53 protein-coding genes and 1 pseudogene are annotated in these 53,165 nt (G+C 70.5%); 23 read left to right on the top strand and 31 right to left on the bottom strand.

What is annotated here, in order from left to right; all coding sequences use genetic code 11:
• Positions 1-121 precede the first annotated feature (121 nt).
• Complete coding sequence (locus CCR87_RS13355) at positions 122-1,732, top strand: TRAP transporter permease (protein ID WP_338048925.1); 1,611 nt, start codon at positions 122-124, stop codon at positions 1,730-1,732.
• Between the two features lie 4 nt (positions 1,733-1,736).
• Here the strand turns inward: CCR87_RS13355 and ald are convergent, their stop codons facing one another.
• Positions 1,737-2,855 carry an alanine dehydrogenase gene (ald, locus tag CCR87_RS13350; protein WP_201158020.1) on the bottom strand — a complete coding sequence of 373 codons (1,119 nt, stop codon included), beginning with the start codon at positions 2,853-2,855 and terminating at the stop codon, positions 1,737-1,739.
• 138 nt (positions 2,856-2,993) lie between these two features.
• On the opposite strand from ald, the gene CCR87_RS13345 reads away from it, so the two are divergent.
• From CCR87_RS13345 to CCR87_RS13305, 9 genes are all read left to right on the top strand, one after another.
• Positions 2,994-3,452, top strand: a complete 459-nt coding sequence (locus CCR87_RS13345; RefSeq protein ID WP_201158019.1) for an Lrp/AsnC family transcriptional regulator — start codon at positions 2,994-2,996, stop codon at positions 3,450-3,452.
• A gap of 76 nt (positions 3,453-3,528) precedes the next feature.
• Positions 3,529-4,023: a pantetheine-phosphate adenylyltransferase gene (gene coaD / locus CCR87_RS13340; RefSeq protein ID WP_201158018.1), complete on the top strand. Its 495-nt coding sequence runs from the start codon at positions 3,529-3,531 to the stop codon at positions 4,021-4,023.
• Positions 4,020-4,445 carry a cupin domain-containing protein gene (locus tag CCR87_RS13335; RefSeq protein ID WP_201158017.1) on the top strand — a complete coding sequence of 142 codons (426 nt, stop codon included), beginning with the start codon at positions 4,020-4,022 and terminating at the stop codon, positions 4,443-4,445. Before coaD ends, CCR87_RS13335 begins: the two co-directional genes overlap by 4 nt.
• A gap of 60 nt (positions 4,446-4,505) precedes the next feature.
• Positions 4,506-4,919, top strand: a complete 414-nt coding sequence (locus tag CCR87_RS13330; RefSeq protein WP_201158016.1) for a universal stress protein — start codon at positions 4,506-4,508, stop codon at positions 4,917-4,919.
• Between the two features lie 93 nt (positions 4,920-5,012).
• Entirely contained in the window at positions 5,013-7,016 is a 2,004-nt protein-coding gene (locus CCR87_RS13325; protein ID WP_201158015.1) for an ASKHA domain-containing protein, read from the top strand.
• 247 nt (positions 7,017-7,263) lie between these two features.
• A complete protein-coding gene (gene hemP, locus CCR87_RS13320) occupies positions 7,264-7,401 on the top strand; it encodes a hemin uptake protein HemP (RefSeq protein ID WP_201158027.1) in 138 nt (45 codons plus the stop codon).
• A 20-nt stretch (positions 7,402-7,421) separates the two neighbouring features.
• Entirely contained in the window at positions 7,422-7,715 is a 294-nt protein-coding gene (locus tag CCR87_RS13315) for a (2Fe-2S)-binding protein (protein ID WP_201158014.1), read from the top strand.
• The gene (gene bfr, locus CCR87_RS13310) at positions 7,663-8,151 is read left to right on the top strand and encodes a bacterioferritin (RefSeq protein WP_201158013.1); all 489 of its coding nucleotides are present in this window, start codon (positions 7,663-7,665) and stop codon (positions 8,149-8,151) included. Before CCR87_RS13315 ends, bfr begins: the two co-directional genes overlap by 53 nt.
• Complete coding sequence (locus CCR87_RS13305) at positions 8,148-8,762, top strand: nucleotidyltransferase family protein (protein ID WP_274609782.1); 615 nt, start codon at positions 8,148-8,150, stop codon at positions 8,760-8,762. The genes bfr and CCR87_RS13305 overlap by 4 nt, the downstream gene beginning before the upstream one ends.
• On the opposite strand, the gene CCR87_RS13300 is transcribed toward CCR87_RS13305, so the two are convergent.
• From CCR87_RS13300 to acs, 10 genes are all read right to left on the bottom strand, one after another.
• Entirely contained in the window at positions 8,755-9,192 is a 438-nt protein-coding gene (locus CCR87_RS13300; protein ID WP_201158011.1) for a hypothetical protein, read from the bottom strand. The two genes, CCR87_RS13305 and CCR87_RS13300, sit on opposite strands and share 8 nt — an antisense overlap.
• 93 nt (positions 9,193-9,285) lie before the next feature.
• Positions 9,286-10,977 (bottom strand): Na/Pi cotransporter family protein, encoded by a 1,692-nt coding sequence (locus CCR87_RS13295; RefSeq protein WP_338048924.1) that lies wholly within the window; start codon positions 10,975-10,977, stop codon positions 9,286-9,288.
• A gap of 52 nt (positions 10,978-11,029) precedes the next feature.
• Positions 11,030-13,132 carry a 3'-5' exonuclease gene (locus CCR87_RS13290; RefSeq protein WP_201158010.1) on the bottom strand — a complete coding sequence of 701 codons (2,103 nt, stop codon included), beginning with the start codon at positions 13,130-13,132 and terminating at the stop codon, positions 11,030-11,032.
• Positions 13,129-13,536, bottom strand: coding sequence for a response regulator transcription factor (locus tag CCR87_RS17330; RefSeq protein WP_338048923.1), 408 nt, complete (start codon positions 13,534-13,536; stop codon positions 13,129-13,131). Before CCR87_RS17330 ends, CCR87_RS13290 begins: the two co-directional genes overlap by 4 nt.
• A gap of 151 nt (positions 13,537-13,687) precedes the next feature.
• Positions 13,688-14,224 (bottom strand): hypothetical protein, encoded by a 537-nt coding sequence (locus tag CCR87_RS13280; RefSeq protein WP_201158009.1) that lies wholly within the window; start codon positions 14,222-14,224, stop codon positions 13,688-13,690.
• A 19-nt stretch (positions 14,225-14,243) separates the two neighbouring features.
• Positions 14,244-16,073, bottom strand: coding sequence for a DUF294 nucleotidyltransferase-like domain-containing protein (locus CCR87_RS13275; protein WP_201158008.1), 1,830 nt, complete (start codon positions 16,071-16,073; stop codon positions 14,244-14,246).
• A 73-nt stretch (positions 16,074-16,146) separates the two neighbouring features.
• Positions 16,147-17,919, bottom strand: a complete 1,773-nt coding sequence (locus CCR87_RS13270; protein ID WP_201158007.1) for a sodium:solute symporter family protein — start codon at positions 17,917-17,919, stop codon at positions 16,147-16,149.
• Positions 17,920-17,929: 10 nt separating this feature from the next.
• Positions 17,930-18,190 (bottom strand): DUF4212 domain-containing protein, encoded by a 261-nt coding sequence (locus CCR87_RS13265; protein ID WP_201158006.1) that lies wholly within the window; start codon positions 18,188-18,190, stop codon positions 17,930-17,932.
• A gap of 86 nt (positions 18,191-18,276) precedes the next feature.
• Positions 18,277-18,963, bottom strand: a complete 687-nt coding sequence (locus tag CCR87_RS13260; RefSeq protein WP_201158005.1) for an adenylate kinase — start codon at positions 18,961-18,963, stop codon at positions 18,277-18,279.
• 5 nt (positions 18,964-18,968) lie between these two features.
• Entirely contained in the window at positions 18,969-20,939 is a 1,971-nt protein-coding gene (gene acs, locus CCR87_RS13255) for an acetate--CoA ligase (RefSeq protein ID WP_201158024.1), read from the bottom strand.
• A gap of 460 nt (positions 20,940-21,399) precedes the next feature.
• Here acs and CCR87_RS13250 point away from each other — a divergent pair, with 460 nt between their 5' ends.
• Positions 21,400-21,888: a HugZ family pyridoxamine 5'-phosphate oxidase gene (locus CCR87_RS13250; RefSeq protein WP_201158004.1), complete on the top strand. Its 489-nt coding sequence runs from the start codon at positions 21,400-21,402 to the stop codon at positions 21,886-21,888.
• Between the two features lie 13 nt (positions 21,889-21,901).
• Here CCR87_RS13250 and CCR87_RS13245 read toward each other — a convergent pair whose 3' ends face one another.
• The 9 genes and pseudogenes from CCR87_RS13245 to CCR87_RS13205 form a co-directional block, all read right to left on the bottom strand.
• Entirely contained in the window at positions 21,902-22,306 is a 405-nt protein-coding gene (locus CCR87_RS13245; protein WP_201158003.1) for a DUF4864 domain-containing protein, read from the bottom strand.
• Positions 22,307-22,375: 69 nt separating this feature from the next.
• Complete coding sequence (radC, locus tag CCR87_RS13240; RefSeq protein ID WP_201158002.1) at positions 22,376-23,137, bottom strand: RadC family protein; 762 nt, start codon at positions 23,135-23,137, stop codon at positions 22,376-22,378.
• Positions 23,138-23,282: 145 nt separating this feature from the next.
• Positions 23,283-23,592 (bottom strand): annotated as a pseudogene (locus CCR87_RS17325) (DDE-type integrase/transposase/recombinase); the annotation flags it as partial.
• Positions 23,593-23,773: 181 nt separating this feature from the next.
• The gene (locus tag CCR87_RS13230) at positions 23,774-24,886 is read right to left on the bottom strand and encodes a THUMP domain-containing class I SAM-dependent RNA methyltransferase (RefSeq protein ID WP_201158000.1); all 1,113 of its coding nucleotides are present in this window, start codon (positions 24,884-24,886) and stop codon (positions 23,774-23,776) included.
• A 42-nt stretch (positions 24,887-24,928) separates the two neighbouring features.
• On the bottom strand, positions 24,929-25,729 hold the full coding sequence (locus CCR87_RS13225) for a slipin family protein (RefSeq protein WP_201157999.1): 801 nt from the start codon (positions 25,727-25,729) through the stop codon (positions 24,929-24,931).
• A gap of 69 nt (positions 25,730-25,798) precedes the next feature.
• On the bottom strand, positions 25,799-27,319 hold the full coding sequence (locus tag CCR87_RS13220; RefSeq protein WP_201157998.1) for an NfeD family protein: 1,521 nt from the start codon (positions 27,317-27,319) through the stop codon (positions 25,799-25,801).
• 49 nt (positions 27,320-27,368) lie between these two features.
• Positions 27,369-27,869, bottom strand: coding sequence for an Rrf2 family transcriptional regulator (locus CCR87_RS13215; RefSeq protein ID WP_201157997.1), 501 nt, complete (start codon positions 27,867-27,869; stop codon positions 27,369-27,371).
• 174 nt (positions 27,870-28,043) lie between these two features.
• Positions 28,044-28,673 carry a uracil phosphoribosyltransferase gene (gene upp, locus CCR87_RS13210; protein ID WP_201157996.1) on the bottom strand — a complete coding sequence of 210 codons (630 nt, stop codon included), beginning with the start codon at positions 28,671-28,673 and terminating at the stop codon, positions 28,044-28,046.
• Between the two features lie 376 nt (positions 28,674-29,049).
• Positions 29,050-30,258, bottom strand: a complete 1,209-nt coding sequence (locus CCR87_RS13205; RefSeq protein ID WP_201157995.1) for a phosphopentomutase — start codon at positions 30,256-30,258, stop codon at positions 29,050-29,052.
• A 155-nt stretch (positions 30,259-30,413) separates the two neighbouring features.
• Between CCR87_RS13205 and CCR87_RS13200 the strand changes: the two genes are divergently transcribed.
• From CCR87_RS13200 to CCR87_RS13190, 3 genes are all read left to right on the top strand, one after another.
• The gene (locus tag CCR87_RS13200) at positions 30,414-32,693 is read left to right on the top strand and encodes an NADP-dependent malic enzyme (RefSeq protein WP_201157994.1); all 2,280 of its coding nucleotides are present in this window, start codon (positions 30,414-30,416) and stop codon (positions 32,691-32,693) included.
• Between the two features lie 155 nt (positions 32,694-32,848).
• Complete coding sequence (locus CCR87_RS13195) at positions 32,849-34,177, top strand: NAD(P)/FAD-dependent oxidoreductase (RefSeq protein WP_201157993.1); 1,329 nt, start codon at positions 32,849-32,851, stop codon at positions 34,175-34,177.
• 18 nt (positions 34,178-34,195) lie between these two features.
• Complete coding sequence (locus tag CCR87_RS13190) at positions 34,196-34,558, top strand: DUF5368 domain-containing protein (RefSeq protein WP_201157992.1); 363 nt, start codon at positions 34,196-34,198, stop codon at positions 34,556-34,558.
• A gap of 45 nt (positions 34,559-34,603) precedes the next feature.
• On the opposite strand, the gene CCR87_RS13185 is transcribed toward CCR87_RS13190, so the two are convergent.
• Positions 34,604-35,545, bottom strand: coding sequence for a glucokinase (locus tag CCR87_RS13185; RefSeq protein ID WP_201157991.1), 942 nt, complete (start codon positions 35,543-35,545; stop codon positions 34,604-34,606).
• 124 nt (positions 35,546-35,669) lie between these two features.
• On the opposite strand from CCR87_RS13185, the gene CCR87_RS13180 reads away from it, so the two are divergent.
• Genes CCR87_RS13180 through CCR87_RS13165 form a run of 4 tightly spaced genes read left to right on the top strand, consistent with a single transcriptional unit; the run spans position 35,670 to position 40,283 of the window.
• Entirely contained in the window at positions 35,670-37,028 is a 1,359-nt protein-coding gene (locus CCR87_RS13180; RefSeq protein ID WP_201157990.1) for an ABC transporter substrate-binding protein, read from the top strand.
• A gap of 15 nt (positions 37,029-37,043) precedes the next feature.
• Positions 37,044-38,024, top strand: coding sequence for a carbohydrate ABC transporter permease (locus CCR87_RS13175; RefSeq protein WP_201157989.1), 981 nt, complete (start codon positions 37,044-37,046; stop codon positions 38,022-38,024).
• 11 nt (positions 38,025-38,035) lie between these two features.
• Positions 38,036-39,187: a carbohydrate ABC transporter permease gene (locus CCR87_RS13170; protein WP_201157988.1), complete on the top strand. Its 1,152-nt coding sequence runs from the start codon at positions 38,036-38,038 to the stop codon at positions 39,185-39,187.
• A 13-nt stretch (positions 39,188-39,200) separates the two neighbouring features.
• Positions 39,201-40,283 carry an ABC transporter ATP-binding protein gene (locus tag CCR87_RS13165; protein ID WP_201157987.1) on the top strand — a complete coding sequence of 361 codons (1,083 nt, stop codon included), beginning with the start codon at positions 39,201-39,203 and terminating at the stop codon, positions 40,281-40,283.
• A gap of 72 nt (positions 40,284-40,355) precedes the next feature.
• Here CCR87_RS13165 and uvrC read toward each other — a convergent pair whose 3' ends face one another.
• From uvrC to CCR87_RS13140, 5 genes are all read right to left on the bottom strand, one after another.
• Complete coding sequence (gene uvrC / locus CCR87_RS13160) at positions 40,356-42,239, bottom strand: excinuclease ABC subunit UvrC (RefSeq protein WP_420850176.1); 1,884 nt, start codon at positions 42,237-42,239, stop codon at positions 40,356-40,358.
• Between the two features lie 277 nt (positions 42,240-42,516).
• Complete coding sequence (locus CCR87_RS13155) at positions 42,517-43,299, bottom strand: SDR family oxidoreductase (protein ID WP_201157985.1); 783 nt, start codon at positions 43,297-43,299, stop codon at positions 42,517-42,519.
• Complete coding sequence (locus tag CCR87_RS13150; RefSeq protein ID WP_201157984.1) at positions 43,296-44,252, bottom strand: calcium/sodium antiporter; 957 nt, start codon at positions 44,250-44,252, stop codon at positions 43,296-43,298. The genes CCR87_RS13155 and CCR87_RS13150 overlap by 4 nt, the downstream gene beginning before the upstream one ends.
• Positions 44,253-44,258: 6 nt before the next feature.
• Positions 44,259-44,465: a hypothetical protein gene (locus CCR87_RS13145; RefSeq protein ID WP_201157983.1), complete on the bottom strand. Its 207-nt coding sequence runs from the start codon at positions 44,463-44,465 to the stop codon at positions 44,259-44,261.
• A gap of 3 nt (positions 44,466-44,468) precedes the next feature.
• Positions 44,469-45,272: a S49 family peptidase gene (locus tag CCR87_RS13140; protein WP_201157982.1), complete on the bottom strand. Its 804-nt coding sequence runs from the start codon at positions 45,270-45,272 to the stop codon at positions 44,469-44,471.
• Between the two features lie 102 nt (positions 45,273-45,374).
• Here CCR87_RS13140 and CCR87_RS13135 point away from each other — a divergent pair, with 102 nt between their 5' ends.
• Positions 45,375-46,268 (top strand): LysR family transcriptional regulator, encoded by an 894-nt coding sequence (locus CCR87_RS13135; RefSeq protein ID WP_201158023.1) that lies wholly within the window; start codon positions 45,375-45,377, stop codon positions 46,266-46,268.
• A gap of 6 nt (positions 46,269-46,274) precedes the next feature.
• Here CCR87_RS13135 and CCR87_RS13130 read toward each other — a convergent pair whose 3' ends face one another.
• The gene (locus CCR87_RS13130) at positions 46,275-46,622 is read right to left on the bottom strand and encodes a hypothetical protein (RefSeq protein ID WP_201157981.1); all 348 of its coding nucleotides are present in this window, start codon (positions 46,620-46,622) and stop codon (positions 46,275-46,277) included.
• A 152-nt stretch (positions 46,623-46,774) separates the two neighbouring features.
• Here CCR87_RS13130 and CCR87_RS13125 point away from each other — a divergent pair, with 152 nt between their 5' ends.
• Complete coding sequence (locus tag CCR87_RS13125) at positions 46,775-47,764, top strand: glutathione S-transferase family protein (protein WP_201157980.1); 990 nt, start codon at positions 46,775-46,777, stop codon at positions 47,762-47,764.
• 84 nt (positions 47,765-47,848) lie between these two features.
• On the top strand, positions 47,849-48,304 hold the full coding sequence (locus CCR87_RS13120; protein ID WP_201157979.1) for an SRPBCC family protein: 456 nt from the start codon (positions 47,849-47,851) through the stop codon (positions 48,302-48,304).
• A 10-nt stretch (positions 48,305-48,314) separates the two neighbouring features.
• Here CCR87_RS13120 and CCR87_RS13115 read toward each other — a convergent pair whose 3' ends face one another.
• From CCR87_RS13115 to argB, 3 genes are read right to left on the bottom strand one after another with little or no spacing between them, the layout of a single operon-like run.
• Positions 48,315-48,824, bottom strand: a complete 510-nt coding sequence (locus tag CCR87_RS13115; protein WP_201158022.1) for a SixA phosphatase family protein — start codon at positions 48,822-48,824, stop codon at positions 48,315-48,317.
• Positions 48,824-49,462, bottom strand: a complete 639-nt coding sequence (locus CCR87_RS13110; RefSeq protein ID WP_201158021.1) for a ferredoxin — start codon at positions 49,460-49,462, stop codon at positions 48,824-48,826. Before CCR87_RS13110 ends, CCR87_RS13115 begins: the two co-directional genes overlap by 1 nt.
• A gap of 35 nt (positions 49,463-49,497) precedes the next feature.
• The gene (gene argB, locus CCR87_RS13105; protein WP_201157978.1) at positions 49,498-50,382 is read right to left on the bottom strand and encodes an acetylglutamate kinase; all 885 of its coding nucleotides are present in this window, start codon (positions 50,380-50,382) and stop codon (positions 49,498-49,500) included.
• 181 nt (positions 50,383-50,563) lie between these two features.
• Here argB and CCR87_RS13100 point away from each other — a divergent pair, with 181 nt between their 5' ends.
• Both CCR87_RS13100 and CCR87_RS13095 read left to right on the top strand, forming a co-directional pair.
• Positions 50,564-51,307, top strand: a complete 744-nt coding sequence (locus tag CCR87_RS13100; RefSeq protein ID WP_201157977.1) for an SDR family NAD(P)-dependent oxidoreductase — start codon at positions 50,564-50,566, stop codon at positions 51,305-51,307.
• Between the two features lie 361 nt (positions 51,308-51,668).
• On the top strand, positions 51,669-52,313 hold the full coding sequence (locus CCR87_RS13095) for a pseudouridine synthase (RefSeq protein ID WP_201157976.1): 645 nt from the start codon (positions 51,669-51,671) through the stop codon (positions 52,311-52,313).
• A 59-nt stretch (positions 52,314-52,372) separates the two neighbouring features.
• Here the strand turns inward: CCR87_RS13095 and CCR87_RS13090 are convergent.
• The coding region (locus CCR87_RS13090; RefSeq protein ID WP_201157975.1) for a FliG C-terminal domain-containing protein at positions 52,373-53,165 on the bottom strand (793 nt) is incomplete at its 5' end.

Below are 53,165 nucleotides of genomic sequence, written 5' to 3'. Positions count from 1 at the left end.
GGGGCGGGGGCCGCGGCCGACAATGGCGTGCAGCTGGGTGCCACCCTTGGCCCCGTGACCGCCGCGCTGTCCTATTCCGATCGCAACCCCGACGGCGCGGTCGACCGCCGCCGCCGCGTGGGTGGGCCTGGGGCTGACGGTCATCGGGGCGGTGTTCATCGCCTATGCCTTTGCCGGGCCGCGCGGGTTGCTGCCGGGGCTGTCGGACTGGCTGCCGGGGATCCTGGGCCACCGCGGCTACACCGAGATGCGGGTGGTGGGGCAACTCTATCTGGGCCAGGAGGGGATCTTCGGCCTGCCGCTGGGGGTGGCCGCGACCTTCGTGTTCATGTTCGTGCTGTTCGGCGCGTTTCTGGAGGTCACCGGCGCGGGCAAGTTCTTCATCGACCTTGCCTTTGCCGCGACGGGGCGCAAGCCGGGCGGGCCGGCCAAGGCCGCCGTCATCGCCTCGGCGGGGATGGGCTCGATCTCGGGCTCGGCGATTGCAAATGTGGTGACCACCGGCGCCTTCACCATCCCGCTGATGAAGAAGCTCGGCTACAAGGCCAAGCAGGCCGGCGGGATCGAGGCCGCGGCATCGACCGGCGGGCAGATCACGCCGCCGCTGATGGGGGCGGGCGCCTTCCTGATGGCCGAATACACGGGCGTTCCCTACATCGAGATCGTCACCGTCTCGATCTTTCCGGCGATCCTGTATCTGGGCACTGTTTACCTGTTCGTGCACATCGCGGCCATGAAGGCCGGCATGCGCGGCATGACCGCGGCCGAGCTGCCGCGCGTGCGCAGCGTGATGGCGGCGGGCTGGCAGTTCCTGGTGCCGCTGGTGGTGCTTCTCTACCTGCTGATCCAGGGGTTCTCGCCCATGCGGGTGGGGTTCTGGGCGATCATGTCGGTGATCGCGGTGGCGGGTCTGCGGGCGCTGGTGGTGCTGGCGGTGATCGAGCCGATGCGCGGCAATCCCCTGACGGTGGAGCGGGCGGCCACGGCCGCCTGGGCGGGGGTGATGGTGATCGGCCGGGCGCTGTCGCTGGGCGCGCGCAACGCGGTGGCGGTGTCGATTGCCTGTGCGGTGGCGGGGATCATCGTGGGCGTGGTGGGGCTGACGGGGCTGGGGCTGAAGTTCTCGTCGATGATGGTGGCGCTGTCGGGCGGCAATCTGGTGCTGGCGCTGTTCCTGGTGCTGATCGCCTCGCTGATCCTGGGGCTGGGGCTGCCGGTGACGGCGGCGTACATCGTGCTGATCGTGCTGGTGGGTCCGGCGCTGCAGACCGAGTTCGGCATCCCGCTGCTGATCGCGCATCTGGTGGTGTTCTGGTACTCGCAGGACAGCAACGTCACGCCACCTGTGGCGCTGGCGGGGTTCGCGGGCGCGGCCATCGCCGGATCGAAACCGATGGAGACATCGCTTCAGGCGTGGAAATACGCCAAGGGGCTGTACCTGATCCCGCTGTTCATGGTGTTCAACCCCGAGATCATCATGGGCGGGCCGCTGCCGGTGCTGCTGTGGACCGGGGCCATCGCGATCTTGGCGCTGGTGGCCTTTGCGGCCGCGCTCGATGGCTGGCTGTTCGGCCCGATGGACCTGGTGTCGCGTGCGCTGGTGATCCCGGCCACGGTGGCGATCTTCTGGCCCGACCTGCGGGTGGAGGTGGCGGGCGCGGCGGTCCTCCTGCTCGTGCTTGCGCTCAACTGGTGGCTGGCGCGCCGGGCCGCACGGCTGCGGCCCGGCTGACGCGTCAGCGCTTCAGCGCCAGCGTGGGCGAGACCACGTCGATCTCCAGCGCCCGACCCACGGGATAGGAGGTCAGCGCCCCGGCATGCACGTTCAGGCCCGCGAGCAGGTGGGGATCGTCCTCGCACGCCTGCCGCCAGCCCTTGTTCGCCAGCGCCAGAACGAAGGGCAGGGTGGCGTTCGACAGCGCCTGCGTGGCGGTGCGCGGCACGGCGCCGGGCATGTTGGCCACGCAGTAGTGCATGATCCCGTCGACCTCATAGATCGGGTCCTGGTGGGTGGTGGGGCGCGAGGTCTCGAAACACCCGCCCTGGTCGATGGCGACATCCACGAGCACCGCGCCGGGCTGCATCCGGCCCAGCTGCGCGCGGCTGACCAGCTTGGGCGCCGCGGCGCCGGGGATCAGCACCGCGCCGATCACCATGTCGGCGGTGGGCAGCAGCGCATCGATGGCCTGCGCGCTGGAGAACTGCGTCGTCAGCCGCCCCTGGAAGATGTCGTCCAGATACGACATCCGCGGGACCGAACGGTCAAGGACGGTCACATTCGCCCCCATCCCCACCGCGACCCGCGCCGCCGCCGTGCCCACGACGCCGCCGCCCACGATCACGACGTTCGCAGGCCGCACCCCGGGCACGCCGCCCATCAGCACGCCGCGCCCCCCGTTGGCCTTCTGCAGGGTCCAGGCGCCGGTCTGGGGCGCCAGCCGCCCCGCGACCTCGGACATCGGCGCCAGCAGCGGCAGGCCGCCCGCACGGTCGGTCACCGTCTCATAGGCGATGGCGGTGACGCCGCTGGCGATCAGATCCTCGGTCTGCGGACGGTCGGGCGCGAGGTGGAGATAGGTGAACAGCACCTGCCCCTCGCGCAGCTGCGCACGCTCGGAGGGCTGCGGCTCCTTGACCTTCACCACCATCTCGGCCTCGGCGAACACCTCGGCGGGGTCGTCCACCAGGCGCGCGCCGGCGTCGGTGTACTCGGCATCCTCGAACCCCGCGCCGATGCCGGCGCCGGCTTCGATCAGCACTTCGTGGCCATGGGCCACCGCTTCGCGCACGGCCGCGGGTGGCAGGCCCACCCGGTACTCCTGTGCCTTGATCTCCTTCACGCTTCCGATCCGCATGGCATCCTCCCTTGATCCGGTCGCCCCAGCATGCCGCGCCGCGCGCCGCAGGGGTGCGCAAACCAGACTGGCACCTGCGCGTGGGCGCGGTAAAGTCCTGCGCGAAACACCCATCCCGAGCAAAGGATTTGCGCGTCCATGGAGATCGACGACACCGACCGGCGCATCCTGACGGTGCTGCAAAGGCACGGCCGCATCACCAACGCCGAGCTCTCGGAGCGCGTGCATCTGTCGCCCTCGGCGTGCCACCGGCGGGTCCAGCGGCTGGAGGGGGCGGGGATCATCCGCGCCTGGGTGGCGCTTCTGGATGCGCGCGCGATGGGCCGCCCCTCCACCGTCTATGTGGAGATCAAGCTGGCGGGCCAGTCCGAGGAGGTGCTGGCCGCGTTCGAGCGGGCGGTCGCCGCGATTCCGGATGTGCTGGAGTGCCACCTGATGGCGGGGACGGCGGATTACCTGCTCAAGATCCTTGCCCGCGACACCGAGGATTTCGCCCGCATCCACCGCCGCTACCTGTCGCGGCTGCCGGGCGTCGCGCAGATGCAGTCCTCGTTCGCGCTCCGCACGGTCGTCAGCACGACCGCGATCCCGGTCTGACGCGGAAGGGTTGCATCCCGCGCCGCAATCGGGTTGCCTGCGCGCCAACACGGCCGAGCGGAAGGGACAGACCGCAATGCGCATCGGGCTTTATCCCGGAACCTTCGATCCGCTCACGCTGGGGCACATGGACATCATCACGCGGGCCAGCGCGCTGGTGGACCGGCTGGTGATCGGCGTGGCCATCAACCGCGACAAGGGCCCGCTGTTTTCGTTGGAGGAACGCGTGGCCATGATCGAGGCCGAGACCGCGACCCTGGCCCCCGGCGTGGAGATCATCGCCCACCCGTTCGAGAACCTGCTGATCGACTGCGCCCGCGACGTGGGCGCGCAGGTCATCATCCGCGGCCTGCGCGCGGTCGCGGATTTCGAGTACGAATTCCAGATGGTTGGCATGAACCGCGCGCTCGACGCCAGCATCGAGACGGTGTTCCTGATGGCCGAGGCGCGCCACCAGGCCATCGCCTCCAAGCTGGTCAAGGAGATCGCGCGGCTGGGCGGCGACGTCTCGCGCTTCGTGCCGCCGGCGGTGGAGCAGGCGCTGCGCGCCAAGCTGGACGGCCCGCGATGACCGCCGAGGGGATCATCACGGCCCTCGGCCTCCAGCGCCACCCGGAGGGTGGCTGGTACCGCCAGACCTGGGTGGCCGAGGCCCCGGCCGGTACCCGCCCCACCGGCACCGCCATCCTGTTCCTGCTCAAGGCGGAGGAGCGCAGCCACTGGCACCGCGTCGACGCGACCGAGATCTGGCACTTCCATTCCGGAGCGCCGCTTGCGTTGTCGATGTCCGCGCGCGACGCCGGCCCGGCGGTGACGCACACCCTGGGCGCCGACCTGATGGCGGGCGAAATGCCGCAGCTGATCGTGCCCGCGGGCTACTGGCAGGCGGCGCGCACGACGGGGGCCTGGACGCTGGTGGGCTGCACCGTGTCGCCGGGGTTTTCCTTTGACGGCTTCGAACTCGCGCCGCCGGGATTTGATATCGCTCATTGACCCGCGTGCCTGTGGTGGCCGACACAGGCCCCCGTGGGACACACTGCGGGAGGATACGGGATGTATTCCAAGATCATCGTACCGGTGGCGCTCGGCGGCACCGGGGTCGGACGCGGGCTGGTGGAGCGGGCACGCGCGCTGCTGGATCGCGGCGGGGCCATCGTTCTGGTGCATGTTATGGAGCCGCTGCCGCCGTATCTGGCCGCGACGCTGCCGCGCGAACAGCTGGCGGGACGGCGGCGCGACGTGCTGCGCAAGCTCGAATCACTGGGCGCGGGCGCGGGCAAGGTCAGCGTGGATTACGACATCCGCGAGGGCAACGCGCCCTCCAAGATCCTGGCCGCGGCGCAGGATCACGCCGCCGATCTGATCCTGATCGGCTCGCATGTGCCGGGGTTCTCGGACTATTTCCTCGGCTCCACCGCCGCGCGGGTGGTGCGCCATGCCCAGTGCTCGGTGCTGGTGGAGCGCTGAGGGCGCCGCTCGGCGTCGCTGATCCGTCGCCTTCGGCCCGCCCGCGTGCCCGCACGGCCCTAGACTGGGGCCGGGCATCAAGGGGGGGCGGCGATGGCGGATGCACGGGTGGTGTTCCTGCCCTCGGGGCGGCGGGGGCAGGTTGCGCCGGGCACATCGGTGCTGGCGGCGGCGCGGGCGTTGGGGGTCGATCTGGATTCGGTGTGCGGCGGGCGCGGGATCTGCGGCCGGTGCCAGATCGCCCCGCCGGCCGCGGACATGACGCGCACGCCCGGCTCCGCGCTGTCGCCCCCCACCACCGCCGAGGCGCGCTATGCCGAGCGGCGCGGCCTTGGCCCCGATCGGCGGCTGGGCTGCCAGGCCTGCGTGCAGGGCGATGTGGTGATCGATGTGCCGCCCGGCTCTCAGGTCCATCGGCAGGTTGTCCGCAAGGAGGCCGCCGCCCGCCCGATGGAGATGGACCCCGCCACGCGGCTGTGCCTGGTCGATGTGGCGGAGCCGGACATGCACGACCCGTCGGGCGATTTCGAGCGGCTGGCCAAGGCGCTCGAAGACCATTGGCAGATCAATTATCTTCAGGCCGATCTTGAGGTTCTGCGCGAGATCCAGTCCACCCTGCGCCAGGGCCAATGGCGCGTCACCGCCGCGATCCACCAGGGCCACCGTGACCCCACGCCGCGGCTGACGGCGCTGTGGCCCGGGTTCCACGATCGGCTGTACGGTCTGGCGATCGATCTCGGCTCCACCACCATTGCGGCGCATCTGACCGATCTGGCTGATGGCAGCGTGTGCGCGGCGGCCGGCGCCATGAACCCGCAGATCCGGTTCGGCGAGGATCTGATGAGCCGGGTGTCCCACGCCATGATGACGCCCGGCGGGGCCGCGCAGATGACCGCCGTGGTGCAGGCCGCGCTGGCCGATCTGGCGCGCGACGTGGCGCGGCAGGCCGACGTCGATCCCCGCGCCATCGTCGAGGTCGTGGTGGTCTGCAACCCGGTGATGCACCACCTGCTGCTCGGCCTCGATCCGACGGAGCTGGGGCAGGCGCCCTTTGCGCTGGCGATCTGCGGCGCGATCGAGGGGGCGGCGCGCGAGATCGGGCTGCGCGATCTTGCGCCCGGCGCGCGGGCCTACGTCCTGCCCTGCATCGCCGGGCATGTCGGGGCCGATGCCGCCGCCGTCGCACTGGCCGAGGCGCCCGACCGGTCCGACGATCTGGTGCTGGTGGTGGATGTGGGCACCAACGCCGAGCTGCTGCTGGGCAACGCCTTGCGGGTTCTGGCCTGTTCCTCGCCCACCGGGCCCGCGTTCGAGGGCGCGCAGATCACCGCCGGCCAGCGCGCCGCCCCCGGCGCGATCGAGCGGGTGCGCATCGATCCCGCCACCGGCACGCCGCGCGTCAGGGTGATCGGCTGCGACCTGTGGTCCGACGATCCCGGCTTTCCCGCCGACACCCCCGTCACCGGCATCTGCGGCTCGGGGATCATCGAGGCGGTGGCCGAGATGCGCATGGCCGGGCTGGTGGACGCCTCGGGGCTGATCGGCTCGGCCGCGCAGACCGGCTGCGTGCGCTGCGTGCCCGAGGGGCGCACCCACGCCTATGTCCTGCATGACAGCCCGCGCATCGTGGTCACGCAAGCCGACATCCGGGCGATCCAGCTTGCGAAGTCGGCGCTCCATGCCGGGGCGCGGCTGCTGATGGACGCCTTCGGGGTCGACCGGGTGGACCGGGTGGTGCTGGCGGGCGCGTTCGGGGCGCATGTGTCGCCGCTGCATGCGCTGGTGCTGGGCATGATCCCCGATACCCTGCCCGAACGGGTGACATCGGCGGGCAACGCGGCCGGGACGGGGGCGCGCATGGTGCTTTGCTCGCGCAGCGCGCGCGCGCAGGTCGAGGCGCTGGTGCGCCGGATCCACAAGATCGAGACCGCGTTGGTGCCACGGTTCCAGGAGCATTTCGTCGCCGCCAACGCGTTGCCCCACGCCACCGATCCCTTTGCCGCGCTGCGCGGGATCGTGCCGCTGCCGGAGGTGCGGTTTCACCGTGACAGCGGGCGGCGGCGGCGCGATCCGCGCGACAGGGCTGCGACGGAATAACCGACTGTAATTATCGGAATTGACATGACCGACTGAATCACTCAGTCTTTGCCGCAGCCGAGCCACCCCACGGGGACCAGCCAGGGTCAATCGCAACCATGAAGGGATCCAGACCGTGGAGATGACCAATGCTTTTTCCAGGCTGCATGCGTACCGCGACACCGGCCACGGCGCCGGGGGGCTGGCGGCCCATGACGGGATGGCTCGACCGGCTGTTCGACCGGATCGAGGGGTGCCGGGCGTGACCATGCCCGGCCCGGTCGAGGTGCCGGTCCATGACGCGCGCACCCTGACCCAGGGGGGTGTGCAGGCGCGCATCGACCTCGACGGACAGATCTATTGTCTGCGCATCACGCGACAGGGCAAGCTGATCCTGACGAAGTAGCCACCCCCGGAGGTGCCGCCATGATCGTCTGCCACTGCCAGTCCATCACCGACCACGACATCCGTTCGGCGGTGGACTGGATGCGCGCCGCCGACCCCGACACCGTCATCACTCCGGGCAAGATCTATCGCGCCCTGGGAAAGCGTGCCGACTGCGGCGGATGTCTGCCGCTGTTCATGGACACGATGGCGGACTGCGATACACTGGAAGTCCCCATGCATCTGCGCGGTTTGCGCCGTGCGCCAACACAGGGAATATGGAATGAAGGGCGACCCGAAGGTCATCGAGTACCTCAACGCGGCACTGCGCAGTGAGCTGACGGCGATCAACCAGTACTGGCTGCACTATCGCCTTCAGGACGACTGGGGCTATGGCCGCATCGCCGCCAAGTCGCGCGAGGAAAGCCTGGAGGAGATGGAGCACGCCGACAAGCTGATCGCGCGCATCCTGTTCCTCGAAGGGCATCCGAACCTCCAGAAGCTCGACTCGCTGCGGATCGGCCAGACCCTGCGCGAGACACTGGAGTGTGATCTCGCGGCCGAGCATGACGCGCGCACGCTTTATGTCGAGGCGCGCAACCACTGCGACAAGGTCGGCGATTTCGTCACCAAGAACATCTTCGAGGAGCTGATCGCCGACGAGGAAGGCCACATCGACTTCCTCGAGACCCAGCTGTCGCTGTTCGACGAGATCGGCGCCGAGCGCTACGGCCTGCTCCAGGCGAAGCCCGCCAACGAGGCCGAGGCCTGAGCGCGCGCGCGGGGCAGGGCGTCGGCGTCCTGATCCCCGCGGCCGGTGCCGCGCGGCGGATGCGTGGACGCGACAAGTTGCTGGAGCCGGTGGCGGGACATCCGCTGCTGGCGGTTGTCGTGGCGCGGGCTTGTGCGGCGGCGGGGCGGGTGCTTGTGACCCTCGGGCCGGGCATGGCGCTGCGGCGTGCGGCGTTGCACGGGCAGCCCGCCGCCTGCACCGAGATCGCCGGAGCCGCCGAGGGGATGGCCGCCTCGGTCCGCGCCGGGGCTGTCTGGGCCACGGAGCAGGGGCTTGCGGGGCTGATGGTGCTGCCGGCCGACATGCCGGACATCGCGGCGCAGGACCTCGTCGGGATGGTGGCGGCGTTTCAGGCCGCCGACCCGTCGCCGATCCTGCGCGCGACCACCGCTGACGGGCGGCCGGGCCATCCCGTGATCCTTCCGGCGCGACACTTCGCGGCGATGGCGGGGCTGAGGGGCGATGCCGGGGCGCGCGACATCCTGCGCGTCCACCGGTCCGAGGTTGCAGCCCACCCGTTGCCGGGCACGCGGGCGATCACCGATCTCGATACCCCCGAGGACTGGGCGGCGTGGCGCGCCCTCAGGTGATGACGCCGCGCCGGCGCATCGCGCGGCCATAGATCCACAGCAGAAACGCAGCCCCCGTGGCGAGGATCATCACCCAGGTGAACTCCATCCCCACCGCCTGCTGCATCGGCGGATCGGACAGCAGCGTCAGCCAGATCGTCGCCGCGCCCACCGCAAAGAACGACGCCGCCAGCGCCAGCGGCGCCCAATGCTCGCGCATCAACAGCAGCACAGCCCCCAGCAGGCCGCCCCAGACGCCCACCGCCCAGGCCCCTGTGACCCAGGCGGGCATGGCGTCGAAATACACCAGCCATTCCGCCGGCACCTGCTCGAGGTAGGGGGCATAGCCGATCTTGGTCAGCAGGTAGTCGAGGGCCCCGCCCGCGTGCCACAAAAGGGCTATGATCCCCACCGGCACCAGATGCCAGGGGCGTTCGGCTGCAATTGCCATGTATCTGTCTCCCGTTCTTCGGGCGGCACAGTGCCGCGCGCGCCGCGGCGTGTCCAGACCTGGCGGCACGACGTGGTGCAACGAGGACACATGTCAGCCCCCCTCGTGACGCAGGCGGCTGGCGAGCAGGTCGCCGGTATCCTCCAGCACCGGATAGGCGACCATGGTGAAGGCGGTGTTGATCTCCTTGAGCGCGCGCAGCGTTTCCTGGTGCAGGCCCGACAGTTCGGCGCCACCGCCCCCACCGCCGCCCCCACCGCTGGCGCCACTGCCGCCCCGCGCCAGGCGTTCGAGATGCGCGCGCTGGAGCTGCTTTTCGACCTCGCGCACGCGCTCCTTCTCGGCCACCAGCGCGCGGGCGGCGTCGGGCGACAGGCTCATCAGCACCGTCAGCGCGCTTTGTGCGTTGGTCACGATCCGGTCATGGAAATCCGCGATCTCGCGCCGGCCGGTGGCGGAGAATCCCTCCGGCAGATCGTGCAACCGCTGCGCCAGCGGAACCAGTCGCCGCGAGACGGTGCGCGCCGCCGTCTCCAGGTCGCGCGCAAGGGCTGCGAGCTGCAGCGCGCGCTCGGTGTGGGGGCCCTCGGGCGCGGCGCGGCCGATGCCCGAGGCATAGAGCTTGATGTCGGTGTGCATGTCTGCCACGCGCGCCTCGGTGTCGCGGATCGCCTGCGCCAACGGCGCGTCCCAGCCGTCATAGAGGCGGATCACCGGGCGCAGCATCGCCTCGACCTCCTCGCCCAGGCGCAGCACCTCGCGCGCGGCGCAGGCCACCGCGCGCGGCGGATCGACCAGCGCCCCGGGGTCAAGCGCGGAGGCGCGCAGCTGCGCCGGGCCCGCCGGGTCGGGCATCAGCCGGGTCAGGACCGCGATCACCAGCCCCGCCAGCGGCACCCCCACCACCGCCATCGCCGCGTTGAAGCCCAGATGCAGGTTCACCGCCCAAGCCGCCGGGTCCGGCCCCAGCCGCTCGAGCGGGACATCGACAAGACGCAGCGCCACCAGCGCCGCCACGGCGCCCCCGCCGCGCAGCAGCGTGTTGCCGATCACCACCCGGCGCGCCGCCACCGGCGCGCCGATCGTCAGTGTCAGCGCGATGAAGCTGCCGCCCAGGTTCGCGCCCAGCACCAGCGCCACCGCGACGGGGCCGGGAATCGCGCCCTGCGCGGCCACCGTCGCCACGACCAGCACCGCCGCCACGGACGAATGCAGCGCCCACGCCACAACCGCCCCCAGCCCGAACGCCACCAGCAGATCGCCCGCCAGATAGCCCATCACCGCCCCCAGCGCCGGGCTGTCGGACAGCGGCGCCGTCGCCTCGCGGATCAGGCCGAGGGCCACGAAGATCAGGCCCACCCCCACCAGAATGCGGCCCACCTGTTTCGGTGTACGCCCGCTGCTGCGCAGAAACAGCGTGACCCCCGTCAGGATCAGCAGCGGCGGCACCGCGCCCACGTCGCGCGCCAGCACCTGTACCGCCAGCGCCGAGCCGATGTCGGCGCCCAGCAGGCCGCGCAGCGCCACCGGCGCGGCCATCGTCCCGGCCGCGGTGAAGCCCGTCAGCAGCACCGCCACCGCCGTGGCCGATTGCAGCACCAACCCCGCCGCCGTCCCCGACAGCGCCGTCAGCAGCGGCCAGCGCGTGCCCGCCCGCAGCCAGCCGCGCAACTGCACCAGAAACGCCCGCTCCACCCCCGTGCGTACCAGTCGCACCGCCCACAGCAGGAGCGCCGCGGCACCGGCGATGTGCAGAAGGGTCAGGGCGGCGCTGGGTGTGTCCACGGGGTGTCCTCGGGCGTTGCGTCCTCCGACGTCGCACACCCCCCGCCCGGGATCAATTCCGCCCGAGCGTCTCGGTCTGGTTGACGTCGCGCAGAAGGCGTCCGTGGCGGCGGACCTCCGCCAGAACCTGCCCGAAGGTGTCGAACCCGCGCCCCTGCAGCATCGGCAGCAGCTTCAGGAACGCATCCGCCGTGGCGACGGTGTCGCCGATGGCGGTGTGGCGCGCGGCCTCGGGGATGGTGATGCCCAGCCGCGCGGTCAGCGCGTCCAGCGAATGCCCCTCGGTCTGGCCATAGACCACGGCCGACAGCAGCACCGTGTCCAGCACCGGGTGGTCGAAGCGCGCGCCGATGTCGTCCTCGTGGCGGCGCAGGAACTCCAGGTCGAACGGCGCGTTGTGCGCGACCAGCACCGCGCCCTGGGCAAAGCGGTGAAAGGCGCGGCCGGCCTCGGCGATGGTGGGGGCGCCCTTGACCATCTGGTCGGTGATGCCGTGCACCTCGGTGGAGCCCGCGGGGATCGAGCGTTGCGGATCGACCAGCGTGTCGAACACCTCGCCCTTGACGCGCCGGCCGTTGACGACGCGCACCGCGGCGATCTGGCAGATCTCGTCGACCGACGGCGCAAGGCCGGTGGTTTCGGTGTCGAACACGACGTAGGTCAGATCCTCCAGCCGGCTGTCGGCGACGGCGGCGTTGCGCGCCTTGGACAAGAGGTCGAAGTCATAGACCACCGCCCGGGACAGCGGCTTGACCCGGCGTCCGGCGCGGCGGACGTTGCGGATGGGGATGCGGATGGCCGCGCCGGTGGCGGTGCGCTCGGGCCAGGCCTCGGTGCCGTGACCCTGGAGCACCGCACGGCCCGTAAGGTCCGGCAGCCCCGGCTCCAGCGGCTCGGTCAGCCAGTCGTCCAGACGGCCCACCGGCAGCGCCTCGCCGGTCCACTCCAGGCTGAGCATGCCGCCGGGGCCGTCCTCCTCGGTCATCACCACGGCGAAGTCGCGCGCCAGCCCGGCCCGCGACAGCCGCTCCATGAGGGTCGAGGCCAGCGCCACCAGCTCGAACCCGTCGCAGCGCAGGATCAGGTCGGGGCTGTCGAGGCGCACGGCATGGCCCGCGGCCTCGGCCCGGGCGCGGATGCTGTCCATCAGATCGCCCGCGCGGGTCTGTGCCAGCGGGCGCCAGTCGATGCGCCCCTCGTCATAGCGCGCGCCCAGCTCGGTGATGGCGGTGGTCAGGTCGCGCACCTCCTCCACCAGCGCCGCGTTCAGTGCGGGTGCGCCAGGCATGCCGGGCTCCTCGGCCAGCACGCCGATGACGGTTTGCAGGTTGGCGGCGGGTCGGCGCACGCGGTCGAACACATCGGCCAGCAGCGCCTCGCGCGCGCTGTGCGCGGCGATGTCGGCGGTGACGTCGCGCAGCGTCAGCACATAGCCCGGGCGCATGCCTTCGTCGCGCCGGGCCAGCACCCGCATCCGCCCCGCGAGCACCCGCGCGGAGCCGGCGGTTGCGCACAGAAGATCCGATGCGGCGTCGGAATCGCCCGCCTCCGCCAGCCGCTCATAGGCCAGGCGCACCGGCCCCTCGCGCAGGTAATCGAACAGCCCGCGCGCAAGGCCCGGCGCCTGGCCGGTGCCCAGCAGGTCCACCGCCTGGGAGTTGTAGAACACGATCTGATGCTCGCCCGTGCACAGCAGAACCCCCAGCGGCACGTCCGACAGGAGCGCCTCCAGGCGGTATTTCTCGGCCGACAGGCGGGTGGTCTCGCGCGCGACCGCCTCGGCCAGGGCGTTGCGGGTCTGCGACAGCTCGCGCGTGACGGCATCGGCGGCGGGACCGAGGTCGCCCAGGTACCGCGCCTGCGCGCCGTTCAGCGCCCCGTCCAGCCCCGCATGCGCGCGCGCCCGGAACTCGGCCGAGATGCCCTCGATCGCCTTGCCGATGTTCTGGTCAAACAGGTACCACAGCCAGACCGTCAGGGCGACGATCCCGAACCCCGCCACCAGCCCGCCCTGCACGAAGGCGTCCAGCGTCTCGGGGCGGCCGAGCCGGTCATAGCCAAGCCACAACCCCCCCACGAGCGCGGCCACGCTCGCGATCGCCAGCGCCGCGAACAGCAACAGCAGCCGCAGCCGAAGGCCCAGCCGCGCGATCATCCCGCGTCACCGGCGGGCGCGGTCCCGGGCTCCAGGATGCGGCGCACCTCGGTGCGCAACTCCTTGAGGTCAAAGGGTTTGGAGATGAAGCCGTCGGCCCCCATCGCAAGCCCCTTGCGCCGTTCCACCGCCGATCCGCGCGCGGTCATCATCAGGATGCGCACGCCCGCCAGACCGGTGTCCTCGCGCACCTGCTGGCAGATCTCGTAGCCCGAGACCTCGGGCAGCATGATGTCCAGCAGCACCAGATCGGGGCGCAGGCTGCGGATACGCTCCACCGCGCCCGCGCCGGTGGCGATGCGCTCATGGGCATACCCCTCGCGCCCCAGCAGGAAGTCGAGCGCGATGGCGATGTTGTCCTCGTCCTCGATCACGAGGATGGTCTTGCGGGTGTCCGATGGCACGTGTCGTCTCCTCCTCCCCCTCGCGGGGCCGCGCGGGGCGCGGCCCTGCGTCGCGGGCGCCTCTGGCCCGGCATCCTCCCCGATGCCGGGCCTTCGCCCTCTGGCCCGATGCCGGGCCTCCGCCCTGTGGCCCGATGCCGGGCTTTCGTCCTCAGCCCTGCGCGGTGGAGCGGCCCTCGCAGACCGCACGCAGGAGGGCGTCGTCAGGCGGCAGCGTCCACCAGGTCGCCCCCTCCAGCGTGCCGTCCTCGGCAAAGCGCACGCTGTCGCGCAGGTCCGCGCGCCGCCCCGAGGTGCAGTCGAACACCACCGGGATCGGGCGCGCCGGGTCCCATCGGCCCATCAGCACAAGGCTGGTGATGACAAGGCCCGGCTGCTCGGGGTTGGTGCGGTCGAAGCGGTGGTCGATCACCGTCATCCGGTTCGTCAGCGGCACCACAAAGGTCCAGGGCCGGAACCAGGCCGTCGTGGCATTGCGCGAGGCGACCGTCGCCTCGGGCGGCAGCTGGTCGATGACGCGTCCGGCCCAGGAATACTCCAGATAGATCACGAACAGCAGCATCCCCACCCCGGCGCTGGCGGGCACCAGCCAGCCCGGCAAGCGACCCCGCGCGGCGCGCACGATCATGTGCGCCATCCCCGCGATGGCCGCCGCCACCGTCAGCGTGCCCACCAGTTCCCAGATCATGCGGCCCCCTTGCGTGCGGTCATCCCAGCAGTCCCTTGCCCTGTCCCAGCGCCGATTGCATCGTGCGCACCACCACGAAGGCGTCGCGCAGGTGGCTGCGCTCGAAATCCGACATGTCCGATGGGGCGATGTAGTTGTCGGGCTTGCGCCCCGCGCGCACCAGCGCCGCCTGGCTTTGCAGCCGCACACGCGCGATCAGGTCATAGGCCTCGATCAGGTCGCGCGCCCCGGAGGCCGAGATGATGCCCGCAGCCTCGGCCCCGCGCAGCCGGGACCGGGTGTTGACGTCCGTCAGCCGCCCCTTGAGCGCATAGACCCGGCCCAGGTCGACCACCGGCACCACGCCGCCCAGCTTCAGGTCGATGTGGTTGCGGTACTCGCCCGAACGGATCGTGGCGAAGCCCCGCAGCAGCCCCAGCGGCGGCGAGTGCTTCAACGAGTTGGAGATCATGTGCGCCACGAAGATGGAGTTCCTTGACGCCCGCTCCAGCGTCTCGGCTTGCAGGTCGCGGAACAGGCGCACCTCGCCGCCGATGGGGCGCAGGTCGAACATCACGCTCGCCAGCATCTGCGCCTCGGGGTTGGGCGTCTCGATCCAGCCGACGAAATACTGTCGCCAGACGCGCACCGGCTGGCACCAGCGCGGGTTGGTGGCCATCATGTCGCCGGGGCAGTTGAAGTACCCCGCCGCATCCAGCCCGTCGCAGACATACCGCGCCAGCCGCTGGAAATAGGCCATGTCGGCGTCGGTCACCGCATCGTCGAGCACGAGGCAATTGTCCTGGTCCGACACGCCGGTCTGTTCCTGGCGGCCCTGGCTGCCGCAGGCCAGCCACAGATAGGGCACGGGGGGCGGGCCGAACTCCGCCTCGGCCAGCTTCAGCAGGCGGCGGGTGACGGCGTCGGCGATGTCGGTGATCAGCCGGGTGACGACCTCGTGGGCGTTGTGCGCGCCCACCAGCTGCACCAGCAGGCGCGGGATGCCGGCGGTGATCGCGGCCATGTCCGCCACGCTTTCGGCGACCGCCACGTCGCGGATCAGCTGCGCCGAGGACACCGCCTGGAACCGCGTCAGGTCGGTCTGGGTGATCATGCCCATGAGCCGCTCGCCGTCCACCACCGGCAGATGCCCGATCTTCCGCTCCAGCATCATGTGCAGGATGTCCGAACCCAGCGACTCCGGGCCCAGCGTCAGCGGCTCGGGCGTCATCACGGCGCCCACGGGGGTGTCCGCGCCCAACCCTTCGGCCAGCACGCGCGCGGTCAGGTCGCGGGTGGTGACGATCCCCACCAGCCGCCCCCCATCGTCCACCACCCCCAGCGAGGAGATCCGGCGGTCGCGCATCTCGGCGGCGGCCGCGCCCACGGTGGTGGCGGGGGTACAGGTGACGGGCTTGCGGCTCATCAGCTCGCCCACCTTCAGCGTGGCGAGGTCGGAGCTGCGGGTTTCCGCCCCGCGCGACCGGCTGAAGAAGCGGTGAAAGGCGGGGTATTCGGCGATCAGCCGACGCAGCTCGCCCACCGGCAGCATCAGCAGGACCGATGCCTCGGTGGTGCGCGCGGTGGTCATCGCCAGCCCGTCGCGCAGGAGGCCCCGTTCGCCAAAGCTGTTGCGCGGCCCGAGGATGGAGACCAGCGCCGCGTTGCGGTCCAGAACCTCCACCGCGCCGCGCTTGACCAGGTAAAGCCCGCGCAGCGGCTCGCCGGCGGCATAGATCTCGGTTCCGGCCGGATAGTCCCTGCGGCTGAAGGAACTGGCGATATGCGCCAGCTCGTCCCGCGGCAGGCTGTCATAGGGGTGCACCGTCTCGAGGAATGCGGTGACGAGGTCGGTGTAGTCGTCGCCCATGTCCCTGTCCTCCGGTGAAGGGGGGGCAGGGCGGCGCCGTGGCGCCGCCCTGCCGTGTTCGTGTCGGGCCGTGTCAGTGATCCACGGCTCCGGCAGCGCCGCGCGGAATGCGGATCGATTCCACCAGCTCCTGGATCTCCGCCGGGGGCTCCTTGGTCTGGGTCATCACCACATAGGCGACCAGGAAGTTGATCGCCGCGCCGACCGCACCGAAGGACAACGGCGAGATGCCGAAGAACCAGTTCTCGGGCGTGTTCGCCAGCATGTTGGTGCCGGGGATGAAGAACCAGCCGAGGTAGGTGAAGATGTAGAGGCAGGTGGCCACAAGGCCGACCACCATGCCCGACACCGCGCCGGCCGTGTTCATCTTGGTCGAGAAGATCCCCATCATGATCGCCGGGAACAGCGTGGCCGCCGCAAGCCCGAACGCCAGCGCCACCACCTGTGCCGCAAAGCCCGGTGGGTTCGCCCCCAGATACGTCGCAAGCGCAATGGCAAACGCCATCGAGATGCGCGCGGCCAGAAGCTCCGCCTTCTCCGAGATGCCCGGCGTCAGCGTGGACTTCAGCAGGTCGTGGCTGATGGCCGACGAAATCGCCAGCAGCAGACCCGCCGCCGTGGACAGCGCCGCCGCCAGACCGCCCGCGGCGATCAGCGCGATCACCCAGCCCGGAAGCTGCGCGATCTCGGGGTTGGCCAGCACCAGGATGTCCTGGTTGAAGGTGACCATCTCGTTGCCTTCCCAGCCACGCTCGGCGGCGATTTCGGCAAAGGCGGGGTCGCGGTCGTTGTAGTACTGGATCAGGCCGTCGTTGTTCTTGTCCTCGAAGGCCAGAAGCCCCGTCAGCTCCCAGTTGCGCATCCAGTCGGGCCGCTCGTCATAGCTGATCGGCTGCGCAGTGGTCCCGTCGGGATAGATGGTGGTGAGGATGTTGAGCCGCGCCATCGCCCCCACGGCCGGAGCCACGGTGTACAGCAGCGCGATGAACACCAGCGCCCAGCCGGCCGACTTGCGCGCATCCGACACCTTGGGAACGGTGAAGAACCGGATGATGACGTGCGGCAGGCCCGCCGTGCCCACCATCAGCGACATGGTGAACAGGAACATGTTGAAATAGCTGGTGTGCTGGCCGGTGTAGTCGTTGAAGCCCAGTTCCACCAGAACCTGGTCGAGGGTCTGGAGCAGCGGCTGGCCGGATTCCAGATGGGTCGAGAACAGCCCGATCTGCGGCAGGAACTGCCCCGTCAGCTGGAGCGAGATGAACACCGCCGGGATGGTGTAGGCGATGATCATCACGATGTACTGCGCCAGCTGCGTGTAGGTGATCCCCTTCATGCCGCCGATCACGGCATAGGCGAAGATCACCGCCGCGGCGATCAGCAGGCCGGTCAGGTTGTCGACCTCCAGAAACCGCGAGAACGCGACGCCGGCGCCGGTCATCTGCCCGATCACATAGGTGATCGAGATCACCAGAAGGCAGATCACCGCCACGACCCGCGCGGTCTGGCTGTAGAAGCGGTCGCCGATGAATTCCGGCACGGTGTAGCGGCCGAACTTGCGCAGGTACGGCGCCAGCAGCAGCGCCAGCATCACATAGCCGCCCGTCCAGCCCATCAGGAACGACGAGTTGCCGTAGCCCACAAAGGCGATCAGGCCGGCCATCGAGATGAACGACGCCGCCGACATCCAGTCCGCAGCCGTGGCCGCCCCGTTGACGATCGGGTTGACCCCGCGCGAGGCGGCGTAGAAGTCCGCGGTCGACCCGGCGCGGGCCCAGATCGCGATGCCGATATAGAGCGCGAAGGACGCGCCCACGAAAATCAGGTTTAGGGTGAACTGATCCATGTCGCGCCCCTTATTCCTCGTCCACGCCGAACTTGCGGTCGAGACGGTTCATGTACCACGTGTAGAAGAAGATCAGCGCGATGAAGACCAGGATCGATCCCTGCTGGGCGAACCAGAATCCAAGGTCGGTCCCGCCCACGGGAATGCCCTTCAGCAATGGCCGGAATACGATCCCGAAGCCGAAGGACACCAGCGCCCAGATGGCCATGCAGATATAGATGACTTTCAGATTCGCCTTCCAGTAGGCGTCTGAATAGGATTTTTCAGACATGGATGCTCTCTCCCTGTTTCTCCCCGATGCCGGGGCCCCGACGGGGCCGCGGCAACCTCCTCACGCCGCCCCGCGGGGCGGGTGGCTCACGCGATGGCGCGGCGCACGATGGTGTTCATCGCCTCCGCAACCTCGTCGATCCGGGCCATGGCATCGACGCGGCTGAGCACGCCCTTGGCCTCGTAATAGGCGATCAGCGGCTCGGTCTGCGCGTGGTACGCCTCCAGCCGCCCGCGCACCGTCTCGGCCTTGTCGTCGGGACGGCGGGAGAACTCGGTCCCCCCGCACTTGTCGCACACCCCCTCCACGGCCGGGACCTTGAAGCGGTCGTGATACCCCTCGCCGCAGGCCGCGCAGGTGTAGCGGCCGGAAATCCGCTCCACCATGGCGCCGTCGTCCACCTCCATGGCGATCGCCGCGGCGATGGTGTTGCCCTCCGCCTCCAGCAGCCCGTCGAGAGATTCCGCCTGGCCCGCGGTGCGCGGAAAGCCATCCAGGATGATGCCCCGGCTGACATCCGATGCCGCCATCCGCTCGCGCAGGATCGCCAGCACGATGTCGTCCGACACCAGCCCGCCGGCCTCCATCACCGCCTTGGCCGCGCGGCCCGCCTCGGTGCCGGCCTTGACGGCAGCGCGCAGCAGATCGCCCGTGGACAGCTGCACCAGCCCATGGGCATCCTGGAGCATGCGGGCCTGGGTGCCCTTGCCCGCGCCCGGCGGTCCGAGAAGGATGATCACCGCCGGTTGCGTTTGCACCTGAGTATCCGACATGCGTTTCAGCCCTTGTTCATTCGGTTTTCGACGAGGTCATCGACCACGCCCGGATCGGCCAGCGTCGAGGTGTCCCCCAGGCTGGCGGCATCGTTTTCGGCGATCTTGCGCAGGATGCGGCGCATGATCTTGCCCGAGCGGGTCTTGGGCAGGCCCGGCGCCCACTGGATCAGGTCGGGCTTGGCGATGGGGCCGATCTCGCGGCGGACCCAGACCTCCAGCTCCTTGCGCAGCTCCTCGGTGGGTTCGACCCCGTGCATCAGCGTGACATAGGCATAGATGCCCTGGCCCTTGACGTCGTGGGGATAGCCCACCACCGCGGCCTCGGCGACCTTGTCATGGGCCACGAGCGCGCTTTCGACCTCCGCCGTGCCCATGCGGTGGCCCGAGACGTTGATGACGTCATCCACGCGCCCGGTGATCCAGTAATACCCGTCGGCATCCCGCCGGCAGCCGTCGCCCGAGAAGTAGTAGCCCTTGTACTGCTGGAAATACGTCTCCTGGAAACGCTCGTGGTCGCCCCAGACGGTGCGCATCTGCCCGGGCCAGCTGTCAGCGATGCACAGCACGCCCTCGGCGGCGGTGTCCTCGATCAGCTTGCCCGATTCCGCCTCCAGCACCACCGGCTTGACGCCGAAGAAGGGCCGGGTGGCGCTGCCGGGCTTGGCCGGGATCGCGCCGGGCAGGGGGGTGATCAGGTGTCCGCCGGTCTCGGTCTGCCACCAGGTGTCGACGATGGGGCAGTTCCCCTTGCCGACATGGGTGTTGTACCAGTTCCAGGCCTCGGGGTTGATCGGCTCGCCGACGCTGCCCAGCAGGCGCAGCGACGACAGGTCGTGCTTTTCCACCGGCTCGGTGCCGAAGGCCATCAGCGCGCGGATCGCGGTGGGGGCGGTGTAGAACTGGTTGACCTTGTGCTTGGCACAGACCTCCCAGAAGCGGCCCGCGTCGGGCCAGGTCGGCACGCCCTCGAACATCACCGTGGTCGCGCCGTTCGCCAGCGGGCCATAGACGATGTAGCTGTGGCCCGTCACCCAGCCCACGTCGGCGGTGCACCAGAACACGTCGCCGGGGTGGTAGTCGAACACCAGCTCGTGCGTCATCGCGGCATAGACCAGATACCCGCCCGAGGTGTGCACGACCCCCTTGGGCTTGCCGGTGGAGCCGGAGGTGTAGAGCACGAACAGCGGGTCCTCGGCGCCGACCTCCTCGGGGGGGCAGTCGGGGCTGGCGTGGGACATCATCTCCAGCACGTCGACGTCGCGGCCCTGCACCCAGGTGGTCTGGCCGCCGGTGTGCTTGACCACGAGGCACCGCACCTTGTCCGAGCAGCGCAGCAGCGCCGCGTCGGCGTTGGACTTCAGCGCGGTCCTGCGGCCGCCGCGCGGGGCCTCGTCGGCGGTGATGACGACCTTGGCCGCGCTGTCATTGACCCGGTCGGCCAGCGCATCGGCCGAAAAACCCGCAAAGACGATGGAGTGGATCGCCCCGATCCGTGCGCAGGCCAGCATCGCAAATGCCGCCTCGGGGATCATCGGCAGGTAGATCACCACCCGGTCGCCCTTGGTCACGCCCTGGCTTTTCAGGACGTTGGCCATGCGGCAGACCTGCTCGTGCAGCTCACGATAGGTGATATGGCGCGCGGGCGTCTTGGGGTCGTCGGGCTCCCAGATGATCGCGGTCTGCTCGGCGCGGGTCGCGAGGTGGCGATCGACGCAGTTGGCCGCGACGTTCAGGGTGCCATCCTCGAACCACTTGATCGACACCTCGCCGAAGGTGAAGTTGACGTTCTTGACCTTGGTGTAGGGCTTGATCCATTCGAGCCGCTTGCCGTGCTCGCCCCAGAACGCATCCGGGTCGCCGACCGAAGCGGCGTACATCTTCTCATAGGTCTGGGCGTCGACAAGGGCGCGCGCCTTGAACGTGTCGGGCGCGGGATAGGTCCTGGCCTGATCGGTCGGGCCTTGTGCGGTCATCGCGAATTCCTCCTCCTGTGCGGCACTGTGCATGCCACACTGTGGCGGGTTGCCCCGCAAGGCAACCGCTCCTCTCTCCGAGGGCTATCTTAACGCAACCGTCAACTTATTCGTAACTCTTTTTTGCAGAAGGGTTTTTTTGTAAAGACCTTGACGGTTTTCTTCGAAATCCTGTCAACATTCCGTGTCGCTGCGGTGCAGAGGAGGCCGGAAATCATGTGTTTGGTCTGTCATGGAAGTGTCAATTGCGCGGGCGTGTCGCCGCGCCGCCACCGGTGCGCGGGTCGGGGCGGCGGGCGCGGACCGGCCGGGCGGGGGGGCGCACGGCCTGGACGCGGCCCGGGACAGGGCCGGGGCGGGTGCCGGACGGGGATGGCGGATCACGGTGCGGTGATTCGCCCTGCGGATGTGGCGCGGGGGGGACTTGTGCGGCGCGTTCGGCTGCGTCACCGTGGACGGCATGGCCGATGCCCCCTCACCCCTGCGCCCCACCGACGACGACGCCCGTGCGCTGGCGCGCGCGCTGATTGCGGGGGCGGATTTCGGGGCGCTGGCGGTGGTCCATCCCGACACCGGACTGCCGCATGTCTCGCGCGTGGGCATCGCCACGTCGGCCGACGGGACGCCGGTGACGCTGGTGTCGGACCTGTCGCTGCATACCCGCGCCCTGCGCGCGGCGCCGCGGGCCTGCGTGCTGCTGGGAGAGCCCGGCCCGCGGGGCGATCCGCTGACCCATCCGCGCCTCTCGCTGGACGTGACGGCGGGGATCGTCGCGCGCGGGGCCGAGCATGACACCTTGCGCGCCCGCTGGTTGGCGCGGCACCCCAAGGCGACGCTCTATGTGGATTTCGGCGATTTCCACTTCGTGCGGCTGGTGCCGACGGGGGCCGCGCTGAACGGCGGGTTCGGGCGGGCCTATGCGTTGACGGCGGCGGATCTGACGGGCTGAAGGGCGGCGGCGGTCAGGCCCCGGCGTCCGCCCCTCGCAGGATCTGCACCCCGGCGATGTTCCAGCCACCCTCGCCCGGCAGCATCAGATAATCGAGGAAATGCAGCGTCCCGTCGCGGTCGCGGATCATCACGCGCTGCACCTGGCCACCACCGGGATGCGCCCGCCGATCAAGGTAGCGCACATCGCCGGGCCGCCACACCATCGGATAGCCCGAGCGCACCATCTCGGCGAAGCGCTCCGGCGTGCGGAACATCTGCTTGATCCCGGGCGAGGCGACGGCGAACGCCGCGTCAAGGTCCTCGGCCTGGAACGCCTCGATCTGGCGCTGGATCACGTCGGTGATGTCGCCGGCGTCGGCGGGCGCGGACATCAGCAGCGGGGCGGCAACAAGGCAGGACAGGAGCAGTCGGCGCATTGCGGTGAACCTCCGTCGGACCGGCCATTGAAAGATTAGCCGCCGCGGGCCGTGCGTCAACGATGGCGCCTACAGATACCCCTCTGAGCGGAAGCTGAGTTCGCGTTCGCGCCCGATGATCAGGTGGTCGTGCAGGGTGATGCCCATTGTTTCCGCCGCAGCCTGGATGCGGGCGGTCATGGTGATGTCGGCCTCCGACGGGGTGGGATCGCCCGAGGGGTGGTTGTGCACCAGGATCAGCGCCGAGGCGTTGAGCTCCAGCGCCCGCTTGACCACCTCGCGCGGATAGACCGGCACATGGTCGACGGTGCCGCGCGCCTGTTCCTCGTCGGCCACCAGCGTGTTCTTGCGGTCGAGGAACAGCACCCGGAACTGTTCGATCTCGTGGTGCGCCATGGCGGTGTGGCAATAGTCGATCAGCGCGGCCCAGCTGGAGATCAAGGGGCGGTTGATCACCCGCGCGCGCGCCATGCGCTGGGCCGCGGCCTCCACCACCTTGAGCTCGGTCACCACCGCCTCGCCCACGCCGCGCACCTGCATCAGGCGCGCGGGCGGGGCCGTCAGCACGCGGTTGAAGTCGCCGAACACCTCCAGCAGCAGGCGCGCGAGCGGCTTGACGTCCTGGCGCGGGATGGCGCGGAACAGGACCAGCTCCAGCAATTCGTAATCCGGCATGGCGGTGGCGCCCCCGTCGAGGAACCGCGCCCGCAGCCGCTTGCGATGGTCGGCGATATAGGAGGGCAGGCGGCCCGATGGCAGCGCCACCGCCGTCGCCTCGTCGGGCTCCAGCAGCGGCAGGGGGGCTTCGCGAAAGGCGTGGGGCGTTCTCATGGCTCCGGTGTCGCCGAAACTGGTGAACGAAGCCTTAACGCGGGAGGAATCGCTGGCCGCCGAGGACTCCTGCTCCGGACGGCGGGTGCGCGGCATGACCCCCTCGGGCGGGTCTTGGAGGGGCTGGGATGCGGCGGGTGGAAGCGATGCAGTCGAACACGTCGGCACGGGCCGCGTCGCTGGTCCTGCGGGCCTTGTGGCTGGTGCGCTCGATTTTCAGCGACGAGAAGATGCGCTCCATCGCCGAATTGTCCCGGACGTTCCCGGCCCGGCTCATGGAACAGGTGATGCCGTTGTCGGCCGGCAGGCGCTGGAACTGCGCGCAGGTCGCATTGCGCCCCCTGGTCCGAGTGATGCAGCGGTGTGGCAGCCTTGCCGCTGCGCCAGACGGCCATCATCATGGCGTCCATGACCAGCCTGGCATCCCGCCTGGCCTTCATTGGCCAGCTCGGCACGCCGCTGGCCATTGCCGGGGGCTGGCGTGACAGGGGCCTCCGCAGTCGGGCCTTCCTTCGGACCAGTGGCAGTCAGGCGCTCATTCCCGCGTCCACCGCCGCCGCACGCTTTCCGCCAGATCCGGATCGCGGGCCGCCTGCGCCACCGAAACGCCCCGCTCTGTCGCCAGCTTCACAGCCCCTAAGGCAGGGCTGCGGTCTGGAAAAGCTGGATCTTCAGCCCGCCATGCGGGATCGGGGGGCCGGGCGGCGCGAAGGGCAGCGCGGTTGCCCGCGCAAGCTCGGGCGCGGCCGTCACCAGCCCCACGCGCCAGCCCGAGAACCGGTCCCGCAGCACCGCCCCCAGCGCGCCATGGACGGCATGCAGCGGGCGCCGTTCGCCGATGCGCGCGCCATAGGGCGGGTTGACGATCACCAGCCCCGGCGGGCCGTCGGGGGGCGTCAGGTCACTGACGCTCGCGCGCAGGAACCGCACCCGGTCGGCCACGCCGGCGCGATCGGCATTGGCGGTGGCCCCGGCGATGGCACCTTGGTCGCGATCCGATCCCCACAGCGCCGCCATCGGCGCCCCCGGGCCGGGCGCGGCCGTCCGCATCGCCGCCCAGGCCGCCGCATCGAACCCGGCCAGATGCTCGAAGGCAAAGCTGCGCCCGCGCCCGGGGGCCAGCCCCGCCGCCATCTCGGCGGCCTCCAGCACGAAGGTGCCGGAGCCGCACATCGGGTCCACCACCGGTTCACCCGGGACATGGCCGCAGGCGCGCAGGAACAACGCCGCCAGCGTCTCGCGCATCGGCGCCTTGCCCACCGCCTGCTTGGTGCCGCGCCGGTGCAGCGGCGCGCCCGAGGTGTCGAGGCTGAGCGTGCACAGGTCGTCCTCGATCCGGACCTTCAGCGTCACCGGGGCGTCGGCCGCGATCGTCACCCCCAGCCCGTCGGTCAGCGCCCCGGCCACCCGCTGCACCACCGCGCCCGCATGCCAGATGCGCGAGGCCCGGCATGTCGCCTCCACCCGCACCGGCACATCCGGGCGCAGGAATGCGGCCCAGTCGAACCGCCGCGCCCGTTTGTCGAGCTGCGCGACATGCAGCGCCCGGAACGCACCGATCCGCACCAGCACCCGCGAGGCGCCCCGCAGCACCAGATTGGCGCGCCAGACCTCGGCCCACGGCCCGCGCGTGACGACGCCGCCCGGCACGACGGCGGGGGCGGCAAAGCCCGCCGCCGCCGCCTCGGCCAGAAGCTGCGGTTCCAGCCCCGGCGGGGCGGCAAGGAAGATCTCGTACTCGGGCGCCATCGCGCTGCCATAGCCCGCGTGCGCGCCCGGCGCGAGGGGGGATTACTCGGGGCGCTGCCGGGCGCGGTCCATGCCGTGCATCGCGTCCTTCAGCCCCGGCACCAGCCCCGCCAGCTCCATCGGGAAGGGGAAGATGATGGTGGAATTCTTCTCGCCCGCGATGATGTTGAGCGAGGACAGATAGCGCAGCTGCATCGCGCCGGGGTCCTTGGCCATGATCTGCGCGGCCTCCAGCAGCTTCTGCGCGGCCTGTTCCTCGCCTTCGGCGTTGATGACCTTGGCGCGACGCTCGCGCTCGGCCTCGGCCTGGCGGGCGATGGCGCGGATCATCGATTCGTTGATGTCGACGTGCTTGATCTCCACGTTGGCGACCTTGATGCCCCAGGTGTCGGTCTGCGCGTCCAGCAGGGACTGGATGTCGCTGTTGAGGGTGTCGCGCTCCGACAGCATCTCGTCGAGGTCATGCTTGCCCAGCACCGAGCGCAGCGTGGTCTGCGACAGCTCGGAGGTGGCCTGCATGAAGTTCTCCACCTGGATGGTGGCGCGTTCGGCGTCGACCACGCGGAAATAGATTACCGCGTTCACCCGCACCGACACGTTGTCCCTGGAGATCACGTCCTGGGAGGGGACGTCGAGCACCTTGACACGCATGTCCACCCGCACCGCCTGCTGAAGGCCGGGGATCACCAGGATCAGGCCGGGCCCCTTGACCCCGGTGAAGCGGCCGAGCGTGAAGATCACCGCGCGCTCATACTCGCGCAGGATCCGGATGGCCGAGGCCAGCACCGCCAGCACGAACAGGGCAAGGATGGCGATGAAGCCGAAATCGAACAGGAAGTCCATGTCGTCCTCCTGGCCCCGGATGGGGGCCGGTTGGGGGCGGCGCGGTGCCGCCCGCGGATGGGTGGTGCCTCAGGCCTGCGGCTCCACCGTGAGCGTCAGGCCGTCCATGGCGGTGACGCGGACCGGCGCGTCGGCGGTCAGGCCGGCCGGGCCCCTGGCCTGCCAGCGCTCGCCGTGGACAAAGACGTGGCCCGTGCGGCCCTGCCAGTCGGTGACATGGCCGGTGACGCCGACCATTTCCTCGGCGCCGGACACGACCGGGGCGCGGAACGACCGCCGCGCCAGCGTGGCCACGATGGCGGTGGCCAGCAACCCCGACACCGCCACCCCCGCCAGCAGCGGGACCGAGACGTCGAGGCCCGGCGCATCGGTGTCCACCAGCATCATCGCCCCCAGCACCAGCGCCGCCGTCCCGCCGATGCCCAGCACCCCGAACGAGGGGGCGAAGGCCTCGGCCACGATCAGTGCCAGACCCAGCAGGATCAGCCCCGCACCGGCCAGGTTCAGCGGCAGCATCGCCAGCGAATACATTCCCAGGATCAGGCTGATGGCGCCCACCGTTCCGGGCACCAGCACGCCGGGGCTGAGGAATTCGAAGATGATCCCGTACACCCCCACCAGCATCAGGATCAGCGCCACGTTGGGGTTGGTGATGATCGCCAGCAGTTGCGTGCGCCAGTCGGGTTCGATCGCCTCGGTGGCGATGCCCGCCGTGGCCAGGGTGACGGTGCCGTCGGCCATCGTCACCGCGCGCCCGTCGGCCTGTGCCAGCAGCGCCACCAGCGTGTCGGCGGTGAAGTCGATGACGTTCTGCGCCGCGGCCTCGGTCGCCGTCAGGCTGACGGCGTCGCGCACCGCGCGCTCGGCCCAGTCGGCGTTGCGCCCGCGCAGTTCCGCAAGCCCACGGATATAGGCCGAGGCGTCGTTGACGACCTTGGCCTCCATGGCGCTGGCCGGTGCGCTGCGGCGGGGCGCGTCCCCGACCGCGTCCCGGGGGGCGTCGCCATTGCCGGTGCCATTGGCGGTGTCGTCGCCGGTGCCATCCTTGGCGGTCGTGTCGCCTTCGCCATCGGGGTCGCCGGGGTTGTCGGGGCCGTCACCCTCGTCGCCGGAGAACGGAGCGCCTCCGCCGCCCAGCGACACCGGCGTGGCCGCGCCCAGATTGGTCGCCGGCGCCATGGCCGCGATGTGGCTGGCATAGAGGATATAGGTGCCCGCGCTGGCCGCCCGTGCCCCCGATGGCGCCACCCAGGTCGCCACCGGCACCGGCGATGCAAGGATCGCGCGGATGATCCGACGCGTGGAGCTGTCGAGGCCGCCGGGCGTGTCCATCTTCAGCACCACCAATGGCACGCCGCGCGCGGCAGCGGCATCCAGGTTGCGCTCGATGTACTGCACCATCGCCGGGGCGATCGGCCCGTCGACCGTCAGCACCACGGCGGGGGTGTCGGTCGCGGGCGCCTGCTGGCCCGTTGCGAGACCCAGCGCGCCCACGCCCAGCGCCAGCCCCAGGCACAGCGTTCGCAGCAGACGGGGCAGGACAGGCAGGCGCGGCATCACGGTCTCCGGCTTGACGGGGGGGATACCCATGGGGGGCATGTGGGGGCGGACCGCGCCGGGTCAAGCGCGGCCCCGGCCCTCAGCCGACCGTCTCGTCGACCGCCTCACCAACCGCTTCGGGGGTGGCCTCCACGGCCGGGCCGCGCCGGGGCTGCGGCCCGGGCACCGCGAGAAAGCTCTCGGGGGTCAGCATCACGTCGTGCAGGGTGTAGCGGTCGAGCGTCGTCAGGAACGCCGCCAGCGCCTCGTTCATGATTGCCGGAAACCGGCACATCGGCGTGATCGGACAGCGGTTTCCGTCCTGGAAGCACTCCACCAGCCCGAAGTCCCCCTCGGTCGAGCGGATCAGGGCACCAAGGCCGATCTCCTGCGGGGCGCGGGCCAGGGTGAAGCCGCCGCCCCGACCTCGCATCGCCTGCAGGTAGCCGTTCGACGACAGGTGCAGCACAACCTTCTTCAGATGCGCCCGCGAGACTTCGAACACATCGGCGGTCTCCTCGATGGTGACCAGCGTCCCGGGGCGGCTTGCGGCATAAAGAAGAACACGAAGGGCATAATCACTGAACTTGGTAAGGCGCACGGTTACTCCCCGAAACAGACGACGTCCCGCAAACATAGCGCGGCAATGGACTTTAAGGTGTTACACAACCCCGTCAGCGCCACCAGTGCGCGACAGAATGCCGCGATGCGATGCGCTCGGGGCGGGCGCTTGCGCCGACACTTCCTGGCACTGGCGCGTTTCGGGGCGCGTCGGTCACTTCGTCCCGAACATCCGGTCGCCCGCGTCGCCCAGGCCCGGCACGATGTATCCGCGCGCATCCAGACGCGCGTCCAGTGCCGCGGTCACGATGGGCACATCGGGATGCGCCGCACGCATGCGCGCGACCCCCTCGGGGGCGGCCAGCAGGCACAGGAATCGCAGGTTGACCGCACCGGCCTCCTTGAGCATCGACACGGCGGCGGCCGAGGAATTGCCCGTCGCCAGCATCGGATCGACGACGAACACCATGCGCCCCTCCAGCGGCGGCACCTTGAAGTAGTACTTCACCGGCTCCAGCGTCGCCTCGTCGCGATAGAGGCCCACGAACCCGACACGCGCCTGCGGCATCAGCTCCAGTATCCCGTCCAGCAGCCCGTTGCCCGCCCGCAGGATGGAGATCAGCGCCGGCTCCGGCCCGTCCAGCACCGGCGCGTCCATCGCCTGAAGCGGCGTGTCGATGCGGCGTGTCGTCAGCGCCATGTCGCGCGTCACCTCATAGGCGAGCAGCTGGCTGACTTCGCGCAGCAGCTGGCGAAACACCGGCGTGGGGGTCGTGGCGTCGCGCATGTGGCTGAGCTTGTGCTGCACCAGCGGGTGGCGCACGACGGTCAGATGCTCGGTCATTGGGGGGCTCCGTTGGGGTCATGTCGGGCGGCGCGCCGGTCGCGGGTGGCGTCGTCGCAAAAGTCTGCCGCCAGCGCGGCGCGCTGCGGGGCGTTGAAATCGTCCGCGTGCCAGCCAAAGGCATCGCCCGGCAGTGCGGCATCCAGGCCCAGGTGGGGTGCCCGGGATCGCCGGTCGCCCACGTCACCACACCCCGGGCGGCGCGCAGCCGCGCCACGGGCTGGCCGCACCATCCACCCATCCCCGGCCGAGGCATGGCCCCCCGGGCATCGGACAGACCGTCCGGCCGCCCGCCCCGCCCGATCCCCCGCGCGCACGGCCCCGGGCGGCAGCGCGCCCGCCGGGTGCAAAGGCAGATCGTTCCGCGGTGGGGTGGTCACAGAAAGCTCCTTCCCGGGCCCGGCCCCGGGCCCGGCGCTGGCACGCCGAGATGCGCGGCCACCGATGCGCCCACATCGGCCATGGCCACCGCCCCGATCTGCCCCACCCCGCGCCCGGCGGCAAGCACCGGCACCCGCTCGCGCGTGTGCTCGGTGCCGTGCCAGGTGGGGTCGTTGCCGTGATCGGCGGTGAAGATCACGAGGTCCCCGAACCGCAGCCGCGACAGGAACCGCCCCGCCTCGGCGTCGATCCACTCCAGCGCGCGGGCATATCCAGCGACGTCGCGGCGGTGGCCCCACAGCGTGTCGAACTCCACCAGATTGGCCATCACCAGCGCGCCGTCGGGCGCATCCGCGGCCAGCCGGTGCAGGTGGTCCATCAGCGCCCGGTCATCGGCGCCCTTGTGCAGCCGGTCGATGCCGCGATGGGCAAAGATGTCGCCGATCTTGCCCACCGCCTCCACCCTGTGCCCGGCGGCCTGCACCGCGTCCAGCAACGTGGGCGCGGGCGGAGGGATGGCGAAATCGCGCCGGTCGGGGGTGCGCTGGAACGCTCCGGGCGCGCCGTCGAAGGGCCGCGCGATCACCCGGCCCACGCCCATGCCATGCACCATCGGCGCAAGCCCCGCGCACAGATCCAGCAGCCGCTCCAACCCGAAGGCCCCGGTGTGCGCCGCGATCTGCACCACGCTGTCGGCCGAGGTGTAGCAGATCGGCCAGCCGGTGCGCAGATGCTCGGCACCCAGATCCTCCAGCACCTCGGTCCCCGACGCGCGCCGGTTTCCCAGGATGCCCGCCGTCCCCGCCCGCGTGGCGATCGCCGCCGACAGCGCGGGCGGGAACGCGGGGCAGGTGTCGGGAAACACCGTCCAGGGCGTGCGCATGGGCTGGCCCGCAAGCTCCCAATGGCCCGAGGGCGTGTCCTTGCCCGCCGAGGTTGCCGTCGCTGCGCCCCAGCGCCCGCGCAGGGTCCCGTCGCCGCCAAACGGGACGGTCAGCCCGCTGGCCAGCGCCACCGCGCGGCCAAGACCCAGGCCATCCAGCACCGGCATCCGCAGCGGCCCCACCCGCCCCGCATCCGCCCGCCCCGCGGCACAGGCCGCCGCGACATGGCCCAGCGTGTTGGCGCCTTCATCGCCAAACGCCGCCGCATCCGGCGCCCCGCCGCAGCCCACCGAATCCAGCACGATCAGAAATGCACTCACCGTCAAACCTTTCGCCTCGGGCCTTGGGCCGTTCGCTCCGGACGGACTGTGCGGGGGCGCGCGCGGGGTTGCAAGCTGTGCGCGCCACGGCCAGCGGGCATTCCCCACCGCCTCCGGATGGTTTAACGTTGAACCATATCTCTGGGAGGGGACGCATGAGCGACGAACGGCACGACAGCGCACGGCAGGCGGCGCTCGATTATCACGAATTTCCCCGGCCCGGAAAGCTGGAGGTTCGGCCCACCAAGCCGTTGGCGACAGGCCGCGACCTGGCGCGCGCCTACAGCCCCGGCGTGGCCGAGGCGTGCCTGGAGATCAAGGCCGATCCGCTGACGGCGGCGCGCTATACCGCGCGGGGCAATCTGGTGGCGGTGGTGACCAACGGCACGGCGGTGCTGGGGCTGGGCAACATCGGGCCGCTGGCCTCCAAGCCGGTGATGGAGGGCAAGGCGGTCCTGTTCAAGAAGTTCGCCAACATCGACTGCTTCGATCTGGAGCTGGCCGAGACCGACCCGGAACGTCTGGCCGAACTGGTCTGCGCGCTGGAGCCGAGCTTCGGTGCGATCAACCTGGAGGACATCAAGGCGCCCGACTGCTTCATCGTGGAGAAGATCTGCCGCGAGCGGATGGGCATCCCCGTCTTTCACGACGACCAGCACGGCACCGCCATCGTGGTGGGCGCCGCCGCCACCAACGCGCTGGAGGTCACGGGCCGGCGGTTCGAGGACATCAAGGTCGTCTCCACCGGGGGAGGGGCTGCGGGGATCGCGTGCCTGAACATGCTGCTGAAGCTGGGCGTGCGGCGCGAAAACATCTGGCTGTGCGACATCCACGGGCTGGTGCACGCGGGCCGAGAGGTCGACATGAACCCGCAAAAGGCCGCCTATGCCCAGGCGACCGACCTGCGCAGGCTGGACGAGGTGATCGTGGGGGCGGACCTGTTCCTCGGCCTGTCGGGGCCCGGCGTGCTGACGCCCGAGATGGTCGCGCGCATGGCGCCGCGCCCGATCGTGTTCGCGCTCGCGAACCCCAACCCCGAGATCATGCCCGACGCCGTCCGCTCGGTCGCGCCGGATGCGGTGATTGCCACGGGGCGGTCGGATTATCCCAACCAGGTCAACAACGTGCTGTGCTTTCCGTTCATCTTCAGGGGCGCGCTGGATGTGGGCGCGACCGAGATCAACGACGCCATGCAGCTGGCCTGCATCGAAGGCATCGCGGCGCTGGCGCGCGCCACCACCACGGTGGAAACCGCCGAGGCCTATCGCGGCGAGCAGATGACCTTCGGCCCCGACTACCTGATCCCGCGCCCCTTTGACCGGCGGTTGATGGGGGTGGTGGCCAGCGCCGTGGCCCGCGCGGCGATGGAGACGGGCGTGGCGGTGCGCCCGATCGCGGATCTTGAGACCTACAAGGCCGGGCTGGATGCGTCGATGATCCGCTCGGCGCTGATCATGCGCCCGGTCTACGAGGCCGCGCGCTCGGCCGAGCGGCGCATCGTCTTTGCCGAGGGCGAGGACGAGCGCGTGCTGCGTGCCGCCTCCGCCATCCTGGAGGAGACCACCGAACAGCCGATCCTGATCGGCCGCCCCGAGGTGGTGGAGCGGCGCTGCGAACGCGCGGGCCTGCCGATCCGGCCGGGGCGCGACTTCGACATCGTGAACCCCGAAAACGATCCCAGGTATCGCGAGTACTGGGAGACCTACCACGCCCTGATGGCCCGGCGCGGCGTGACGCCCGACATCGCGCGCGCGATCCTGCGCACCAACACCACCGCCATCGGCGCCATCATGGTGCATCTGGGCGAGGCCGACAGCCTGATCTGCGGAGCGTTCGGACAGTATCTGTGGCACCTGAACTATGTCACGCAAGTCCTTGCAACAGAAAGCCTCCGACCCGTTGGTGCGCTCAGCCTGATCATCGAGCCGCAGGGCAACCTGTTCATCGCCGACACCCAGGTCCACCCCGAGCCCAGCCCCGAACAGATCGCCGAAAGCGCCATTGCCGCGGCGCGTCATGTGCGCCGCTTCGGGGTGGTGCCGCAGGTGGCGCTGTGCTCGCATTCGCAGTTCGGCAACGTCGACACCGAGCCCGCGCGCCGGATGCGCCGCGCCATGGAGATCCTCGAGGCGCGCGCGCCCGGCTTTGATTTCGAGGGCGAGATGTCGGTGGACCTCGCGCTCGATCCCGAGTTGCGCGCGCGGATCTTTCCCGGCTCCCGCCTGACGGGGGTGGCGAATGTGCTGATCTTCGCCTCGACCGATGCGGCGGGGGCGGCGCGCAACATGATGAAGATGCGCGCGGGCGGGCTCGAGGTCGGGCCGATCCTGATGGGGATGGGGAACCGCGCCCATATCGTGACGCCGTCGATCTCGGCGCGGGGCCTGCTGAACGTGGCCGCGCTGGCGGGAACGCCGGTGGCGCATTACGGCTGACGGCCCCCCCCGCACGCCCGCCGTGCGGGGGGTGATCACGCGCGATCACAAGGCAGTGCGCTTTTGTCGCATGCGGCTATATGAATTTGATTTGGGTCATGGGGTGGCATTCCGTAGTATGCAACTCAAAGGCAGCTTTGAGGAGGAAGTCCGCCATGAACCCGTTTATCGATACCGCAGTGGCGGCCGCCTCGCGCAGGGGGTTTCTCGGCCTTGCGGCCGGGGGGCTTGCGCTGGCCGCCACCACACCCGGCCCGGCCCGCGCCGAGGTCCGCACCAACGCGCGCATCCTGATCCTGGGTGCCGGGGCCGGCGGGGCGGCCATCGCCAACCGCCTCGCGGAACGTCTGGATGGGGCGCGCATCACCGTCGTCGACGGCAAGACCGAGCACTGGTACCAGCCCGGCCTGACGCTGGTGGCCGCGGGCCTGCGCCCGGCGGGGTACACCCGCTCGGCCAATTCCGACTGGCTGCCGGGCGGCATCACCTGGGTGCAGGAGCACGCCGCCGAGGTCGATCCCGACGCGCAGGTCGTGCGCACCACCGGCGGGCAGCGGCTGGAGTATGACTACCTCATCGTCTCGACCGGTCTTGTGCTGGACTGGGACGCGGTCGAAGGCTTCGATCTGGACCGTATCGGGCCCGAGACGGGCACCGGCGCGCATTATGCCGGCCCCGATCATGCGGCGCGGACCTGGGCTGCGATGGACGCATTTACCGACCGGGGCGGGCACGCGCTGTTCTCGCGCCCCGCGACCGAGATGAAATGCGCCGGCGCGCCGCTGAAATACTGCTTCCTGACCGACGATTACCTGCGTCGCAAGGGGACGCGGGAGGCCAGCCGGATCACCTATGCCGCGCACAACAACGCGCTGTTCAGCGTGCCGATCGTCAACGCCAAGCTGGACCTGCTGATGCGGCGCCAGGCGGTGGACGTGGTGCACGGCCATGTGCTGCGCTCGGTGGACATGGATCGCAAGGTGGCCACCTTTGCCACCGGCGAGACGACGACCGACATCGGCTATGACTTCTTCAATGTGATCCCGCCGCAGCGCGCGCCGCAGGCGATCCGCGCTTCGGGCCTGTCCTGGGCCGACCGCTGGACCGACCAGGGCTGGATCGAGGTCGACATGCAGACCCTGCGCCACGCGCGTTATCCCAACGTCTTCGGCATCGGGGACATCAACGGCGTGCCCAAGGGCAAGACCGCCGCTTCGGTCAAGTGGCACCTGCCGGTGGTCGAGGATCACCTGGTGTCCGAACTCGCCGGCCGCGAGGGCACCGCGACGTTCAACGGCTACACCTCCTGCCCGATGATCACGCGGGTGGGCCGCGCGATGCTGATCGAGTTCGACTACCAGGACAACCTCGTGCCGTCCTTCCCCGGTGTCGTGGCGCCGCTGGAGGAGCTGTGGATTTCCTGGCTGATGAAGGAGGTCGCGCTGAAGGCCACCTACAACGCCATGCTGCGCGGCCGCGCCTGAGCCAGAAGGAGAGACATCATGGAAGAATTTTCCCTATCCACCTTCCTCGCCGTGTTCGAGGAGATGTTCGGAACCTGGCTGTTCTGGGCCATGGTCGGCGTCGCCGCACTCATCACGCTGGCCTATGCCTTCGTGCTGATCCGTGACCACGGCATGGGGATGCGGCGGTTCCTGCTGGCGCAGCTGTCGATGCCCGTCGGGGCGGTGGCGGCCGTGGCCTTCGTGCTGTGGGTGACGCGCTCGCGGGTGGTCGACATCGGCGGCCCGATCGACTGGATCGTGCTTCTGGGGGTTGCCGTGCTGGGGGCGGGCGGGTTCTCGATCCTCGTCTATGTCGCCCAGTCGCTGATCCGGGGCGGCCGCGATTCCGACGCGACCTGACGGGCGCGCAGAAGGACATCGCAACGACATGGGGGGGCGGTGCCGTCAGACGGCGCCGCCCCCCTGCATGAGGGCCGCACACCCCGCAAGCGCCGCGTGGTCGTCCTCCAGAAGATCCACCGCAAGGCCCGCCAGCAGCGGGGCAAAGCGCCCCCGGTCGCGCAACGCCGTGGCAAAGCCGCCGTCCGCCAGCTGCGGGGCCACCGCGCGCGCCATGCCGCCCACCAGATACACCCCCCCCCACGGCAGGTGCACCAGCGCCAGATCCCCCGCCACCACCCCCAGCAGCCGCGCAAACAGCGCCAGCGTCGGGCCGGGGCCCGCGGCGGTGATCTCGGGCGCCGGGCGTCCGCCATGGCCGAGAAAGGCGTCGATCCGGCTCAGCCCCCGTCCCGACAGGGCCTCCTCGATCTCCGGGCGCAGGCCGGCGGTGGCGATGGACCCGGCCAGCGCGGCGATCTGCGGATCCGGCGCGGGCAGGGTGGCGTGGCCTGCTTCGGACGCCGTCACCAGACGGCCCGAGGGGGTGTCATGCACCACCGCCGCGTTGAAGCCCGTCCCCACCCCGATCACCAGCCGAGGTCCCGGCGCGCGTCGGGCCACTGCGATCACCGGCCGCAGGCTGCCGGGCGCCAGATGGTCCAGCGCGTGCCCCTGTGCCTGAAGATCGTTCAGAACCACCGCCCGCACACCGCCAAAGCGGTCCGAGAGCGCGCCCGCGTCCACCTCCCAGGCAAGGTTGGTCATCCGCGCGATGCCGTCGCGCACCGGCCCGGCCACCGCCACGCACACCCCGCCCACGCGTGCCACGCCGCGCGCGCCCAGATACGCGGCCATCGGTGCCATCGGATCGCGCCAGCCCGCGCAGGGATGGCGCGTGACGCTGCCCTCCAGCAGGCGCCCGTCCCGCGCCAGCGCCAGGCGCATGTTGGTGCCGCCGATATCGGCCACGAGGATCGGCGCCCGGGCGTCGGTGAAATCGTCCATGTTCGGCCCCCGATTTGACAGACCTGCCCGATTGCACGACATTACCCCCCATACCAAGGGAAATCGGGGCCTGCGCCGGGATGGCGCCCAGATCGACGCCCCGCCCATCGGGAGGGAAATCGCCATGCCCACACGCAGGCTTGCCGCCGGCACCGCCGCGCTGGCGCTGATCGCCACCACCGCTCCGGCGCAGGAGCTGTTCCTCGAACCCGGCGCCGACGACCGCTTCAGCTGGCACACCCTGGAGGCGTTCGCAGACGCCCATGACCACACCGGCGCCCGGCTGAGCGTGGCCGGCGTCTGGACCGGGGCCGATGCCCGCATGGTCGAAAGCGTGCTGGCCTATTTCGCCCACGCCACCGGGGCCGAGGTGAGCTATTCCGGCTCGGACGGGTTCGAGCAGGACATCGTCATCTCTGCCCGGTCGAATTCCGCGCCCAACATCGCGGTGTTCCCGCAGCCGGGGCTGGCGGCGGACATGGCCGCGCGCGGCCTGCTGACGCCGCTGGCGGACGGGACCGAGGACTGGGTGCGCGCGACCTATGCCGCCGGCGACAGCTGGGCCGACCTCGGCCGGTTCGTGGGGCCGGACGGCGAGGCGGCGCTGTACGGGCTGTTCTACAAGGTCGATGTGAAGTCGCTGGTCTGGTACAGCACCGACGCCTTCTTCGAGATGGGCTATGACGTCCCCGACACGATGGAGGACCTTCTGGCCCTGACGCAGCGCATCGTCGATGACGGCGGGACGCCGTGGTGCATCGGGCTGGGCTCGGGCGCGGCCACCGGCTGGCCCGCCACCGACTGGGTCGAGGATCTGCTGCTGCGCATCGCCGCGCCCGAGGTCTATGACGGCTGGATCGACAACTCGGTCCCCTTCGACGATCCCCGCGTGATCGAGGCGATCGAGCTCTACGGCCACTTCGCGCGCAATGACGATTTCGTCAGCGGCGGCGCGCAGGCGGTGGCCACGACCGACTGGCGCGACGCGCCCTCGGGGCTGTTCCGGTTTCCGCCCGATTGCCACATGCACAAGCAGGCGTCCTTCATCCCCACCTTCTTCCCCGATGGGCTGGAGTACGGGCTCGACTACGACTTCTTCTACTTCCCCGCCTATGCCCGGCATGATCTGGGGGAGCCGGTGATGGGCGCGGGCACGATGTGGGCCATCACCGACGACGCGCCTGTGGCGCAGTCGCTGATCGCCTTCCTCCAGACCCCCATCGCGCACGAGCTGTGGATGGCCCAGTCGGGCTTTCTGACGCCGCACACCGGCGTGAACCTCGACACCTTCTCCTCGGACGCGCAACGCGGCATCAACGAGGTGCTGCTGGACGCCACGGTGTTCCGGTTCGATGCCTCGGACCTGATGCCGGGCGAGATCGGCGCGGGGGCCTTCTGGTCGGGAATGGTGGACTTCACCACCGGGGCCGACGCCGCCGACGTCGCCGCCGAAATCCAGTCGCGCTGGGACGCCATGCGCTGAGGCACGGAGGAGCCGATGCCGCCGATCCTGCAGGGCCTGTTCACCATCCTTGTCGGCGTAACCGGCTGCGTTGCGTATTTCTGGCTGTCGAACCTGTTGCTGGACCGGGTGATCTGTCCGCCGCACGGGCCGCATGCGGGGCGCAACATCACCCGCGCCAACCTCATCCGGCCTTGGCTGTTCCTGTTTCCGGCGCTGGTCGTTCTGGGGCTGTATCTGGCTTATCCGGTGGTGGGGTCGTTCGTCCGCTCGCTTCACGACCGCAGCGGGACAGAGTTCATCGGGCTGGGCAACTATGCCGACCTGATCGCGTCCGGCGGGTTTCGGGTGGCGGTGCGCAACAACATCCTGTGGCTGCTGGTGGTGCCGGCGGCGGCGACGGCGTTCGGGCTGCTGGCCGCGCAGCTGACCGACCGCCTCAGCTGGGGCAACGTGGCCAAGTCGCTGATCTTCATGCCCATGGCGATCAGCTTTGTCGGCGCCTCGCTGATCTGGCGGTTCGTCTATGACAACAGCTTCGACATCGGGCTGATCAACGCCGTGCGCGGCGCGTTCGGCGCGGAGCGCGCCATCGACGTCATCCAGATCCCGTTCTGGAACAACTTCTTCATCATGTTCATCATGGTCTGGATCCAGACCGGCTTTGCCATGGTGATCCTGTCGGCCGCCCTGCGCGGCATCCCCGAGGAGACGGTGGAGGCCGCGATCATGGACGGCGCCAGCCCGACGCAGATCTTCTTTCGCATCAAGGTGCCGCAGATCATGGGCACCATCGTGGTGGTGTGGACCACCATCACCTTCCTCGTGCTCAAGGTCTTCGACATCGTCTACACCATGACGGGGGGCAACTTCGGCACCCACATCCTGCCCAGCTACATGATGAGCTTCATGTTCCGCGACGACGGACGGGCGACGGCGGTGGCCTTTGTCATCATGATCCTCGTGCTGCCGGTGATGATCTGGAACATCCGCCAGGCCCGGCGCGAGATGCGCTGAAAGGGGGAGATTTGCACAGCATCGCGGGGCGGAAATCGGGGCTGCAATGGGCCGTGCACCTGTCGGTGGTGGCGCTGGTCCTGCTGTGGCTGATCCCGACGCTGGGGCTGCTGGTGTCATCGGTGCGCGACCGCGACCAGATCGCCGAGACCGGCTGGTGGTTGGCCCCTCTGCCGGTGGAGATGACGTTTCGCATCCGCGCCGCGCCCGACGATGCGCGCGCAAGCGGCGACGGGTTCGTGATCGCGGGCAACGTCCTTGACGATCCGGCACAGGCGCGCTGGTTCCCCGACGGCGCGGGCACCGTCACCGCGTTCGGGACCCGTGGCGCGGCGCCGACCGAGCACGCCCCCGGCGACACCGCCGAGCTGCGCACCGGCGGCACCCTGAGCGTCGCGCGCGACGGCGCCTTCACCATCACCGCGCCGGACGCGCTCACCCGCCCCGTCAGCATCTTCTTCGAAGCCCGCGTGCCGCCCCGCGTGACGCTCGACAACTATGCCACCGTGCTGACCTCGGACGGGATGGACCGGGCGTTCCTGAATACCCTGACGGTGGCGGTCCCGGCGACGGTGATCCCGATCCTGATCGCGGCGTTCGCGGCCTATGCGCTGGCGTGGATGGATTTCAGAGGGCGCGGCGTGCTGATCGCGGCCGTTGTGGGGCTGCTGGTGGTGCCGCTGCAACTTGCGCTGGTGCCGCTTCTGAACCTGCACAACGCGGTGGGCATCGGGCAGAGCTTCCTTGGCATCTGGCTTGCGCACACCGGCTTCGGGATGCCGCTCGCGATCTATCTGCTGCGCAACTACATGGTGGGCCTGCCGCGCGACATCATCGAGAGCGCGCGGGTGGACGGGGCGACGGATTTCCAGATCTTCACCCGGATCATCCTGCCGCTGAGCTTTCCCGCGCTGGCGGCCTTCGCGATCTTCCAGTTCCTGTGGGTGTGGAACGACCTGCTGGTGGCCAAGGTGTTCCTGCCCTCGGGGTCCGACGCGCAGGTGATGACAGTCAAGATCGCCGACGACCTGATCGGCTCGCGCGGGGGGGACTGGGGGATCCTGGCGGCGGCGGCGTTCGTGTCCATCGCGGTGCCGCTGGTCGTGTTCTTCACGCTGCAACGCTATCTGGTGCGCGGCCTGCTGGCGGGGTCGGTGAAATGAGGGGAGGTGCGGCTTGGCCGAGGTGAAACTGACGGGCGTCGCCAAGGCCTATGGCGACACGCAGGTGCTGTCCGACATCGACCTGGAGATCGCGACGGGGGAGCTTGTAGTCTTTGTCGGCCCCTCGGGCTGCGGCAAGTCCACGTTGCTGCGGATGATCGCGGGCCTGGAGCAGATCACCGCCGGCCGACTGGAGATCGACAGGCAGGTGGTCAACGACATCCCCCCCGCACAGCGCGGCATCGCGATGGTGTTCCAGAGCTACGCCCTCTATCCCCACATGACGGTGCGCGACAACATGGCCTTCGCGCTGAAGATCGCGGGCCGCTCGCGTGCACAAATCGACGCGGCGGTGGAGCGGGCGGCGAAGACGCTGCAACTGGACCGGCTGCTGGACCGGCTGCCGAAACAGCTCTCGGGTGGGCAGCGCCAGCGCGTGGCGATCGGGCGGGCCATCGTGCGCGACCCCAAGGTGTATCTGTTCGACGAGCCGCTCTCGAACCTGGACGCCGCGTTGCGGGTGGCGACGCGGATCGAGATTGCGCAACTCAAGGAGTCGATGCCGGACTCCACGATGATCTATGTCACCCACGACCAGGTGGAGGCGATGACGCTGGCCAGCCGGATCGTGGTGCTGGCGGGCGGCGGGATCGCGCAGGTGGGCGCGCCGCTGGATCTCTACCAGCGCCCGCGCACCGAGTTCGTGGCGCAGTTCATCGGCTCGCCCGCGATGAACCTGCTGCCGGCCGAGGTGGTGGAGACGGGCGCGCGCACCCGGGTGCGCCTCGCCTCGGGGGCGGAGGCGGTGGCGGCGATCCCCACCCGGGACGGGGATCGGGGGATGGCGGTCAATCTTGGTGTGCGTCCAGAGGATATGGATCTGGCGGAGGGGGCCGGGCTGGTGTCGGGCCGGGTGGCTCTGACCGAGGCGCTGGGCGAGTTGACGGTGCTGCATGTCGCCCAGTCCGGGGGGGCGGAGGTGCTGGCGAAGCTGCCGGGCGTGCATTCGGAGTTGCGCGGGCAGACGGTCAGCCTCGGTGCCGCGCCGGAGCGGCTGCATCTGTTCCACGACGGCCGGTCGCTCCTGTACCGCTGAGCGCGCCCCCGCGGCACGCCGCACGGAGGGTGGCTACTCCGCCCCCTTCCGCGCGGCGTGCCGCGGGGGCGCTTATCCTTTGGGGTGAAAGTGGTCGTGGACCTTCTGGGCCATGGCGGCGGAGATCCCGTCCACCGCCTGCAGATCCGCCAGCCCCGCGCGCGACACCGCCTTGGCCGAGCCGAAGTGTTGCAAAAGCGCGCGCTTGCGGGCCGCGCCGACGCCGGGGATTTCGTCCAGCGGTGTGGCGCCCACGGCCTTGGCGCGTTTGGCGCGGTGGGCGCCGATGGCAAAGCGGTGCGCCTCGTCCCTCAGGCGCTGGATGAAGTAGAGGACCGGATCGGCGCGGCCCAGTGCCATGACAGGGCGGCCGGGGCGGTGGAACTCCTCCTTGCCGGCGTCGCGGTCGATGCCCTTGGCGACGCCCACCAGGGGGATGTCGTCCACGCCGAGGTCGGCCAGGATGCCCGCGGCGGCCGAGATCTGCCCCGCGCCGCCGTCGATGAGCAGAAGGTCGGGCCAGGTCTCGCCCTCGCGGTCGGGGTCTTCCTTGAGCAGGCGTTCGAACCGGCGGGTGAGGACCTCGCGCATCATGCCGAAATCGTCGCCCGGGGTCAGGGCATCGCCGCGGATGTTGAACTTGCGGTATTGCGATTTCATCAGACCGTCGGGCCCTGCGACAACCATGGCGCCCACCGCGTCGGTGCCCTGGATGTGGGAGTTGTCGTAGATCTCCACCCGGCGGGGGGCGCCGGGCAGACCGAACGCCTCGGCCAGGCCCGCCAGAAGCCGCGCCTGGGCGGTGCTCTCGGCCAGCTTGCGGCCCAGCGATTCACGGGCGTTGCGGGCGGCGTTCTCGACCAGCTCGGCCTTCTCGCCGCGTTGGGGGACGGCAACCTCCACCTTGCGGCCGGCACGTTCGGACAGCAGGGCGGTGACCAGATCGGGGTCGTCAACGGCATGCGACAGCAGGATCAGGCGCGGCGGCTCGCGGTCGTCGTAGAACTGCGCGAGGAACGCCTGAAGGATCTCGGCCGCCTCGGCCCCGGCACCGGTGCGGGGGTAGAAGTCGCGGTTGCCCCAGCTCTGATGCCCGCGGATGAAGAACACCTGCACGCAGGCTTGCCCACCGTCGATGTGCACGGCGACCACGTCGGCCTCGCTGACACCGCGGGGATTGATGCCCTGGGATTGCTGCACCGTCGTCAGGGCCCGGATGCGATCGCGCAGGGCGGCGGCGCGCTCGAACTCCAGCGCCTCGGCGGCGGCTTCCATCTCGGTGGCGAGCGCCGCCTGCACGGCGGTGGACTTGCCTTGCAGGAAGCGTTCCGCATCGGCCACGAGGGCTGCGTAGTCATCGTGCGAAATCTCGCCGGTGCAGGGGGCCGAGCAGCGGCGGATCTGGTGCAGCAGACACGGCCGGGTGCGGCTTTCGAATGTCGCGTCGGTGCAGTTGCGCAGCAGGAACACCCGTTGCAGCTGGTTCAGCGTCCGGTTCACCGCGGCGGCCGAGGCGAAGGGGCCGTAATACGCCCCCTTGCTGCGGCGTGCGCCACGGTGCTTGCGGATCTGGGGAAAGCCGTGGTCCTTGGCGATCAGGATCTCGGGGAAGCTCTTGTCGTCGCGCAGGAGCACGTTGTAGCGGGGCTTGAGCTGCTTGATGAGGTTCTGCTCCAGCAGCAGCGCCTCGGTCTCGGTCCGGGTGGTCAGGAACATCATCGCGGCGGTCTCGTGGATCATCCGCGCGATCCGCCCCGAGTGCCCCGAGGGGCGGGCATAGTTCGCCACCCGCGCGCGCAAGTTCCGCGCCTTGCCGACGTATAGCACCCGGCTTTGGGCATCGAGCATCCGGTACACGCCCGGCGAGGCGTCGAGCCCGCGCACCTCGCGCGCGATCAGCGCGTGGCCCGTCAGGGGCTGCGCCGCAGTGTCCCCCGATTCCCCTGTCGGTTGCATCATCAGGCCCTCCACCGCAAGTCGAAAGCTGTCCACGGAATCTGTGGACAACTCTGGTGAGAACTTTCCGCCAGTGTCGGAATCCCGTTGCAAACGGGGTCTTCCATCGGATCGCCTGTTTTTTGGGCGAAACCGGAACGCGTTGAAATCATGTGGAAAAGTGGCATGTGATTTGCAACGGACTGAAAAACTTGGGGGATTCGTGACGCGGTTGTGACGCCGCAGGGCAGGGTGGACAAGTCAACCCGAACAGGGCCGGAACGGCCCCCCGCAGGCGTCATTCAACCCCAAGAACATCGGGCGTCTGCCACGCAAGGTGCTGCCCGCCGTCGACGCACAGAAGTTGCCCGGTGACCGCCGGAGCATCCAGAAAGTAACCCAGAGCGGCGCAGATATCATCGGGTCCGGCGCCGCGCTCCAGCGGGCAGGCGGCGCGCTGGCGGGCAAAGTGCTCGGCGCTCTGGCGGGCGCCCTGGAGGGTGGGGCCGGGGCCGATGGCGTTCACGCGGATGCCCGGCGCCAGCGCCTGTGCGGCGGTGCGGGTCAGCGCCCACAGGCCCATCTTGGCGATGGTGTAGGACATGAACTCGGGCGTCAGCTTGTGCACCCGCTGGTCGATCAGGTTGACGACCAGCGCACGGGCGATGGACTCGCCGGCGGCATCGGTGCCGGGGGCGGGCGCCTGGGCCGCAAACCCCTGGGTCAGGACGAACGGCGCGCGCAGGTTCGATTCCAGATGCCGGTCCCAACTGTCGCGCGTCGCGGTGTGCAGGGTGTCGTATTCAAAGATGGAGGCATTGTTGACAAGGACCGTCAGTGGCCCGCCCAGGGCCTCGGCGGCGGCGGGCAGCAGCGCCTGCATCTCGGCCTCCCGCGTCAGGTCGGCGCGCAGGGTGACCGCGCGCACACCCAGCGCCCGCGCCTGTTGCGCGACCGCCTCGACGTCGGCCTGCGAGGTGGCGTAGTGCAGCGCCACGTCATGGCCTCGTCCCGCCAGATACAGCGCCATCGCGCGCCCCAGCCGCTTGCCCGCGCCGGTGATCAGTGCCGCCTGTGTCATACCATCCCTCCACCCAGGGCGAGGACGGCCAGATACGCCCCATAGAGCAGGACAAGCCCGATCCCCGCCAATCGCCCGATGGACCACCCCGTGGCCACGAACACCCCCAGCAGCGCCGCCGCCGCCACCATCACCCACAGGTCGCGCGCCAGCATCTCGGGCGGGACGGGCATCGTGCCCACCAGCCCCGCGACCCCGACGATCCCCAGCAGATTGAACACGTTGGAGCCCAGAACGTTACCCATCGCCACCCCTGCCTGTCGGCGTACCGCGGCCATCACGGTCGTCGCAAGCTCTGGCAGCGACGTGCCCACGGCCACCAGCGTCAGCCCGATCACCGCCTCGGTCACGCCCAGCGTGCGCGCGATCCCCGTGGCGCCGTCCACCAGCAGTCCCGCGCCCAGCGGCAGCCCCACCAGCCCGATGCCGGTGAACAGCCCGATCCGCCAGCCGCCCAAGGCCGGATCCGCCCCTTCGGGTAGCGGCTCGGCCCCGGCGCGCCGCTCGGCCCTCGCGCGGCGATAGGCATCGCCCAGCATCAGCGCCAGCCCCGCCAGCAGGATCAACCCCTGCGGCCAGCCGATGGGACCCAGCAGCGCAAGCCCCACGAACAGGGCCGTCGCCAGCATCATCACGATATAATCATGCGCCACCTCGCCGCGCGCCACCGGCACGGCGGCGATCAGCGCGGGCACCCCCAGCACCAGCAGCACGTTGGCGATGTTGGAGCCGACGACATTTCCCAGCGCCAGCGCGGGCACATCGGCCAGCACCGCCTGCACCGAGACCAGAAGCTCGGGCGCCGACGTGCCGAAGGCCACGATCGTCAGCCCGACGATCGCCGCCGGAACCCCCAGCCGCAGGCTCAGGTTCACCGCGCCCTTCACCAGCGCATCCCCGGCCAGCAGCAGAATCCCCAGACCCGCCGCCACGAACAGGATGTCCCACGCCATCGCCCGTCAGCCCCGCCCGCAGTCGCACCGATCGTCACCGATCAGGAAGCGCCCGCAGCGCGGGCACTTGTCCGGCTTGTTCAGCCTGGACTGGTCGCGCACGCGGGGCCCGCCCAGCCGCTTGCCCGAGGCCCGCTCCAGCCACCGGCGCAGCTTGCCAAAGCCGCCCAGCAGCAACATCACCAGCAGGAAAAGCGCGACCGCCTGCAACATCCCCTACAGCCCGTACCGCGCCCAGAGCGCGCGTTCGTCGGCCGATGCGATCGCCGCGCCCGCCATCTGCGCGCCCAGCCGCTGGAACAGCGGCCGGCGGATGCCCATGGGCACCAAGCGCACCTTGTCGCCGTAGACCTGCTTCATCTTGGGCACCAGATGGGCGATGCCATCGGCCAGCCCCAGCTCCACCGCCTGCCGTCCGGCCCAGAAGTCGCCGGTGAACAGGTCGCGCCCCTCCGGCAGCTTCGGGCCGCGCCGCGCGGTGATGTGGGACTTGAAGGCGGTGTGGATCTCCTCCAGCACCCGGCCCAGGCGCTCCACGTCCTCCGCGCGCTGCGGGCGGAACGGGTCGAGGAAGCTCTTGGACTCGCCGGCCGTGTGGACCCGACGCTCGATCCCGTAGCGCGCGATCAGCTCGTGAAAGCCGAAGCCCGCCGAGATCACGCCGATGGAGCCGACGATCGACGTCTCGTCCACCCAGATGTGATCGGCCGCCGCCGCCAGCCAATAGCCGCCCGACGCCGCCACATCCTCGACAAAGGCGTGGACGGGCAGGGATTTCTCATCCGCCAGGCGGCGGATGCGGGCGGCAATCAGGCTCGATTGCACCGGCGACCCGCCGGGCGAGTTGATCTGGAGCGCCACCGCCACGGGCTTGCCGCGCGTGAACGCACGCTCCAGCACCGAGGCCAGCGCCGCGTCGCTGAGCGTTCCGCCCACGCGCCCGCCCGCGGCAATCATGCCGTTGAGGCGAACGACGGGGACCACGGGGTCTTGCTTGAGGAAGGGCAAAAATCGTTTCATCTGCGTGCATCTAGGGACCTCGGGGCGGGCAAGCAAGCCGCCGCCGCGCGGTTTCGCACGCGGGCGGTGGACGCGGGCCGGAAGATGCCGGACACTGCCGGCATGGTCGATCGGCTGGAAATGTTCATCGCGCTGGCCAACGAGCGCCACTTCGGCCGCGCGGCCGAGGTCTGCGGCGTGACCCAGCCCACGCTGTCGTCGGCCATCCGCCAGCTGGAGGACCATCTGGGCGTGCAGCTGGTGTTGCGCGGCTCGCGGTTCCAGGGGCTGACGCCCGAGGGGCACCGCACGCTGGACTGGGCGCGGCGCATCGTGGCCGACAGCCGCGCCCTGCGCGACGAGATGCGCGCCGCCCGCCAGGGCCTGTCGGGACAGCTGCGGCTGGGGGTGATTCCAACCGCGCTGGCAATGGCCGCGCGCCTGACGGCGCCGTTTCTGGAGCGCCATCCGGGGGTGCGGCTGTCGATCCTGTCGCGCAGCTCGTCCGAGATCGTGACCCGGATCGAGGCGCTGGAGCTGGACGCCGGCCTGACCTATCTGGATGGTGAGCCGCTGGGCCGGCTGGAGGCGCTGCCGCTGTATCACGAGGGCTACGCCCTGCTGGTGGGCGCCGACAGCGCCATCGCCGGGCGCGGGACCCTCGACTGGGCCGACCTGGCGGGAGAGCCGTTGTGCCTGCTGACCTCCGACATGCAGAATCGCCGCATCGTGGACCGCCACCTGTCCGAGGCGTTCGCCGCCGCCGCCCACGAGGCGCCGCCGCCCCGGCTGGAGTCGAACTCCATCGTGGCGCTGGCGGCGCATGTCGCGGCGGGCGGCTGGTCCAGCGTGCTGCCCGCGCGGATGGCGGCGCTGTTCGCCCGCGATCCCCGGCTGGCGGCGGTGCCGATCGCGGGCGAACGCCACGCAGTCGGCCTTGTGGTGCCGCGCCGCGCCCCGCACACGCCGCTGATCGCGGCGCTGCTGGACACCGCGCGCCGGGTGACCGAGGCCTGAGGCCCCTCAGCCGATCACATCGTCGCCGAGACCGGCCTGCGTGCAGTAGTCGCGCGCCGGGGTGGCGTCGGCCGGGGTGACGCGCTTGAAGCTGCACCGCACCTCGCCCGCGACCCCGCCGTCGTCCGAGGCGACGATCAGCGCGTGGAACAGGTGCCGGCGCCCGTCATAGACATCGACCCGCCCGCGCAGGTCCGCGCCCGCCTCGGCCGGCAGGCTCAGTCCGCCATCCCACATCCGCAGCACCGGATGCACCGCCCGGCCGGTGCGCAGCGTCAGGCTCAGCCGTCGTGCCGGTGCGCCATCCGCGTGCGGGGGATGGGCCACGTCGATCATCCGCCGATCATCCTGCATTGTCCGTTCCCCCTTGCTCCATCCACCAGCATTGCACCGTCGCCTGCATCCGGCAAGCGCCTGTGCGCCCCCGCGCAGTGCATGCGCGCCCCGGCCGGTTGTGCGCCGTGCCGTCCCGCCTAGGTCCCACACAGCCACAACAGGAGCATGACATGGGCAAGTTGATCCACGGTGAATGGGACCCGAGCTGGTACGACACCGGCGAGAGCGGCGGCGCGTTCGTGCGCGACACCTCGCGGTTCCGCAACTGGGTGACGCCGGACGGCGCCCCCGGCCCCTCGGGCGAGGGCGGCTTCGCGGCCGAGAGCGGGCGCTACCACCTGTACGTCTCGCATGCCTGCCCATGGGCGCACCGGACGCTGATCTTCCGCGCGCTGAAGGGGTTGGCGCCGCACATCGGCGTGTCGGTGGTGCATCCCGACATGCTGGATGACGGCTGGACCTTCGCGCGCGACTTTCCCGGCGCGACCGGCGACCGGCTGCACGGGGCTGCGTTCCTGCGCGACGTCTACACCCGCGCCAACCCCGAGGTCTCGGGCCGCGTCACCGTGCCGGTGCTGTGGGACACCGTGCGCGACACCATCGTCTCGAACGAGAGCGCCGAGATCATCCGCATGTTCAACTCGGCCTTCGACGCCATCACCGGCAACACCGACGACTTCTCGCCCGAGGCGCTGCACGAGGCGATCGCGCCGGTGAACGCGCGGATCTACGACGGCCTCAACAACGGGGTGTACCGGGCGGGCTTCGCCACCAGCCAGGAGGCCTACGACACCGCCGTGGCCGAGGTGTTCGAGACCCTCGACTGGCTGGAGGATCGGCTGGCGGTGAACCGGTATCTGATGGGCGCGCGCGTGACCGAGGCCGACTGGCGGCTGCTCACGACGCTGATGCGCTTCGACACGGTCTATCACGGCCACTTCAAGTGCAACCGGCGCCGTCTGGTCGATTACCCCGCGTTGTGGGCCTATACCCGCGAGCTTGCGCAATGGCCCGGCGTGGCCGGGACGCTGCGCCTCGATCATGTCGCGCGGCATTATCACTACAGCCACGAGACGATCAATCCGCACCGCATCGTGCCCACCGGCCCGGAGCTGGACTTCGACGCCCCCCACGGCCGCGACGCCCTGCGCGCGGCCTGAGGGGGGCGCGCGTCCGGGGCAGGGGGCGCTTTACCTGCCTGCGCAATGCAGCTTATCCTCGGGCCGAGGACAGGGAGGAAGGCCATGGAACTGATCGGCAGCCGCACCATCGCGGCCGACCGCATGACGGTGTGGGAGCACCTCAACGATGCCGACACGCTGCGCGAATCCATCCCGGGCTGCGAGGAGCTGAGCGGCTCGGCCGAGGAGGGGTTCTCGGCCACCGTCAAGCAGAAGATCGGCCCGGTAAAGGCCACCTTCAAGGGCACCGTGACCCTGTCGGATGTGGTGGTGGGCGAAAGCTATCGCATCGCGGGCGAGGGGTCCGGCGGGGTCGCGGGGTTCGCCAGGGGCGCCGCCCGCGTCCGCCTGGAGGAGGTCGCGGACGGCACCGAGCTGACCTATGAGGTCGAGGCCCATGTCGGCGGCAAGATCGCCCAGCTTGGCGCGCGCCTGATCCACGGGGTCGCGCGCAAGATGGCCGACCAGTTCTTCGACAACTTCCAGACCCATGTCGAAAAGCCCGAGGACGCCGCCTGAGCGGCGACCCTCAGCCCTCGGGCAGCTCGCGCGGGACCACGAAGGCTTCGGCCACGCCGCTGGCCGGGGCCACATCGGCCCAGCGGTCGGCGGGAAACCGCGCCACAAGCGTGGCCCCGGTGGGATAGTCGCCAAACCGCCCGTGCGTCGGCGCCGCCGACAGCATCCAGTGCGCAAAGGCCGCGATGCCCGGATTGTGGCCCAGCAGCACCACCACCGGCGCCCGTGCGCCCTGCAGGACCCGCAGCATCACGTCCGGCCCGGCATGGTAGAGCGCGTCGATCACCCGCGCCTCGGGCGCGTCCGGCAGATGCGGTGCCATCCGCGCCCAGGTCTCGCGGGTGCGCACGGCCGAGGAGACCAGCGCCTCGTGCGGCGCCCGCCCGGTGGCCGCCAGCCACCGGCCCACGCGGCCCGCCGCATCGCGGCCGCGCGCGTTCAGCGGGCGCGCGTGATCCTCGAGGTCGCCATCGCCCCAGTCGGATTTCGCATGCCGCACAAGGATCAGCCGCACCGCCATCATGGTCCCCCGTCGTGGATCTGTCGCATGTGATACGCCGATTGCGCCGGATCGCGTCCGTGCGCGGCCGACACCGGACAGGCCCGGCGCACCGCGCACCCCCCCTCCAGACAGTCGGCACCGGCGGCGGCCGACAGGTGGGTCCGGCACGTCGGCACATCGAACCCGGCCGCCCCCAGCGCCCCCACCGGACAGGCCGTCAGGCACGGGCGCGCGGCACAGTCCTCGCATGGGCTGCGCGCATGGCTCGGTGGCAGCGTCAGGCGATCGCGCAGCGCGATCGCCCCGCGAAACGACACCCACAACCCGGCGGTCTCGTGCACCAGAAGGCCCACGGGCGATGGCCACGCCCGCCCGCCGCGCACCGCCCATCGGTGGAACGGCGCCCAGGGCGGCCCCCCGAAGGGATAGCGCGCCACCCCGCCCAGCCGCGCGGCCATCCGCCCGATCACCCGGCGCGACCAGCGGTCCAGCGGATCGGGCCGGGCATCGGCGAATTCCGGCGCGGCGGTCACATGGTCCCAGAACCCTGGCCCGTCGGGACCCAGCAGGATCAGCGTGCCGGTGCCGGGGGCGGCGCCATCGTCCGGCCCCGGATGAAACGCGCCCATGACCGCCAGCCGCTCCGTGGCCGCCATGTCGGCGGCGCGCGCCAGTCCGGAGGGCTGCGCGCTCACGCGGCGGTGCCGGGGGTCTCGGCGGCGCGGATCAGGCTGCCGGCGCCATGCTCGGTGAACAGCTCCAGCAGGCAGGCGTTGGGCAGCCGCCCGTCCAGGATCACCACGGCGCGCACGCCTCCGGCGATGGCCGACAGCGCGGTCTCGGTCTTGGGAATCATGCCGCCTGCGATCACGCCCGCGTCGGTCAGCGCGCGCACCCGCTCGGGGTCGAGCTGGGTGATGACGTCGCCCGCGTCGTCCTTCACCCCCGCCACATCGGTCATCAGCAGCAGCCGGTCGGCCCTGAGGGCGGCGGCCAGCGCCCCGGCCGCGGTGTCGCCGTTGACATTGAAGGTGCCGCCGTCCAGCCCGCCGCCGATCGGCGCCACGACGGGGATCATCCCCCCCTCGAACAGCCGATGCAGCACGGCCGGGTCGATCCGTGCGGGGCGGCCGACAAAGCCGAGTTCGGCGTCGTCGGGGTCGCACAGCATCAGCCGGCCGTCCTTGCCCGACAGGCCCACCGCGCGCCCGCCCTGATTGTTGATCGCCTGCACGATGCGCTTGCCGACATGGCCGAGAACCATCTCCACCACCTCCATGGTGGGGGCGTCGGTGACCCGCTTGCCGCGCACGAAGCGGGAGGTCACGCCCAGCCGCGACAGCATCGTGTTGATCTGTGGCCCGCCGCCATGCACGATCACCGGGTTCACGCCGACCTGCCGCATCAGCACCACGTCGCGGGCGAAACTGTCCATCGCGGCGTCGTCGCCCATGGCATGGCCGCCCAGCTTGATGACCACCACGGCCCCGGTATAGCGCTGCAGATAGGGCAGCGCCTCGGACAGGGTGCGGGCGGTGGCGATCCAGTCTCGGGTCATGGCGGTCCGTATCTTCATGGTGCGATCCGGGGGCAGCGGCGGTCGCGCCTTGTTAGCGGTTGCGCCCGGGTGCCTCAAGCCCGGCCCGCCCGGGCCCCGGCCGCACCGGTCCGCGCTGGCGCGTAGTGTATCCGCAGCGCATCCATTGTGTCCGGGCGCAAAAGCGATAGTGTGCGCGCCCACAACCACGGGGATCCGCATGGCGCACCAAGACCGACCCAGGACGCTTCTGCTCACCGGCGCCAGCCGCGGGATCGGCCACGCCACGGTCAAGCGGTTCTCGGCCGAAGGATGGCGGGTGCTGACCTGCTCGCGCCAGCCGTTCGACAGCCGGTGCCCCTGGCCTGGCGGCGAGGAGAATCACATCGAACTCGATCTGGCCAATCCCGAGATGACCATCGCGGCCATCGAGACGGTGAAGGCCAAGCTGACCGACGGCAAGCTCGACGCGCTGGTCAACAATGCGGGCATCTCGCCCAAGGCCGAGGGGGGCGGGCGGCTCAATACCCTCAACACCGACCTGCGGACCTGGGGGCAGGTGTTCCACGTCAACTTCTTTGCGCCGATGGTGCTCGCGCGCGGGCTGAAGGATGAACTGGCGCGTGCGAAGGGATCGGTGGTCAACGTGACCTCCATCGCGGGGGTGCGGGTGCACCCGTTTGCGGGGGCGGCGTATTCGACCTCCAAGGCGGCGCTGGCGGCGCTGACGCGCGAGATGGCGCATGACTTCGGCCCGCTGGGCGTGCGCGTGAACGCCATCGCCCCGGGCGAGGTGGAGACCGCCATCCTGTCGCCCGGCACCGACAAGATCGTGGAGAAACTGCCCCTCCAGCGACTTGGACAGCCGTCCGAGGTCGCGGCGGCGATCTATTTCCTGTGCTCGCAGGATTCCAGCTACATCTCGGGGGCGGAGATCGAGGTCAACGGCGCGCAGCACGTCTGACGCGCGCCACGGGTGGTTGGCGGACGTCCGGCCCCCACCCGCGTGCCCCGCGCGCACGGGGCCGCCAGCGGGGGCGGGCCAGCGGTCCCGCGGGCGGGCCACGGGGGCCGCGACCTCCGGGCGGCAAGGCTGCCGAGCGTGGCTGTGCGGGCCCGGCTGGCGGGTCGGCACGATACCCGCGTGCGGCCGGTGATCTTGTCCGGGCAACGCCCGCCAACAGTCCTGCCGGATACCGCGCATCCGCGCCGCCCGGAGCAGGCCGCGGGCGCCCGTCGGGCCGGATGGCGCGGCGCGGACCACCGCGCCCGTACGGCGGCACTGCGGGTTTGCCATCGATGCCGTCCACGGCTAAGGGCAGCCCATGGAATATGCCCCCCCCGAGACGGCCCCGGAGGTTCTGCACGTCGACGCGCATCTGCTTGTGGTCGGCAAGCCTGCCGGGCTTCTGAGCGTGCCGGGCAAGGGTCCGGCGCTGCGCGACTGTGTGATCGAGCGGTTGCGGCAGAGCTATCCCGAGGTTCTGCTGGTGCATCGGCTGGACCGCGACACCTCCGGGGTGATGGTGTTTGCGCTCACACCCCACGCCCAGCGGCACCTGGGCCTTCAGTTCGAGCATCGCCAGGTGGAGAAAGGCTACGTCGCGCTGGTCTCGGGACGCCCGACGCAGGGGGAGGGGCGTGTCGATCTGCCGCTGATCGTCGACTGGCCCAACCGGCCGAGGCAGAAGATCTGCCACGAGACGGGCCGTGCCGCCGTGACCGACTGGCGGATGATCGGCCCCGCCGGGCCGGATGCGAGCCGCATCGCCCTGACGCCGAGGACCGGGCGCAGCCATCAGCTGCGGGTGCACATGCTGGCGCTGGGCCACCCGATCCTGGGCGATTCGCTCTATGCCGAAGGGGTCGCGCGCGACCATCCCCGCCTGATGCTGCACGCCGAACGGCTGGAGTTGCGGCACCCGGACGGGGGCCGTGTGATGCGCTTCGACCTGGCGTGCCCGTTCTAGCGCCCCGATCCCCCGCACCGCCGTCGGCATGGCCCTTGCCGCCGGTGACCGGGGCCGGTTCAGCTGGTGGGGTCGGCGCTGAGGAGGTTCAGACCTTCTTCGGCCTCCATGCGGCGGATGGTGTTGATGACGTCGTTCATGGCGTCCTCGCCCTGGCGGTCGGTGACGGGGGCATGGTCGGCGATGTCGGCGCGCAGCCCCTCGGACATGCGCTGGGTGACGCTGGTCAGCAGGAACTCCACCGCGGCGCCTTCTTCGGGACCGGCGGCGGGGGCCGCCACGAGCGCGCGCAGCAGCACCTCGGGCGGGACGGCGCGCAGCACCCGCGGCACGTCGCGCGGCGCCAGCCGCTGCGGGATGTTGGCAAAGGTAAAGATCGCCCGGCGCACCTGTTCCGCGAAATCGGGATCGCTTTCGTCCAGACCGGTCAGCACGCTTTCGCGGGTGGCGGCGGGCGATGAGTTGAGGATCGCGCCCACGCGCTGCACCGCGCCGGTCTCGAACGCGGGGGGGGCAAGGGCTTCGAACTGCTGGGCGAGGGCCACGCCGATGCGGCGGACGGTCTCGGGCTCCACCGCGCCGGTGCGCGACATGGCATGCGTCAGGCGGCGCGCGCGGTCGCCCGGCAGGCGTTGCAGCAGCGCCGCGGCCCGTCCGACATCGAGCTTGGACAGGATCACCGCGCCCACCTCCAGGCTTTCCTGCTCCAGCACGGGCAGCAGCTGATCGGCCGCGACCCCCGACAGCCGGTCCCAGGGATCGGCCCGCCCGCCCGCGCTGGCCAGCCGCCGCAGCCGGCTGGCGGCCGAGGGGCTGAGCTGGCCGTCGAGCATGTTCAGCGCGCCTTCGATC

Source organism: Rhodobaculum claviforme, from assembly GCF_016653255.1.
Taxonomy (GTDB): Bacteria; Pseudomonadota; Alphaproteobacteria; order Rhodobacterales; family Rhodobacteraceae; genus Rhodobaculum; species Rhodobaculum claviforme.
Note: the sequence above shows the minus strand (reverse complement) of the source record. Positions and strands in the feature narration are given on the sequence as shown.

What these genes read in the sequence shown, in the direction of transcription:
- CCR87_RS13220 (WP_201157998.1), bottom strand. Translation starts at nt 27,319, where the DNA reads ATGGGTATCCCCCCCGTCAAGCCGGAGACCGTGATGCCGCGCCTGCCT.
- CCR87_RS13125 (WP_201157980.1), top strand. Translation starts at nt 46,775, where the DNA reads ATGGGCAAGTTGATCCACGGTGAATGGGACCCGAGCTGGTACGACACC.
- CCR87_RS13280 (WP_201158009.1), bottom strand. Translation starts at nt 14,224, where the DNA reads ATGATCTGGGAACTGGTGGGCACGCTGACGGTGGCGGCGGCCATCGCG.
- CCR87_RS13315 (WP_201158014.1), top strand. Translation starts at nt 7,422, where the DNA reads ATGATCGTCTGCCACTGCCAGTCCATCACCGACCACGACATCCGTTCG.
- CCR87_RS13150 (WP_201157984.1), bottom strand. Translation starts at nt 44,252, where the DNA reads ATGGCGTGGGACATCCTGTTCGTGGCGGCGGGTCTGGGGATTCTGCTG.
- acs (WP_201158024.1), bottom strand. Translation starts at nt 20,939, where the DNA reads ATGACCGCACAAGGCCCGACCGATCAGGCCAGGACCTATCCCGCGCCC.
- CCR87_RS13275 (WP_201158008.1), bottom strand. Translation starts at nt 16,073, where the DNA reads ATGGGCGACGACTACACCGACCTCGTCACCGCATTCCTCGAGACGGTG.
- coaD (WP_201158018.1), top strand. Translation starts at nt 3,529, where the DNA reads ATGCGCATCGGGCTTTATCCCGGAACCTTCGATCCGCTCACGCTGGGG.
- CCR87_RS13200 (WP_201157994.1), top strand. Translation starts at nt 30,414, where the DNA reads ATGAGCGACGAACGGCACGACAGCGCACGGCAGGCGGCGCTCGATTAT.
- CCR87_RS13245 (WP_201158003.1), bottom strand. Translation starts at nt 22,306, where the DNA reads ATGCGCCGACTGCTCCTGTCCTGCCTTGTTGCCGCCCCGCTGCTGATG.
- CCR87_RS13180 (WP_201157990.1), top strand. Translation starts at nt 35,670, where the DNA reads ATGCCCACACGCAGGCTTGCCGCCGGCACCGCCGCGCTGGCGCTGATC.
- CCR87_RS13120 (WP_201157979.1), top strand. Translation starts at nt 47,849, where the DNA reads ATGGAACTGATCGGCAGCCGCACCATCGCGGCCGACCGCATGACGGTG.
- CCR87_RS13130 (WP_201157981.1), bottom strand. Translation starts at nt 46,622, where the DNA reads ATGCAGGATGATCGGCGGATGATCGACGTGGCCCATCCCCCGCACGCG.
- CCR87_RS13185 (WP_201157991.1), bottom strand. Translation starts at nt 35,545, where the DNA reads ATGGACGATTTCACCGACGCCCGGGCGCCGATCCTCGTGGCCGATATC.
- CCR87_RS13190 (WP_201157992.1), top strand. Translation starts at nt 34,196, where the DNA reads ATGGAAGAATTTTCCCTATCCACCTTCCTCGCCGTGTTCGAGGAGATG.
- ald (WP_201158020.1), bottom strand. Translation starts at nt 2,855, where the DNA reads ATGCGGATCGGAAGCGTGAAGGAGATCAAGGCACAGGAGTACCGGGTG.
- CCR87_RS13230 (WP_201158000.1), bottom strand. Translation starts at nt 24,886, where the DNA reads ATGGCGCCCGAGTACGAGATCTTCCTTGCCGCCCCGCCGGGGCTGGAA.
- CCR87_RS13140 (WP_201157982.1), bottom strand. Translation starts at nt 45,272, where the DNA reads ATGAAACGATTTTTGCCCTTCCTCAAGCAAGACCCCGTGGTCCCCGTC.
- CCR87_RS13175 (WP_201157989.1), top strand. Translation starts at nt 37,044, where the DNA reads ATGCCGCCGATCCTGCAGGGCCTGTTCACCATCCTTGTCGGCGTAACC.
- hemP (WP_201158027.1), top strand. Translation starts at nt 7,264, where the DNA reads ATGCCCGGCCCGGTCGAGGTGCCGGTCCATGACGCGCGCACCCTGACC.
- CCR87_RS13300 (WP_201158011.1), bottom strand. Translation starts at nt 9,192, where the DNA reads ATGGCAATTGCAGCCGAACGCCCCTGGCATCTGGTGCCGGTGGGGATC.
- CCR87_RS13115 (WP_201158022.1), bottom strand. Translation starts at nt 48,824, where the DNA reads ATGGCGGTGCGGCTGATCCTTGTGCGGCATGCGAAATCCGACTGGGGC.
- CCR87_RS13270 (WP_201158007.1), bottom strand. Translation starts at nt 17,919, where the DNA reads ATGGATCAGTTCACCCTAAACCTGATTTTCGTGGGCGCGTCCTTCGCG.
- CCR87_RS13260 (WP_201158005.1), bottom strand. Translation starts at nt 18,963, where the DNA reads ATGTCGGATACTCAGGTGCAAACGCAACCGGCGGTGATCATCCTTCTC.
- CCR87_RS13110 (WP_201158021.1), bottom strand. Translation starts at nt 49,462, where the DNA reads ATGGCGGCCACGGAGCGGCTGGCGGTCATGGGCGCGTTTCATCCGGGG.
- CCR87_RS13265 (WP_201158006.1), bottom strand. Translation starts at nt 18,190, where the DNA reads ATGTCTGAAAAATCCTATTCAGACGCCTACTGGAAGGCGAATCTGAAA.
- CCR87_RS13330 (WP_201158016.1), top strand. Translation starts at nt 4,506, where the DNA reads ATGTATTCCAAGATCATCGTACCGGTGGCGCTCGGCGGCACCGGGGTC.
- CCR87_RS13145 (WP_201157983.1), bottom strand. Translation starts at nt 44,465, where the DNA reads ATGTTGCAGGCGGTCGCGCTTTTCCTGCTGGTGATGTTGCTGCTGGGC.
- uvrC (WP_420850176.1), bottom strand. Translation starts at nt 42,239, where the DNA reads ATGCAACCGACAGGGGAATCGGGGGACACTGCGGCGCAGCCCCTGACG.
- bfr (WP_201158013.1), top strand. Translation starts at nt 7,663, where the DNA reads ATGAAGGGCGACCCGAAGGTCATCGAGTACCTCAACGCGGCACTGCGC.
- CCR87_RS13290 (WP_201158010.1), bottom strand. Translation starts at nt 13,132, where the DNA reads ATGATCGCGCGGCTGGGCCTTCGGCTGCGGCTGCTGTTGCTGTTCGCG.
- CCR87_RS13155 (WP_201157985.1), bottom strand. Translation starts at nt 43,299, where the DNA reads ATGACACAGGCGGCACTGATCACCGGCGCGGGCAAGCGGCTGGGGCGC.
- CCR87_RS13095 (WP_201157976.1), top strand. Translation starts at nt 51,669, where the DNA reads ATGGAATATGCCCCCCCCGAGACGGCCCCGGAGGTTCTGCACGTCGAC.
- CCR87_RS13325 (WP_201158015.1), top strand. Translation starts at nt 5,013, where the DNA reads ATGGCGGATGCACGGGTGGTGTTCCTGCCCTCGGGGCGGCGGGGGCAG.
- argB (WP_201157978.1), bottom strand. Translation starts at nt 50,382, where the DNA reads ATGAAGATACGGACCGCCATGACCCGAGACTGGATCGCCACCGCCCGC.
- CCR87_RS13195 (WP_201157993.1), top strand. Translation starts at nt 32,849, where the DNA reads ATGAACCCGTTTATCGATACCGCAGTGGCGGCCGCCTCGCGCAGGGGG.
- CCR87_RS13345 (WP_201158019.1), top strand. Translation starts at nt 2,994, where the DNA reads ATGGAGATCGACGACACCGACCGGCGCATCCTGACGGTGCTGCAAAGG.
- CCR87_RS13225 (WP_201157999.1), bottom strand. Translation starts at nt 25,729, where the DNA reads ATGGACTTCCTGTTCGATTTCGGCTTCATCGCCATCCTTGCCCTGTTC.
- CCR87_RS13335 (WP_201158017.1), top strand. Translation starts at nt 4,020, where the DNA reads ATGACCGCCGAGGGGATCATCACGGCCCTCGGCCTCCAGCGCCACCCG.
- CCR87_RS13135 (WP_201158023.1), top strand. Translation starts at nt 45,375, where the DNA reads ATGGTCGATCGGCTGGAAATGTTCATCGCGCTGGCCAACGAGCGCCAC.
- radC (WP_201158002.1), bottom strand. Translation starts at nt 23,137, where the DNA reads ATGAGAACGCCCCACGCCTTTCGCGAAGCCCCCCTGCCGCTGCTGGAG.
- CCR87_RS13100 (WP_201157977.1), top strand. Translation starts at nt 50,564, where the DNA reads ATGGCGCACCAAGACCGACCCAGGACGCTTCTGCTCACCGGCGCCAGC.
- upp (WP_201157996.1), bottom strand. Translation starts at nt 28,673, where the DNA reads ATGACCGAGCATCTGACCGTCGTGCGCCACCCGCTGGTGCAGCACAAG.
- CCR87_RS13250 (WP_201158004.1), top strand. Translation starts at nt 21,400, where the DNA reads ATGGCCGATGCCCCCTCACCCCTGCGCCCCACCGACGACGACGCCCGT.